The following is a 57671-nucleotide window of genomic DNA, read 5'->3' as shown; positions in this document are numbered from 1 at the left end:
TAATAAAGCGTACAGGACATCATTATGTTTTAAGCTATGAACTAAATATTGGCAGTAGTTGACTGGATTGAAAATACGCTGCTTATACTAAGCTTTTTCAATTCTAGTCAACCTTGCCGAGGCGGAACAACGAATTCAAAATGAATTCTGTTCCGCCCTTTTTTTCTTTAAACGAAATGATTTGCCAATTGAATAAGCTACCATTTTCCTATATTTAATGCCATGTGGACAAATATTAACGCTTGTTTGACTTCGAGCATGTCTAAAACTAATATTTGATTTAATAACATTTTTGTCATGTCTTGCTGAATTTAAGTTAAAATTCTCATTGGCAGATACGTAAATCTTATTTTTATTCTTATACATAAGCGAACTCATCATCATATTTTAGCAAGGTTTATTAAATCATACGAAACAATCTTATTTTTAAAGTATGCGAGAGCTATTTACATTGAAGATATTCACCTTATCTTGCTCTGAAAAATAGTGAGATTCACTAATGTTTTTTTGCATTTTAGCAATCCAACTATCCGGTGCATAATGTGCATCTGAACCAAATAAAATATGAGAAATATCGGTTACTTCTTTTAAACTAGCAAAAGTCGATTCTCCAGTTGATAATGCTGTATCATAATAAAATTGACCAATATAGTAATTTGCTGGTTTTGTTAATGATGACCAACCAGAAAGTGCATGCTTATATGTTTTAAACAAGTGTCCATATTGAATAGGATGTTGTAGAATCGATTTAACAATTTCTTTTTTACTACTTGTTATAAACGATTTTAAACGTTGTGCAGGTGCTTCCATAATATATTTTTCGGTGTTTACTGCTTCACTAATACGCCAATTAATATATGGCAGCGTACCTCCAGAATGGGCAAGTATAAATTTAATATTTGAATAGCGTTCCACTGTACCACTTAAAATCAAATTTGTAGCCGCTCTAGTGGTATTAAATGTAAATTCCTCAAGAAAATCGGCAAATACATATTGTGGCTTTTTAAATTGCTTAGGTGATGAACTCGGATGCACAAATACTATGCCCTTTCTATCATTGATTACGCGCATTACATCATCAAAACAATCATCGCCTAAAAAGGATTCATTGTAATTTGATAGTAAGCCTACACCGTCTAATTTTAAGACATCTAATGCATATTTAATTTCTTTAATTGACTCTTTAACAAATGGCAAAGGAATCAGAGCAAAACTCTTAAATTTATCTGGATATTGTTGTTTTAATTCTGCTTGATATTCATTAACTGCACGTGCTACCTTTGATGCTTGTTTTCTTGAAAATGGTAAAGTTGCTGGCTCTGAAATTGAAGTTACAGCTATGTCGATATGCAATTTATCCATCATGTCAAGACTATCCTGAGGAGTCCAATCTTTTATTGGATACCCACCAGACATTGTTATACCAATTTTCTTGAGTGACTTTTTATACAGTGGAGGAATAATATGATGATGAATATCAATTATTTTTTCACTTTCATTCATAAACATTTCCTTCTTTCTATAAATCTTATGAATTTATCATTAAAACACAGCGATGAATTTCTTAGATAGCGCTATTTCAAACCTAAAATAGCACAAATATAAATTAATGTCTTGTCATATTTTGTCTATTTTCCTTTTAAATAAACATATTAATAAGTTTTGTTGTTTATATGTAATTTAATAAACAATCAACTATCGGATATGTGTATTTAATGTAATTAAAAAACCAAGCTTTTTACACCATGTAATAATTAAAAAAATCATTACAAAATGTAGAGCTTGGTTAAAAAATTAATTACAGTGATTCTGGATTATAAAATTGTCTATTTTCAAGTCCAAAAATACGTTCCGTAAACTGACCTTTATCAGTTTTCTTAAATGCTTTTTCAAACATATTCATTTTAGCATCAATATTATCAATAAAGAATAAGATTTCTGCTTCTTTTAAATGTGGTAATTTTGGTGAACCAAATTCCATTTTGCCGTGATGTGCTAAAATCATATGTCTTAATAACATTACTTCTTCGCCATCGATACCGAGTTCTCTCGCAGCCTCAGCCACTTCATCACTTGCTATAGAAATATGGCCTAATAAATTCCCTTCAATCGTGTAAGTTGTTGCTACTGGACCACTTAGTTCTCTTACCTTACCTATATCATGTAAAATAATTGCACTATATAATAAGCTACGATTAAGTAATGAATAAATATCACAAATCTCTTTAGCAATGCGCAACATGGTTAAGACATGATAACTCAAGCCACTAGCGAAATTATGATGATGTGAGCTCGCAGCTGGAAATGTGAAAAACTGATCTTGATATTTTTTGATTAAATATCGCGTAATACGTTGTAGGTTTGCATTTTCAATATCTAACATAAAATGTGTAATTTCTTCTTTAATTTCATCTGGTGTCATCGGTGCACCATCAACAAAATCTTGTGTTTTCAAACCATCCTCTGCTGTTGCTAAACGAAATTGGTTTACTTTCATTTGTTTACGCCCACGGTAATTAATCACATCGCCTTTGACTTTAATAATTTCTTCAGGCTTAAGTAATTGCATATCATCTTTAGTTACCGTCCAAAGTTTCGCTTCAATATCGCCACTCTTATCTTGTAGAAATAAGGTCATATAATCCTTACCTTGAGCTGTCACACCTTGTGTCGCTCTATGAATAAGAAAAAAATGATTAACAGAGTCCCCCGGATTTAAATTTTCTACATTTCTCATTATTTACCGCCTTCCTCCAGTTTGTTCAACACAAGCATTTCTTTAGATGGCACAATTTGATCTTTGGTACAAGTGAAGTAAAGAACTTGATGATTTTCTGCTAAATCTCTTAAATAATTCAGCATTATACGTTTTCTTTTTTTATCAAAATGTACAAATGCATCATCCACAATAATTGGCAAATGATAATATGGCTTTAAAACTTTTATCAAACTAAGGCGTAATGAAATATATAGTATTTCTTTTGTTGATTGGCTTAACTCCATAGGTTCAAATACTTGACCGTTATGGTGTTTAACCATAATCTTGTCATCTGCATAGGTAATTTGTACGTATGCCGCATTGGTTAATTTATTAAAAATATTTGTAGCCTCTTTTATTACTTGAGGTAAGCGTTTGTCTTTAATTTGCTTAATATGTTCATTTACCAAAGCTTGTAAATAGCTTAGGCTTGCCCAATCCTTGGCAATTTCATTCATTTGATTTTTTAAGCTATGATATTCATGACGTAAATCTGACAGCGTACTATCTGTTTCCATATGCTTAATTTGAGCAGTTAAATCACTAACTTCCTGCTGTTTGGCAAGAAATTGTTCGTTATAATCATCTACTTGTTTTGCTAACACTTGATCTTCTTTATCTAGTTGTGCCGTTGTTTTTTTGCTTAAAGCTGAACTATCTTCATATGAGTAATTTTGATTTTCAAGATATTTTGTTAAATCATTGAATCTTGCTAAATTTTGTTGATAAGTTTGATATGCCTTATGGTGTGCATAATAACTTTCTTCATCATTGACACCTATAAAATTAAATAATGTATCAATCGTTGCCGTATTTTCTGCTAAATTTGCATGAAGTTGTGTTAATTCATTATTTAACAGTGTTATTTGTTTATTTAATTCTGCTTTACGTTGACGATTTGATTCTGAAGTTGAAATCCAATCTTTTAAATCATCAAAGAATGAAGAACGATTAAAGCGTTCGATTTCTGGTTGCACCGTGCTCTTAGCTTGTTCATAAAACGAAGTAATCTTATCATTCAAATGACTATAATCTTGTTGTAATGTCTGAAGTAATTTATCGTCTGATTTAATAGTATTTATTGTTTTAATACTATCTAATAATAAGTCATCTGACATTTTAGTTGGTAAGAACAATGATTGTTTAACTTCGTTAATATCGTGTTCATGACGATCTAATTGTTGATGTGAACTTGAAAGTTTATCTTGCTGATGTTTCATTTTTTCATCAATGATAGTTTTATTTTTTAATGCGTTTTGCCATTGGTCACGCAGTTGATATTGTTCTTCTAGATCGAAATCTAAATCGTAATCATTTTCTAAATAGTTTAATTGCTGCTCTAAATCTTGAATCTCAATACCAATAGTTTCACTATAATCAACCGTTTTGGCCTTCGCTAAAAATATACCCACGATAAAAATAAGCGTTAATACTGCAAATACTACAGTAAATATCATATTCTGTGTCATAAATGAAAATACTGCTAAGGCTATACCAACAATTGCTAATAATACAAAGCTAAATCTTAGCCACTGTTGACGCTTGATTTTATTGGCTTTTTCATTTTCAAAAGTATCCTTTAATTTTTGATACAAATTTTCTTTTTCATTGAGTTCTAACTTTTGTTGATTATATTGTTTTTTCTTTGCAAGTGCATCTTCAGAAATTAAATCTTGCTCTAAAGCCTCAATCTCTTTCACTAATGCAGTTTGCTCTATTGTATTTTCATCTATTAGACGCGTTAAATGTTGTTGCTGTATTTGTTCTTCCTGACGTGCTTTGATTAAATAGCTAGCATAGCTCTTAGCCGCTTCAGAGGTATCCGTATCATGATGAATTTCTTGCCATCCAACACTTGTCTTATGTTCTTGCTGCGCATGTTGTTTTTCTGATATTTCTTTAGCACGTGCATTCAGTTCAATTTCACTTTGCTTAATATCGCTTTCTTCTCTATATATCTGCTTAAATTGTTCTATTGTATCGTCATTCGGCACTGACAATTGTTTATTCTCTTTAGTAAGTTGCTTTAGGGCTTCTTCCTTTAAGCCAATCTCTTGTTCTAATGTTTGCTTATATCCTTTAGCTGCTTCATATCTATCAATACCTTGTTCTGGGAAAGTAAGCGGCTCGATATTTAATTTGCCTTCTAACTCTTTCCATTCTTGTGTTTGTTCATGTAGAGCCACTTCTTTTTGTTTCGCAGCATGCATCGAAGAAAGCTGACTTAAATTGTCTTTTAAGTGTGCAAGATGACGTGACGACTTATCTTTATCATCAACATAGCGATGGTAATCAGTAAGTTTTGCTTCTTCATCTCGAATTTGAGCTTCCAACCCTTTTAATTGTGCCAATTGCTGATTTAAAATTGGATTTTTCCCCGATTTTTTATATAATTCTTCTTTCTTTTGACTTATAACCTCACCCATATGACCAAATTCTGTCGAGCCAAGCGCACCAGCTTCTAATAAATAACTTTGTAGTTGTGTCTCATTTAAATTACGATGAATATCTTGAAGTCCTAAAACGTCAAATGAGAAAATACCTTGGTATGTTTTTTTATTAATATGATTAAGCTTTGCATTGAGCCACGCTTCATCTTTAATAGTTCCGTTTTCTAAAAATACTTTCACATCACCCTGAGCGCGTCCCTTGACTCGTTCAACTTCAATTGTAGAATTATCATCTAAAATTAATGCCAATTTACCACCATATTGATTGCCTAATCGTGGCTCTAAACGGGGTTCCTTTTCTTTTTTAGTAGGAAAACCAAATAATATCGAATGTATAAATGCTTGAATCGTTGATTTACCCGCTTCATTCTCACCATATATTTCAGTAAATGCTCGATTAAATTCAATCTTACGGTGTACAAATTGTCCGTATCCATATATTTCTAATGATTTAATTATCAAGATTGTCACCTCTCATCTCTGCTTTTAGTATATCTTCAGCACGATTTACTAAATCTTCTTTATTAAATCCAGTATAATCATCCAAATATTTAGATGTTTTAGCATTCAAATATAAATCGCTCATTGCATCTTCATAAATTGTACTATCTTTTAATAAATCGCTAGAAAATTCTTTAATTAATGGGGTGTCATCATTTTGGAGATAATTAAAATTCAAATCTTCAACCATAACAAAGTTTGTTTCATTTTCCTCATAGTCTTGTACCATTTCTTTAATTTGTACAATATCTTGGGATGATAACGTGATATCACTATCTATGTTTACAGTTAAACGATAAAATGCTTTACCTTTAGATCTAACATCCTCTTTAAATTTTTGAATAACATCAAAAATCCCTTGTTTTGAAAATTGTTTCGTCGTAATTGTAGCTTCATCAAAACGAATAAATTGTGTTGGTATGAAGCGTGTTGTCAGTTTTAAATGATCACCTTCTACAAGTAAACATCCTTTTTGTCCCTGTTCATTAAAATGTCGACCTTGTATGTTACCAGCATAGTAAATTTGAGGCATGTCACTCAATTGTTGTCTTTCGTGAATATGACCTAGTGCCCAATAATGATAGAGTTTTTCTTTTAAATTCTCTAAAATAAATTCGGTATATCGATCATTGGTTGCTGTTTTACTGTAAGTCCCATGTAAAATACCAATGTGTATGCCATCCTTTCCTAGACTTGAAGGATAATCATCGATTTTATTTTCATAACTTTCATTATTTTGATAACTGAATCCATGTAAATAAACCGTTTCACCATCTTTTGTAATCGCTTGATAAGTTTCAACTTTATTAGAAAATACAGACACATTGTCTGGCCATTCTGAAGTAATATTAGCACTTAGTGGATCATGGTTTCCGTGACAAATATATACAAATATTTGCTCACGTTCTAAACGCTTAAATTGCTCTCTCAAAAATACTTCAGCTTTTAACGTTCTATTATTACTATCAAACAAATCCCCTGCAATAAGAACGAAATCAACTTCTTCTTTTAAAGCAATATCGACAATTTTTTTGAAACTTTCATATGCACTTTTTTGCACATCCTCAAATATTTTTGAACTTAAATGGCTCTTTGATTTAAAAGGGCTATCTAGATGCAAATCCGCACAGTGAATAAATTTTATCATTTGCATGTATCTCCTTAATTAAGGTAGTTATGTATTACTTTATTTTATCATAAATTGAACATGACAGTCGATTGCAAGACAAGCTAACAGTAATAATTTCCTTATCATCTATAAAAAAACTTCTCGAAGTTTGTATTATCTTCGAGAAGTTTTAAATCACATGTTTTATAACATTAAATTAGTCAGCGTAAATCTCATCTAATGGTTTAACAATAATTTGATTGATTTCTTGGAATACTTGACTCATTTTTTGTTCTGCTGCCATTAACTCAGAAATATTTTCATCTTTTTCAATTTCTTGAGCTTGTTCTTGCGCTTTTTGCAAGTCTTCTTCTGGAATTTCTTCACCTTGCATTTGTTTTTGTTGGAAACTCATTTGTGTTTCACGGAATTCATCAAATAATTTTTTTGAATCTTCATTAGCTTTTACTTTAGAAAAAGCATCTTTGATTGCTTTATATTCATCACTATCTCTTAATGCTTGTTCTAATTGGTTTGCATAATCATATAAATTTACTGCCATGTTGTATTGACACTCCTTCTAAAATTTATTAACAACTCTTTAATACTTTAACATAAACTGATTGCTTACACAAAGATTGCGACTATACCTTGTAGTAGCCCTATAATGCCGCCTAATAAAAAGCCTAATGACATTATTAAATTTAATTCTTTTTTAGCAATATCAATTATTAAACGTTCTATATAATCTAAATCAAACGTATTAATTTGTTCTTCAATTATTACTCTTAAATTAAACTTTTTCATAATAGTAGCTAATTCAGTAGATAGAAATTGTATAGCGACCTGTGTCAGTTGTTTAGCAATATGCTGTTCTAGATAGTTGAATAATTTAGGTGCTAAATCACTTAGTGGTATATTGACTTTATTTGAAACAGCAGCCATTTCTGCACACGATGTAGCTATTTGTCTTACTTGTTCCATTGAGACGATTTCATTTAACTTTTTCCCTTTAAAAGTAGTATATTCGTTACGGATAATATTCTTCAATATGGCATTTGCCTTAGGGTGATGAGTTAGGCGAATTAATTCATGCTGAATACGTTCGGCAATACTTTCCTTTGTCATAAACATTTGTAATAGTCCAATAATTTTTCCTTTTTCTAAAAAGAAAGTATCTAACATGTCTTCAATATCGTGTCTCCCGCGTGTCGATGTTAAATAACTATGCACTCTATCAATCAGCAATGCTTCTAATGTATCTATTTTATCTTCTGCTAAATCCATCATGCTCTTAGGCAGTATATCTTCAATCGTTTTATGTTTGTGGTCCTTATAAAACTGAATAAATAGTTTCTCGACTTCAGAAGGCATTTTACTTATAACAAAATGTTCCATATCAAAGTTTAATTTTTGAGCTACCTGTTGCAATGTAACTCGATCTTTGCGTAATCGACTAATCTGATGTTGAATCATATCTTGAATGGATTGTTTAGTTTCAGGTTGCATTAGTTTTTGACGGATAAGTTTTTCGGTTAAAAGGTGTTCTTCTATAACTTGACCTATTTTAGTTGCAATTTCACCGCGCCTTTTAGGAATTAAGCCTGGTGTAAATGGAATACGAATTTTCAAGAAATAGTGAGGTCGATAAGGGTGGAATAACATTCGAATAGCAATTATATTGGTTATACCTCCAATAATCGCACCAATGACAACCATAAATAAAATAATTAAAAAAGCATGCATAAACATATACTCCTATTGTCTTATCATTTTGTACCGCATTATATCATACTAGCATTCTAATGCTATGAGATGACACTATAACAAAAATTAAAATGAGGATAAGACTCGAATAACTTGTCTTACCCTCACATATCCATTCCAATTAAGTGCTTTAATCTAATGGTTTGAATGACTTAATCCATTATCGATTCTCTTGTCACTCAAATGTTGTTATTAAACATGTAGTAATTCGTCTTTTGCATTACGAGTAAAATATGTTTCTGCTTCTCTCAACTTAGAAGTCCCAAAAATAGGCTGTTTATCTGGGTTTAATACGCGATAAATATCGCTAACTTTATTGCCTTGTAATATGTAACCATAGCGTGATTCTAATGTATTCCAGTAGATATCACTTGTTGTTTCGTGGTTAGGATATGCACAATGATTACGTGAAATTGTTTGTACAATTTCTAAAGGATCACAACCAAATGTACTATTTAAGACATCTGAATTTCTAAATAGTGCACAAATTGATACACATGTCGTCCAATTTGGTAAAACACGTTCTTTTTCAATTTGAACTAATGTCTTTTTTGAAAGTCCAATGGTTTGAGCCATTGTATCTTGAGTATAACCGGCTTCTATTCTAACCATTTTAAATTTTGTTTGAATTAAATCTGTAAAACTCTGTCTATCCATTATATTATCTACCTTTCTGTTAGGGAATCTTCTATAATTTTTTCCGGACACAAGAAATTGCAATAATACACATTTCTTGAAACACAAATTACATCTTAATATATTTTTCGCAAAATTAAAAGAGTGAATTTTACTTTACTGACTTTTTTTATAAAGACAAAATTATCTAAATAATCCAACACTTTGATTTCAGTATCAAATCAAGTTATTTTGCATAGCATAAATAGCAGCTTGAGTACGATCTGAGACTTGTAACTTATTAAAAATGTGACTAACATGCGTTTTTATTGTTTTTTCTGATACAAATAATGTTTCAGCAATCTCTCTGTTTGTTTTTCCTTTGACCATTTCTCGTAAAACGTCAATTTCTCGTTTTGATAATTTATTGGTATAATGCGGTTTTTTAGCCACAGCTTCCATTACAGTTTTGGCTTCTGGGTGAATAATGCGTTCACCTGCTAAAACACGTCGTATTGTTTCAATAAGCTTTGCTGGTTCTACATCTTTCATTTCATAGCCATCTGCACCCTTATTTATCGCAGAAATGACATGTTCGTCATCTACATAACTTGTTAATACCAGCACTTTGATGTCAGAATAGTTCTTTTTTAAAAATTCAGTCACCTCAATACCATTCATCTCAGGCATTACCAAATCTAATAAAACAATATCAGGTGCCTGGTTCTCACTTAAATAACTTATAAATGATGCACCATTCGCAAAGCTTTCAATGACATTGAATTCTTCAACTGTTGATAACAAAAATTCTAATCCTTGTCGGAAAATATGATGATCATCTACGAGTATGATATCCGCCACAGAGACAACTCCTTTGCGTAATTATGTTAATGGAATTTCAATATAAATTGCGGTTCCTTGTCCTACTTCTGCGTGTATTTCAATCTTGCCTTTCATTGAACCGACCCGCTGTTTTAAATTTTTCAAACCCAATGATTGATTATCAGTTACCTGAGTAACATCAAATCCTTTTCCTTGATCCACAATAGACATATAGAGCATGTCATTGTGCTGTTTAATAGTTACATCAACATCTTCTGTATTTGCATGTTTCTTGACATTATTCATCGCTTCTTGAGCAATACGATATATATTTTCCTCAATGGTATTAGGTAATTTAATCAAACCATCTACAGAGACATTTAAGTTTATTTGTAGTAGTTCACTATAGTGATATAATGCATGAACTAGTCCTTGCTCTAACCCAACTGGTTTCAATTGCCATATTAATGAACGCATTTCATTTACTGCTGATTGGCTGATATCTTCAATGGTTTGAAATGCTTTTTGGGCAGATTGATCCGTTGTCATGCCTTGGGCAGCATGAGCGGTAATCTTTAGAGAAAATAGCATCTGATTAACTGAATCATGTAAATCTCTAGCTAGTCGGTTACGCTCATTGACACGCGCACGTTCTTTTTCTTTGTTGGTAAGTAAGATACGTTTAATTGCAGAGCCAATTTGAAAAGCGACAGATTCTAAAAGTTCTAAATCATCATCACTATATGTATGTTTATGAGGAGCTGCAACATTAAGCAGCCCAAACTGTTCATCTCCTGATTTGAGTGGCACCGTTGCATGATGTGTGATGTCTTCTGTTTCATCGCTATAGGCTTGGGCGGCCAAATTTATACGCGAACAATTGATAATATTAGATGCCTTTGTCAGTTTATGATTATGATATGCACGTACACACCAACATGAACCTTCATGCATAAATTGACACTGCTCACGCTGTAAAGCACCAGGTAAATCCGAATCAGCAACCAATTCATGATGTCCACTGTCATCAATAAAGAAAATCCAACCAGTAGTAAACTGGCTGCCCTGCAATAAATAATGCAAAGCACCATTCATCATACTATACATTTCTGTTTCTTCATTTAAAAATTCCGCTATTTCTTTTAGCAATGCCAAACGAGAAGGTTGTGACATAAAATCTCTCCAATTACCAGCCATATTATTTATATTATACATGTGTGGTTTTAAATTTAAAAATAAATTTTATTGATCATTCTTGTAAAATGATGAAAATAAAACAGTTACACGTTATGTTATTCAAAAATTATGATAAGATGATAGAGAATGCGTAGGAGGATTCTATGAAATTTAAAATACCTGAAGATTATAACAACCTAACATTAAGAGAAATTTTTCAAACTTTAAAAGTTCCTAAAAAAGATTTACATCAGCTGAATATGTCAAAAGAAATTACGATTAACAACGCACCTGCTAGATTAAGTAATCAAGTCCATACCATGGATTGTGTTGAAATTCCTACTGATGAAGAAAAAAGTAATTATTTACCAAGTTATCGTTACGCTCAAATTTATTATGAAGATGATGATTTAGCTATCGTAATGAAACCAAAAGGCGTCAAAACGCATCCTAATGATCTAAAAGAAAGCAACACATTAATGAACCACATCATTTATACATTAGATAGTGAGTATGCTGAACCCATACATCGTTTAGATCAAGAAACAGTTGGGTTACTCATCATTGCTAAAAATCCACTTATGAAAAAAATTCTTGACCGAATGCTAGAGGACAATAAAATTACTCGAATCTACAAAGCAAACGTTAATGCACTATTGCCCATAAAACCTCAAACTATAGATATGCCAATAGGTAAAGATAAATTCCATCCCAATAAGCGTCGCATATCTAATACTGGACAACGTGCCATTACACATATACTTGCTTCCACAATGTTAAAAGAAGGTGTATGCCAGTTAGATATTAAGCTAGATACAGGACGCACACATCAAATTAGAGTACATTTAGCTGAAATAGGACACCCTGTTATTGGTGACCCTTTATATGGTGATTCAAAACTACGAAAATTAGAATTAAAAAGTTATCAAATTGATTTTGTCCATCCTTTAACTCAACAGTTTATATCAGTTAACTTAGATGACAATCCTATTACCAAATAAACATTGCGGCCTCAGTAACGATACTATGAGTTATTACTGAGGCTCAGCAATTTATTATTGCCTGTTAATGAGGATCAACCATGTTTTCAGGTTTTATCCATGTTTCAAATTGAGCTTCTGTAACATAACCAGAAGCAATTGCAGATTCTTTTAAGGTTAATCCTTCTTTATGCGCTTTTTTGGCAATTTGTGCTGCTTTTTCATAACCAATATGTGGATTTAAAGCAGTTACTAGCATTAATGATTGATTTAAATAATTATTAATATTTTCTTCGATTGGTTCGATACCTTTCGCACAGTTATCGTTAAAGGTTTGCATACCATCAGCTAATAAATAAATGGATTGTAGTGTGTTGTGTAAAATGACCGGTTTAAAGACATTCAATTCAAAATTACCTTGTGAGCTAGCAATACCTACAGTCGTATCATTGCCCATGACTTGAACTGCCACCATAGTTAACATTTCACATTGTGTTGGATTCACTTTACCTGGCATGATAGATGAACCTGGTTCATTTTCAGGGATAGCAATTTCTGCCAAACCAGCTCTAGGACCAGAGGCTAACCATCGAATATCATTAGCTATTTTCATCAAATCTGCAGCAAGTGCCTTTAATGAACCGTGCAATTGCACAACTTCATCATGTGATGTTAATGCATGAAATTTATTTTCAGATGATACAAATGGATATCCTGTGTTTGTCGCAATATATGTCGCCACTTTATCTCCAAATTGTGGGTGAGCATTAATACCAGTACCTACTGCAGTTCCACCAATCGCTAAATTTAATATGTGACATTTTGACTCTGCTAATAATGTCTCACACTTTTCTAGCATATAACGCCAACCACTTATTTCTTGTCCTAAACGAATAGGTGTTGCATCTTGTAGATGTGTCCGTCCAATTTTAATAATATGATTAAATGAATGTTCCTTTTCTTCAAAAGTGGTACGTAATTGCTGTAAAGCGGGAACAAGTTTGGTTTCAATTTCATGATAAAGTGCTACATGCATCGCAGTTGGAAATGTGTCATTAGAACTTTGTGATTTATTGACATCATCATTGGGATGAATCTGCTCATCGCTTTGTTGTTCTTGTAAATATTGATTAGCCACGTAACTTACTACTTCATTCACGTTCATATTACTTTGTGTACCACTGCCTGTTTGCCACACTACCAATGGAAAATGATTGTCTAAATTACCATTCAAAATCTGATCACACGCATACACAATGGCATTTGCTTTAGCATCACTTAACTTTCCTAATTCGTGATTAGCTAATGCAGCAGCACGTTTCAATTGCGCAAAGCCGTAAATCACTTCAATAGGCATTTGTTCTTTGCCAACTGGAAAGTTACGTTTACTACGTTCCGTTTGTGACCCCCAATACTTATCAGCAGGCACTTCTATTTCTCCAAATGTATCATGTTCAATTCGTACTGACATACGTGTATCTCCCCTTATCAATTGATTGTTTAACAGTAGTATAGCACTATTTAAAATCAAAGGGCAACGCGCAAATAAAACGTTTTCACTAAAATCCAATTAAGTATAGTTAATCGATATTATTTCTTTACTTAGTGTATTTATTTTTGACGGCTTGCACTGTTGCAAAAGCTGACATGATATATAAAATGACACTTAAAGTTAAGGTAATTGGACTGAATGAGATTAACAAGCCTAATATTCCATTGAAATTGCTATATAAATGATCAAGTGTGTAACATAGTATCCCCGTAACTAATAAAATGCACACAACACTAATCACTATGCCGATGCGATTACTCTTTAAAAAAGCAATTGCATTAACATCATCTACAAGTCCTTTAGATAAATTAAGCTGTAACTTCACAACTTTAAATAATATAGGTAAATATAAAGCTCCCAAAGCAATCGGGAAACCTTTAATTGAAATCAAACTAATAATTATCGTTAATATGATGATATGTAACCAATATTTGCTGAACATTCGCTTTCTCCTCTAAATGTTTTCTTCTAATTTTAGCATAAAATCTGACGTGCTTCAGATTAAATTAAAAAGGAACGAGATAAGTCATTTTGACTTTATAATCTCGTCCCTTTTAATTATATTATATAGTATTTACATCATAAGCATTCATTACAAATCATTTTGTTAGTCTTTATGAATTTGAAGACTTTGATGTATCATGCGATTGATTAACTTTTTCTTCGTCATTTTTCTCTGAGATGTGTTCCATTTCTTTGCCCAGCTCTTTTAAGTCTTCTAAATTTTCAACCATCGCATTCTCTTCCTCATGATAATTTAAACGACTCTTTTTTTCTTTTGACATTAAAATGACCTCACTATATTATTCATAATCGCTTTTACTTTAAGCAAACCGATCAGTAAAGTAATGACGTACATCTTCTGGCAAACCTTCAGCTGCCGCTTCGTCTAAAATAACCGTTACCATACGATGTGCTTTTAAATCAGCAGGTTCAAAATTAGATTTTCCATTTTCATTATACAGTTTTTCTACTACTTCTTTTTTATTATGTCCTGTAATGACTAAGATAATTTCTCTAGCATTTAACAATCCTTGACGTAGACTGATATTAAGGTTTCCTTGATCATCAATTGAAGCTACTTGTAATATTAGTTTCCCTTTATTATCTTTTGTTTTGATTTTATCAGAGATAAACGCTTCAGCATCTTGATCGTATGAGATAGGATAAATTTGACTCTCAGGAACCCCCAGCGCTTTGAAATATTCTTGATTTTGATCATAGTCAAGAATGTTAATTTGGCTGAAGTCAACCGCATGTTGGTCAACATTCTTTTTAAGCATATCAAGTACTGGTGATGCCTCTTTGTTTAAATGAAATCCAGCAATTGTAGTAGGATTATTGTTAAATTGTTTTCTAATGATATCTGCTGAATACTCTGCAACTTGATCTTTATTTTCAAATACTTTAAAGTTCATTGCCATTTTTTATTACACTCCTCAATTATAACTTTAATAAAAATTAATGATATTAATTGTATATTACCCTATCTAAGGCTATTAAAACTATGATATATCATCGCTTTTTAATATCAATATAAATATATCATTAAATTACAATGAAATAAATTAAGTCACTATTTCCCCTATTTATGACAAACCGTAAAATTTTTGTTGTCTTAATGCTTCATAAATAAGCAAAGCAGCTGTATTTGATAAATTTAAAGACCGTATATTACTGTTCATTGGAATTCGTAAGGCAGTGTCAGCATATTTTTCTTTTACCCATTGTGGCAATCCTGTAGTTTCACGGCCAAATATAAAATACAAATCGTCATCACGATCAGAGAAATCAAAATCACTATATGTTTTTTTACCAAATTTAGTTAGTAAAAAGTATTTACCTGAAGTTGTTTCAAAAAATGATTCAATACTTTCATGATAAGTAATATTTACAAATTTCCAATAATCTAAACCTGCACGTTTCAACATTTTATCATCAGTACTAAATCCGAGTGGTTTTATTAAATGTAAATGTGTGTCAGTGCCAGCACATGTACGAGCTATATTACCTGTATTAGCAGGTATTTCTGGTTGATATAAAACAATATGATTTGTCATTTTAATTTCTCCTCATTTCTAAACCTTTTATCATTTCTTGTTGTACTTCTTCAACTTCTTCAGCAAAATGTGCATCGATAAATGATTGCGCATTATAACCATCGATTTGTCCTATTGCCCAGTAAGCTGTTGCTCTTATCATTGGTCTTTTATCATTAAGTGCAACTTCTTTTAATTCGGGTAGTGCTTCTTTAGCTTTAAAATGTGCTAAGGCAATAATTGCATTTCTTTGAATAGGTTTCTTTCCTCGCCACGCACCAGCTAAATGTCCATAAGTATTTTTAAATTCTTTATTACTCATTTGTAATAATGGAATTAATCTTGGTTTTAAAATTTCTGGTTCTAGAATAATATCATCGTGTTCAGTATTGATCCCTTTATTTTTAGGACATACTTGTTGACACGTGTCACAACCATATAAACGATTCCCTATTTTATAACGATATTCATCAGCTAAATATCCTTTTGTTTGTGTTAAAAAGCTAATACACTTTTGACTATTTAGTTGTCCGTTACCAACTAGAGCACCTGTTGGGCAACGATCAACACAAATTGTACAATCACCACAACTATCTAAAATGGGATCATCTGGTTCACAAGGAATACTAACTAACATTTCTCCTAAATATGACCAAGTTCCTAATTCTGCATTAATAATAAAGCCATTTTTTCCAACAAAACCTAGACCTGCACGCTCAGCTACAGCTCTATCCGATAAAACACCTGTATCAACCATACTTTGGATTTCAACATCAGGCACTTTACTTTGAATAAATTCAGCTAATTTATCTAGTCTATTCCGCATAATTGTATGATAATCTTGTCCCCATGAAGCACGTGCAAACATACCTCTGCGATCACCACGTACACTTTTAGGCGCACCTTTTAATTTATTAGGATATCCGACAGCAATTGCGATGATAGAGCGCGCAGTAGGCAAGCTAAGTTTTGGTTCTGTTCTTAATGCTATATCAGATTCTTCAAATCCAGATGCGTAACCTTTTGCATGATAATCTTCTAATTTTTGCTTCAATTCATCAAATGGATCAGCTGTAGTAAAACCTATTTGATCAATTCCAATGCTGTGCGCAAATTGAATAATTTCTGTTTTTAAATGAGCTGTATTCAACTCTAAGCCTCCCATTGAAAATTTACATAAGTCATTTTACCACAACTTCACACTAACACTTGGATAAAAATTCACAAATGAAATTGAAATTGATAGAACTATAAATTTTTCATTAATCAAAATATGTTAATCTTTAAATTAAAATACAAGATGGGACGTAAAATCAAAAAAATAGCACAAAGATGGTTTTAAATAAATCAACTTTGCGCTTCTTTTATCTTCAATAATTTGTACTTGAAAAAACTATGCTTTATCTTAATCCACTTAATATAATAATGAAGAATCTGGAACATAATTATGTTTTTAACCTATGGCTAAATATTGGCAGTAGTTCAATGGATAGAAAATACGCTTATACCAAGCTTTTTTCTATCCTTGTCAACCTTACCAAAAGGCAGGATAGAATTTTATAATGAATTCTATCCTGCTACCTTCAACTTGTCAGAGACATCTATGTCACAATATCATTAGACTATGATAATACACGTGATAAGAAATTTTGAGTTCTTTGTTCTTTTGGATGTTCAAATATATCTTCAGGCTTGCCTGTTTCAACAACATAGCCATCAGCCATGAAGATAACTTTATCACTAACATCTTTCGCAAAACTCATTTCATGCGTTACTATAACCATTGTCATACCTTCTTTAGCTAAAGATTTTATGACTTTTAACACATCATTAACAACTTCTGGATCTAATGCAGATGTTGGTTCATCAAATAATATGACGTCTGGATGCATTGCCAAAGCTCTAGCAATTGCGACTCTTTGTTTTTGACCTCCAGAAAGTTGATTCGGATAATTTTCAGCTTTTTCCGCCAAACCAACTTTTTCTAATAAATTATGTGCTTCTTTTTTTAACGTGTCTAAATCACCTTTTTTTAATAATTTCGGTGCCATGTATATATTTTCAAGTACTGTTTTGTGTGGAAATAAGTTAAAACTTTGAAAAACCATTCCCATATTTTGGCGTAATTCATTTAAATTAACGTCTTTACTTGTTAATTCTTTTCCTTCAAAAATTACATGTCCATCTGTTGGTTGTTCAAGTAAATTCATACATCTTAACAATGTACTTTTACCGCTCCCTGATGGCCCAATAATGGATACAACTTCACCTTTATGAACCTCTAAATTTATATCTTTGAGTACTTCATTTTTATCAAACGACTTAATTAAATTTTTAATTTTAATCACTGGCCTTCATTCTCCCTTCAATTAAAGTCATAATTCTAGATAATGAGAATGTTAAAACAAAATATAATCCTGCAGCTAGTAGTAATGGTGTAAACGGATCAAATGATATGCCTTGAACAACTTGAGAATTAAACATAACCTCACTCACACCAATTGTTGATACGATTGATGACTCTTTAATCAATGTCACAAATTCATTTCCTAAAGCAGGTAAAATGTTTTTAATCGCTTGTGGCATAATGACATTTTTCATTGTTTGATTGTAATTTAAACCTAAACACTGAGCTGCCTCCGTTTGTCCTTTATCTACTGCATTGATACCAGCTCTAATAATTTCAGCAATATATGCTGATGAGTTAATAATTAAAGCGATTATCCCGCAAATAAATGCTGAAATATCTAATCCTAATGCAGCAGTAGTACCAAAGAACACAATGAATACTTGCACAAGTAATGGTGTTCCTCTAATTATTTCAATATAAGCAGCAGCTATCCACGAAATGATTTTAATTTTACTCAATTTTGCTAATGCAATTAGCGTTCCCAAAACTGCACCAATAATAACGCCAATAGCTGATAATATAATTGTATTGACTATACCTTTAACGAAGAAACTGCCATATTTAGTAAAAAAGTTACCATCATCTGACATTTCTTTAGAAGCTTTGTCCATATATTTATCAATTAAATTATGATCTTTGACATCTTTAATCGATTTATTGATATGTGCCATTACTTCTGGAGAATCTTTAGGTATAGCTATAACTGTTGACTTTTTATCCTCATTAAATTTCACAGATGCTAAAGTTAATTCTTTATTTTGCTTTAAATATGCTTCTGCTACTGGTTTCTCAATTACTACCGCATCTACTTTATGACTTTTTAAAGAAAGAATAGCATCTGGTAAACGCGTCAAAGAAGTGATACTTGCGTTTTCTATTTCAGTCTGTGCAATTTTTTCTTGCTCAGTAGATTTTTGAACAGCTATTTTTTTATTAGCTAAATCTTTTAATGAATGATACTTTTTAGCATCACTTTTCTTGACTAAAACCGTATTATTAGAATACATATATGGATCACTAAAATCGACTTCTTTTTTACGTTCAGGTGTTGAAGTCATTCCTGAAATGATGATATCAATTTTTCCTGTTTTTAATGCTCCCAATAAACTATCAAACTGCATATTTATAATTTTTAGTTTAAGATGGTTATCTTTAGCAATCTTTTTTGCAAGTTCAATATCTACACCAGCATATTCATTTTTTCCATTAACATTATGCTCAAATTCCATAGGTGCATAATCTGCTGATAAACCAACCTTTAGTTCTCCACTTTCTTTAATTTTCTCCCAATTTTTATCCTGTTCTGCATGTGCAATCGGTGTTATGTTGGCTATCGTTAAACCACATACTATGGCAACAACCATTAACAACTGTATTAACTTTTTCATGATTGCCCCTCCTTTTCGATGTTCATCATTATACATTTAAATAAATATATATGCAATAGCTTTTTTAAAAAAAGAGTACACAAAATGAAACAAATCATCTTGTGTACTCTTTTATATCTCTGTATATATGCTCTTTATAAGCAAATATTACTGCTTTGGAATTTCAAATCTATAAATATCGTTAGTATAACCAGGAATGAATTTTTTGCATAATTCATGTATAATAAATGCGCTAGCAAATGGTATGATAAAATAACCAAACGCTAATAAGATTATATTCATAGTTACATCGCCAGTCATACGATTTAATGCATTTATTGGCCCTACTAATCCTGTATAACCAAATCCTGCAGAAAGCGGTGTCCCTTTTATACCAATCGAATAAGCAATTACTCCACCAATTACGCCATTAATAGCTAAAGGAATCATAATGATAAGATGTTTTAAATAAACTGGTATCATCATTTTTGCTGCACCGATTAACAATACAATATTGACACCCGCTGAATTTACCCTTAATGAGCCAAATATGAAAGTTACGCAAGCTGCTACTATACCCATATTAGCCGCACCACTTCCCAAACCATCTAAACTAATAGCCGTTGCAATAGCTACTAAAGAAATCGGTGTAACCATTAATAATGAATACGTGACACAAATCAGAATAGACATCAGCAATGGATTAAGTTCAGTAAATGAATTAATCATATGACCTAATGCCTTAGTTATAGTTTGAACATACGGTAAAGTATACAAGCCAAATATACCGCTTAAAACAGGTATGGCAACAGGTAAAATAATCATCTCTAAAGATCCAAATTTATTCTGAAAAATTAAATATAAAAAACAAGCAACAATTACTACTAAAATAACATTAATTATATCGCCGATACCTTTTAAGGTAACCCCACTAGTTGTAATATGTATCGCACCAGAACCTAACATTGCAGAAGTTCCAATCAGCGTAGCACCAGCACCATTAAATTTAAATTGATGTGCTGCTAAAACACCTATTATAAATGCCATAAATGATTGTATAACAGTAACCAATTGAAAAATCATACCCAAAAATTGGTAATCATCCTTAAATAGCTTTAATAACTCCCCCAATAAGGCATTAGGCAACAGCGCAATAACTACTCCGGCCCCTACAGCATTCAATATATTACTAAAGAAACCTTTTACATTAACATGTTGTTTAGTCATTTCAAACCTCCAATAATTACATTAGATTAATAATATTATACTCATCGGCATTAAACAACCAAAATTTTCATTAATCGTAAAAAATCAAATATAGTGATATAAACAGGACCTCAATTCTAAGACTATAACGTCTTTATTAGCTAATTCAACAAAGATAATGACTGATTAACCAAATATTCCATTTCACTAGCAACTCTTAAAAATTACAATATCTTATTCCAATTTAGTATTACCTTTATAAAATTGTATATCTTGTACTAAGGTTTAATTACCTGTAAGTATCAATTTATAATGATTTCTCAAACTTTTTATAATATCTTTCTATCATATCTAAGTAAAAATTGATCAAAAGTTTTAGGTTTCCAATGATAATATAATTGCACAAGTCGAGGGAAAGCTACTAGTTACAATCCCGCTTAAAAATATGTAAAAAATTTTGTTACTACAAGTTTTGGCAAAGAATCATTACTACAGAAATATGCTCAACAGTTGGCTCTATTTCAATATATGGTCTATGAACTATCGTCGCAAAATAGCTTTATGACTTATTAGGATTTCATTTGAATTTTTCACATAATAAAAAACCTCTAAACACTACAATGTTTAGAGGTCAATATACCGGCGGTCGGGGTCGAACCGACACTCCAATAAAGGAACGGGATTTTGAGTCCCGCGCGTCTGCCAATTCCGCCACGCCGGCACAGTTATAAATAAAAAACTTCCTGTTGGAAGCAATATTGGAGCGGAAGATAGGATTTACACCTATATCTCATTCCGGGAAGGAATGTGTTCTAAAAGTTGAACTACTCCCGCATAAGTTTAAAAATGGAGCGGAAGATAGGATTTGCACCTATATCTCATTTCAGGAAGAAATGTATTCTAAGAGTTGAACTACTCCCGCATATAAGGTTTTAAATTGGAGCGGAAGATAGGATTTACACCTATACCTCATTCCGGGAAGGAATGTGTTCTAAAAGTTGAACTACTCCCGCATAACCTGGAGGCGGCAACCGGATTTGAACCGGTGATAAAGGTTTTGCAGACCTCTGCCTTACCACTTGGCTATGCCGCCAATAACTGGGCTAGCTGGATTCGAACCAGCGCGTGACGGAGTCAAAGTCCGTTGCCTTACCGCTTGGCTATAGCCCATTAATAATAAGGGCGGTTGAAGGGAATCGAACCCTCGAGTGTCGGAACCACAATCCGATGCGTTAACCACTTCGCCACAACCGCCATGGCAGGGGCAGTAGGAATCGAACCCACATCAAAGGTTTTGGAGACCTCTATTCTACCGTTGAACTATGCCCCTATTTAAAAATATGGAGGGGGGCAGATTCGAACTGCCGAACCCGAAGGAGCGGATTTACAGTCCGCCGCGTTTAGCCACTTCGCTACCCCTCCAAATGGCGCCGGCCAGAGGAATCGAACCCCCAACCTACTGATTACAAGTCAGTTGCTCTGCCAATTGAGCTAGGCCGGCTTGTATAAAATGGTTCAGGACAGAGTCGAACTGCCGACACATGGAGCTTCAATCCATTGCTCTACCAACTGAGCTACTGAACCATAATAAAAAGTAATGGCGGTCTCGACGGGAATCGAACCCGCGATCTCCTGCGTGACAGGCAGGCGTGTTAACCGCTACACTACGAGACCAAATAAATAATTGCGGGAGGCGGATTTGAACCACCGACCTTCGGGTTATGAGCCCGACGAGCTACCGAACTGCTCCATCCCGCGATAATAATAAATGGCGGAGGAAGAGGGATTCGAACCCCCGCGGGCCGTTAAGCCCCTGTCGGTTTTCAAGACCGATCCCTTCAGCCGGACTTGGGTATTCCTCCAATTATTATAAGTCTTACAATATATAATTTTAAAATGGCGGTCTCGACGGGAATCGAACCCGCGATCTCCTGCGTGACAGGCAGGCGTGTTAACCGCTACACTACGAGACCAAAATAAATACGGAGGAAGAGGGATTCGAACCCCCGCGAGCCGTTAAGCTCCTGTCGGTTTTCAAGACCGATCCCTTCAGCCGGACTTGGGTATTCCTCCAAAATTATATGGACCTTGCAGGACTCGAACCTGCGACCGAACGGTTATGAGCCGTTAGCTCTAACCAACTGAGCTAAAGGTCCTAAATATAATTCAATATTAATTAAATAGTGGCGGTGGAGGGGATCGAACCCCCGACCTCACGGGTATGAACCGTACGCTCTAGCCAGCTGAGCTACACCGCCTTTATTTAGTTTTATATGGTGGAGACTAGCGGGATCGAACCGCTGACCTCCTGCGTGCAAAGCAGGCGCTCTCCCAGCTGAGCTAAGCCCCCATATAAATATTATCTTACTTTATCAATTATTATCTTTTTTATATCGGGAAGACAGGATTCGAACCTACGACCCCTTGGTCCCAAACCAAGTGCTCTACCAAGCTGAGCTACTTCCCGTTATAAGTAAGCGCGCCCGATAGGAGTCGAACCCATAACCTCTTGATCCGTAGTCAAACGCTCTATCCAGTTGAGCTACGGGCGCATAGTGATAATAAGGATATTGATGGTGCCGAGGACCGGAATCGAACCGGTACGGTGATCTCTCACCGCAGGATTTTAAGTCCTGTGCGTCTGCCAGTTCCGCCACCCCGGCAAAATAATGGAGCAGAAGACGGGATTCGAACCCGCGACCCCAACCTTGGCAAGGTTGTATTCTACCGCTGAACTACTTCTGCATATGCGGGTGAAGGGAGTCGAACCCCCACGCCGTAAGGCGCTAGATCCTAAGTCTAGTGCGTCTGCCAATTCCGCCACACCCGCGTATAAATGGTGAGCCATAGAGGATTCGAACCTCTGACCCTCTGATTAAAAGTCAGATGCTCTACCAACTGAGCTAATGGCTCTATTAAGTTAAAATGGTGCCGGCCAGAGGAATCGAACCCCCAACCTACTGATTACAAGTCAGTTGCTCTGCCAATTGAGCTAGGCCGGCTATTAAAATGGTGGAGAATGACGGGTTCGAACCGCCGACCCTCTGCTTGTAAGGCAGATGCTCTCCCAGCTGAGCTAATTCTCCAATATAACTTGCCTGGCAACGTCCTACTCTAGCGGAACGTAAGTCCGACTACCATCGGCGCTAAGGAGCTTAACTTCTGTGTTCGGCATGGGAACAGGTGTGACCTCCTTGCCATTATCACCAGACAAGTGAATGTTATACATTCAAAACTAGATAGTAAGTAAAATTGATTTTGCGTCGCAAAACATATATTTGATTAAGTCTTCGATCGATTAGTATTCGTCAGCTCCACGTGTCGCCACGCTTCCACCTCGAACCTATTAACCTCATCATCTTTGAGGGATCTTATAACCGAAGTTGGGAAATCTCATCTTGAGGGGGGCTTCATGCTTAGATGCTTTCAGCACTTATCCCGTCCATACATAGCTACCCAGCTATGCCGTTGGCACGACAACTGGTACACCAGAGGTATGTCCATCCCGGTCCTCTCGTACTAAGGACAGCTCCTCTCAAATTTCCTACGCCCACGACGGATAGGGACCGAACTGTCTCACGACGTTCTGAACCCAGCTCGCGTACCGCTTTAATGGGCGAACAGCCCAACCCTTGGGACCGACTACAGCCCCAGGATGCGATGAGCCGACATCGAGGTGCCAAACCTCCCCGTCGATGTGAACTCTTGGGGGAGATAAGCCTGTTATCCCCGGGGTAGCTTTTATCCGTTGAGCGATGGCCCTTCCATGCGGAACCACCGGATCACTAAGTCCGTCTTTCGACCCTGCTCGACTTGTAGGTCTCGCAGTCAAGCTCCCTTATGCCTTTACACTCTATGAATGATTTCCAACCATTCTGAGGGAACCTTTGAGCGCCTCCGTTACCTTTTAGGAGGCGACCGCCCCAGTCAAACTGCCCGCCTGACACTGTCTCCCACCACGATAAGTGGTGCGGGTTAGAAAGCCAACACAGCTAGGGTAGTATCCCACCAGCGCCTCCACGTAAGCTAGCGCTCACGTTTCAATGGCTCCTACCTATCCTGTACAAGCTGTGCCGAATTTCAATATCAGGCTACAGTAAAGCTCCACGGGGTCTTTCCGTCCTGTCGCGGGTAACCTGCATCTTCACAGGTACTATGATTTCACCGAGTCTCTCGTTGAGACAGTGCCCAAATCGTTACGCCTTTCGTGCGGGTCGGAACTTACCCGACAAGGAATTTCGCTACCTTAGGACCGTTATAGTTACGGCCGCCGTTTACTGGGGCTTCGATTCGTAGCTTCGCAGAAGCTAACCACTCCTCTTAACCTTCCAGCACCGGGCAGGCGTCAGCCCCTATACATCACCTTACGGTTTAGCAGAGACCTGTGTTTTTGATAAACAGTCGCTTGGGCCTATTCACTGCGGCTCTTCTGGGCTTGCACCCTAAAGAGCACCCCTTCTCCCGAAGTTACGGGGTCATTTTGCCGAGTTCCTTAACGAGAGTTCGCTCGCTCACCTTAGAATTCTCATCTTGACTACCTGTGTCGGTTTGCGGTACGGGCACCTGTTATCTATCTAGAGGCTTTTCTTGGCAGTGTGAAATCAACGACTCAAGGAAACAATTTCCTCTCCCCATCACAGCTTGACCTTATGAGTGCCGGATTTACCTAACACTCAGTCTCACTGCTTAGACGTACAATCCAATCGTACGCTTCGCCTATCCTACTGTGTCCCCCCATCGATTAAAACGATACTAGGTGGTACAGGAATATCAACCTGTTATCCATCGCCTACGCCTGTCGGCCTCAGCTTAGGACCCGACTAACCCAGAGCGGACGAGCCTTCCTCTGGAAACCTTAGTCAATCGGTGGACGGGATTCTCACCCGTCTTTCGCTACTCACACCGGCATTCTCACTTCTAAGCGCTCCACATGTCCTTGCGATCATGCTTCAACGCCCTTAGAACGCTCTCCTACCATTGTCCAAAGGACAATCCACAGCTTCGGTAATATGTTTAGCCCCGGTACATTTTCGGCGCAGTGTCACTCGACTAGTGAGCTATTACGCACTCTTTAAATGATGGCTGCTTCTAAGCCAACATCCTAGTTGTCTGGGCAACGCCACATCCTTTTCCACTTAACATATATTTTGGGACCTTAGCTGGTGGTCTGGGCTGTTTCCCTTTCGAACACGGACCTTATCACCCATGTTCTGACTCCCAAGTTAAATTAATTGGCATTCGGAGTTTGTCTGAATTCGGTAACCCGAGAGGGGCCCCTCGTCCAAACAGTGCTCTACCTCCAATAATCATCACTTGAGGCTAGCCCTAAAGCTATTTCGGAGAGAACCAGCTATCTCCAAGTTCGATTGGAATTTCTCCGCTACCCTCAGTTCATCCGCTCACTTTTCAACGTAAGTCGGTTCGGTCCTCCATTCAGTGTTACCTGAACTTCAACCTGACCAAGGGTAGATCACCTGGTTTCGGGTCTACGACCAAATACTCAACGCCCTATTCAGACTCGCTTTCGCTACGGCTCCACATTTCCTGCTTAACCTTGCATCAAATCGTAACTCGCCGGTTCATTCTACAAAAGGCACGCCATCACCCATTAACGGGCTCTGACTACTTGTAAGCACACGGTTTCAAGTTCTCTTTCACTCCCCTTCCGGGGTACTTTTCACCTTTCCCTCACGGTACTGGTTCACTATCGGTCACTAGAGAGTATTTAGCCTTAGGAGATGGTCCTCCCAGATTCCGACGGAATTTCACGTGCTCCGTCGTACTCAGGATCCACTCAAGAGAGAATATATTTTCAACTACAGGATTATTACCTTCTTTGATTCATCTTTCCAGATGATTCGTCTAATATATTCCTTTGTAACTCCGTATAGAGTGTCCTACAACCCCAATAAGCAAGCTTATTGGTTTGGGCTCTTCCCGTTTCGCTCGCCGCTACTCAGGGAATCGATTTTTCTTTCTCTTCCTCCGGGTACTAAGATGTTTCAGTTCTCCGGGTCTGCCTTCTAACATGCTATGTATTCACATGTCGATAACACAACATAACTTGTGCTGGGTTTCCCCATTCGGAAATCTCTGGATCAATGCTTACTTACAGCTACCCAAAGCATATCGTCGTTAGTAACGTCCTTCATCGGCTTCTAGTGCCAAGGCATCCACCGTGCGCCCTTAATAACTTAATCTTCCACACTGCGCTTTAAGTCAATCGCATTCATATGGCTTCGTTTCACCATTTTAAATGCTCATTTACATTAGTAAACTGCGCTTCAAAATGGTTCAACTCATTATCTGAAAACGATTTCTTTTAAAGCTCATTCATTTTGAGTCAAACGCTCGCATGCTTTGTTGTTTCATCATTTCTAATGCTCATTTACATTAGTAAACTGCGCTTAGAAATGCTTCAAAGCCTCGCCTGACAAACGTTTTCTTTCAAAATTATATAAGTGTGTATGTGTTATTAATCTTGTGAGTGTTCTTTCGAACACTAGCGATTATTTCTTATGAATTCAAGCTTATTTAAAACTCTAATTCACTCGGTTTTGCTTGGTAAAATCTAATTTACTTACTTATCTAGTTTTCAATGTACAAATAATGGTGGAGACTAGCGGGATCGAACCGCTGACCTCCTGCGTGCAAAGCAGGCGCTCTCCCAGCTGAGCTAAGCCCCCAATTTTTAATGGTGGGCCTAAGTGGACTCGAACCACCGACCTCACGCTTATCAGGCGTGCGCTCTAACCAGCTGAGCTATAGGCCCATTAAAAATTGAATATAAACATTCAAAACTGAATACAATATGTCACGCTATTCCGCATCTTCGTAGAAGATGTTCCGAATATATCCTTAGAAAGGAGGTGATCCAGCCGCACCTTCCGATACGGCTACCTTGTTACGACTTCACCCCAATCATTTGTCCCACCTTCGACGGCTAGCTCCGAATGGTTACTCCACCGGCTTCGGGTGTTACAAACTCTCGTGGTGTGACGGGCGGTGTGTACAAGACCCGGGAACGTATTCACCGTAGCATGCTGATCTACGATTACTAGCGATTCCAGCTTCATGTAGTCGAGTTGCAGACTACAATCCGAACTGAGAACAACTTTATGGGATTTGCTTGACCTCGCGGTTTCGCTGCCCTTTGTATTGTCCATTGTAGCACGTGTGTAGCCCAAATCATAAGGGGCATGATGATTTGACGTCATCCCCACCTTCCTCCGGTTTGTCACCGGCAGTCAACTTAGAGTGCCCAACTAAATGATGGCAACTAAGCTTAAGGGTTGCGCTCGTTGCGGGACTTAACCCAACATCTCACGACACGAGCTGACGACAACCATGCACCACCTGTCACTTTGTCCCCCGAAGGGGAAGACTCTATCTCTAGAGCGGTCAAAGGATGTCAAGATTTGGTAAGGTTCTTCGCGTTGCTTCGAATTAAACCACATGCTCCACCGCTTGTGCGGGTCCCCGTCAATTCCTTTGAGTTTCAACCTTGCGGTCGTACTCCCCAGGCGGAGTGCTTAATGCGTTAGCTGCAGCACTAAGGGGCGGAAACCCCCTAACACTTAGCACTCATCGTTTACGGCGTGGACTACCAGGGTATCTAATCCTGTTTGATCCCCACGCTTTCGCACATCAGCGTCAGTTACAGACCAGAAAGTCGCCTTCGCCACTGGTGTTCCTCCATATCTCTGCGCATTTCACCGCTACACATGGAATTCCACTTTCCTCTTCTGCACTCAAGTTTTCCAGTTTCCAATGACCCTCCACGGTTGAGCCGTGGGCTTTCACATCAGACTTAAAAAACCGCCTACGCGCGCTTTACGCCCAATAATTCCGGATAACGCTTGCCACCTACGTATTACCGCGGCTGCTGGCACGTAGTTAGCCGTGGCTTTCTGATTAGGTACCGTCAAGACGTGCACAGTTACTTACACGTTTGTTCTTCCCTAATAACAGAGTTTTACGATCCTAAGACCTTCATCACTCACGCGGCGTTGCTCCGTCAGGCTTTCGCCCATTGCGGAAGATTCCCTACTGCTGCCTCCCGTAGGAGTCTGGACCGTGTCTCAGTTCCAGTGTGGCCGATCACCCTCTCAGGTCGGCTACGTATCGTTGCCTTGGTGAGCCGTTACCTCACCAACTAGCTAATACGGCGCGGGTCCATCTATAAGTGATAGCAAAACCATCTTTCACTATTGAACCATGCGGTTCAACATATTGTCCGGTATTAGCTCCGGTTTCCCGAAGTTGTCCCAGTCTTATAGGTAGGTTACCCACGTGTTACTCACCCGTCCGCCGCTAACGTCAAAGGAGCAAGCTCCTTATCTGTTCGCTCGACTTGCATGTATTAGGCACGCCGCCAGCGTTCATCCTGAGCCAGGATCAAACTCTCCATAAAAAATTATGATGTTTGATTAGCTCATAAATACTAATTAAATCTTTGTAACGTTTCGTTACATTATTGGAATTAACGTTGACATATTGTCATTCAGTTTTCAATGTTCAAATTTTTTACTTACATTTTATTATTGTATCGAAATAAACAATCTGTGTCAATATTTTTTGGCTCAATTGACTTTGTTTAAATCAACAATCAATATGTTATATTGTTTTGATCTAAAGTTCAATAGTCAAAATTACACTTTCTTAACATCATATTAAAATTGTTAAGAAGCAACATTGCTATCTATCGTATTTTGACGACTTTTTAATAATATCAATTAAAGACATCTACGTCAATTATTAATATCAGTAATTTTTGTTTACTTTTTCTTCAGAAGAGTATTAATCTAACCAAAATGTATAATAGCTATTTTTTACAACTTGCTAAATTTGATATTATCCTCTTTTTAGAGCTTAGTGTTAGTTGAAAGTATTAAAACTAAGGTTTCTATTAAATACTCACACAAATTGAGTCATGTATAGATTTTATAAGTAAAGAACTTCGTTTATTTAGTTACGTGACGCTGGTTAAATAATACGAAAATTCTTTGGTTAATCAAGCTTTTAAATGTAAAGTCACATATAAATACGCCTTATTTGGGCGAGACACTTGAGGGAAAAGACAGGGTCCCCAACAATAAAAATGTGAAGCGTATTTCAGCAAGCAAAGTAAGTCGAATTCCCAAGCAAAGAAAAACTGACTAAAATAGTTTTTCTAACAAAGCAAGCTTGGCTAGCTGAATCTATCGCCTATGCAAGCGAACCAATAATACAAGTATTATTAACAAAGAAGCCAGTAAATGAAGTTACAAAACCCTCATTTACTGGCTAAATTTTTAGGATATAAGTCCCAGCTGTTCTATCTTTGTTAAAAGTCATTTTAATTATATATAACAACTACTTATGTGATAAACACTGCTCAGTTATCAGTTTAACCATTGAAAGTATTCATCAAGCTATTTTGTCCGCCATATATAAATCTTATTGATTGGTTTCACTTTCTTTACATTCTTTACAAATGCCATAGATTTCCATTCTATGATGCGTAACATCAAAATCTGTCACATGCTGCGCTAACTGTTCTACCTCATCTAGTTGTGGATAATGAAAGTCAACGATTTTTCCACATTTTTCACAAATAACATGGTAATGGTTGTGTGTATTAAAATCAAAACGACTAGAAGCATCACCATATGTTAGCTCTTTAACTAGACCTATATTTTTAAACACTCTTAAATTATTATATATCGTTGCAACACTGATATTAGGAAAATCTGGTGAAAGTGCTTGGTAAATTTCATCGGCAGTTGGATGTGTATGTGAAGAAATTAGATAACGAATGATAGCTTGTCTTTGAGGTGTAATTCGCACACCTGCTTTTCTCAGCTCTGTAATTGATTCTTCCAATTCATGATCAATTGATTCTATATCTGCACTCATAATTTCACCATCTTTCTATTTAATAATTATTATTACTTAATATTAATATAACTTTATATAGTTAAAAAAGTCAATTGTTTATCTCTTCTTCTAAGGTTAATACCCATTCTTAGCATTAACAGTATTCTCAATTAGTTTTCCATTATTGAGAAAATGATCTAAATTTCGTTCAAATATCTTTGTTGCATCTATTTTATTATTGTAATCATTGCCAGTAATGTGTGCAGTGATAGTTACATTATCTAAATCATATAATGGATGGTCAGCTGATAAAGGCTCATGTTCGAAAACGTCTAAATATGCGTGTCTTATCAAATTATTCTCCATTACCTCTAACAAATCATTTTCTTTTATTATGGTTCCTCTGCCAACATTAATAAATAATGCATTATCTTTCATATACTCAAAATGTTTCCGCTTCAATAAATGATATGTTTCTTCAGTTTCGGGAAGCGTATTTATAATAATGTCAGCTTTGTTTATTACATTATATAATTCTGTGATTACATAAATATCATCAAAGTAATCAACTAAACTATTTGATCGATTAATACCTATTATTTCAGGATTAAACGGTCTTAATAATTGTGCTGCTGCTTGCGCAATAGCACCTGTCCCTAGAAATAATATGGTTGAGCCACTAACTCTTTTACCAGTGATTGTAGAATCATATATATGATGGCGTTGATTATAATAAGATTTACGCATATTTTTATAATCATCCAAGATAAATGTAACAATATACTCGGCTAATTGTTTAGCTTGAACACCTCTTGTATTTGTCAGTTGAATGCCTCGTTGAAGTATATAGTTCAATGGAAGAGAATTAACCCCTGTTGCATACCAAGCAATCCATTTTAAATTGGGACAGCTTTCTAAAAAGGACTGATCTACTTGTCCATCATAGCCAATTAAGATGTCAATATTCTGTCGTTCCTCTTCTGGTATATCGGCTGCTTGTGCATAAAATTGAAATTCAATTTGTTGGTATTTATTAACTAAATGTTGCTCTAGTTTACCCAAGCGCTTCAATCCTACTACTTTCAACTTAATCACCCCAAAATATTTTTTAATTCAGCCATTTGATTTTTGACTTTAACCTTTTCAATAACATCTAATATGATACCTTGCTCATCAATAATAAACGTTGTTCTTACAATCCCCATACTTTCCTTTCCAAAAGATTTTTTTAACTGATAAACACCTACTTCTTTCGCAAGTTCATAGTCTTTATCTACGAGTAAATCAAAATTCAAATGATGTTTATTTATGAAATTACGGTGTTTTTGCTCACTATCTCCACTAATTCCAAATACTTGTATATCTAAATCATTAAAAAAAGCTAAATTGTCACGAAAATCACAAGCTTCTGTTGTACACGTTGGCGTATTATCTCTTGGGTAAAAATAAAGTACTGCCTTTTGACCTTTTAAATCTTTATTTGAAATGCTTACTCCATTCTGGTTTTTCAATGAAAAATGTGGGAAACGTTGTCCTTTTTCTAACATTTAATCACCTATTCTTTTTTTAGTTATTATTTATGATACGATATTAGTTGAAAATATTAAATTAAAAGAGGTTGATAGAACATGAAATTCACAGAAAGTGAACGACTTCAGAAGTTATCAAATGAATATATTTTAGGTGGCGTAAACTCACCTTCTCGTTCCTACAAAGCAGTAGGAGGTGGCGCACCAGTTGTAATGAAAGAAGGTCATGGCGCATATTTGTATGATGTAGATGGCAATAAATTCATTGATTATCTTCAAGCCTATGGACCAATTATCACTGGACATGCACATCCACATATTACTGAAGCTATACAGGATCAAGCTGCAAAAGGCGTGCTTTATGGTACACCTACAGAATTAGAGATTGAATTTAGTAAAAAATTACGTGAAGCTATTCCATCTCTTGAAAAAATACGTTTCGTTAATTCTGGCACTGAAGCTGTGATGACGACAATTCGTGTCGCTCGTGCTTACACTAAACGAGATAAAATAATTAAGTTTGCCGGTTCTTATCACGGTCATTCTGATCTCGTTTTAGTTGCTGCAGGAAGTGGCCCTTCTCAACTAGGTTCTCCTGATTCTGCTGGAGTGCCAGAGAGTGTTGCAAAAGAAGTTATAACCGTGCCTTTTAATGACATTGATTCATATAAAGAAGCAATGTCGCATTGGGGTGATCAAATCGCTGCTGTATTAGTCGAACCAATTGTGGGTAATTTTGGTATGGTTGAACCGCAACCTGGCTTTTTAGAAGAAGTGAATAAAATCACACATGATTATGGAGCTTTAGTTATCTATGATGAGGTTATTACAGCATTTCGCTTCCATTATGGAGCCGCACAAGATTTACTTAACGTATATCCCGATTTAACTGCATTTGGTAAAATCATTGGTGGTGGGTTACCGATTGGAGGATACGGTGGTCGACAAGACATTATGGAACACGTCGCACCATTAGGACCGGCTTACCAAGCAGGTACAATGGCAGGGAATCCTTTATCAATGCGTGCAGGTATTGCTCTATTGGAAGTTCTAGAACAAGATGGTGTTTATGAAAAACTTGATCGTCTAGGTAAACGCTTAGAAGATGGCTTATTAAAACTCATCGATAAGCACGATATTACAGCTACTATTAATCGTGTTTATGGTTCACTAACACTATATTTTACGAACGAAAAAATAACGCATTATGAGCAAGTCGAAAGATCAGATGGTGAAGCATTTGGTAAATTCTTCAAATTAATGCTTAATCAAGGTATTAATTTAGCTCCATCTAAATTTGAAGCATGGTTCCTAACTACTGAACATACTGAAGAAGATATTGACAAGACATTAGAAGCAGCTGATTATGCCTTTAGTCAAATGAAATAAACTTGAAAATTAATCCTCGTCAGTGTATAACATATATAACTCATATTTAATATATAAAAATAAAGGAGTATGACCTTTGAAGCTAGGAGCCCGTATCTTAAAGACAGGTATTGCCATAATACTTGCCCTATTCATCACTTCTTTTTTACCTAATGACGTTGGATTTAAATCTGTCGCTGGTATCAGTGCAGTTGTTGCAATGCAACCCAATATCCATCGTTCTGTTAAGACAATTTCTGAGCAAGCTATGGGAAACTTTATTGGTGCATTGCTGGCAGTCATAGTGGTAGTAGTTTTTGGTAAAAATATTGTTATTATGGGCATTACCGTTATCTTATTAATCGCTATTTTATATAAAATCAACTTGGCACACGTTGCTACACTTGCAAGTGTGACTGCCTTAATTATCATGGGACAACATACTGGTTCATTTTATGTGGCAGCTACTTTTAGATTTATATTAGTAATGATAGGTGTGTTAAGTGCATCAATAGTAAATCTTATTTTCTTACCACCAAAATTCGAAACTAAAATTTATCATTATTCCGTAAAATTAACATCTGACATTTTTGTATGGTTTAGATTGGTACTAAATGACACTTCAGATTATCATCAAATTAAACAAGATAATGATCAAATAAAAACACGCTTAAATAGGCTTGAACAAATATATGATTACTATAATGAAGAACGACCACTTACGAAAAAACATGTATTTCAACAGAATAGAAAGAAAATCCTTTTCAAGGAAGTGGTTAGTACCACACGGCAAGCGTATGAAGTGTTAAACCGAATGACACGGTATCAAAATGATTTGCATAATTTAAATTATAATTTAATCTTTCAAATTAAACTTGAAATTGATGCATTAATTGAATATCACGAACAAATTTTGCGTAGTTTATCGAAAAAGGCACGCTATAATATTGAGCATGTTGAAAATAATATTATTAATCCTCAAAAGAAAGATTTAATGCTCGCATTTCAACAGGAATTAATTCAAAACCCCTATCAAACAAAATATTCTTATTCTAATTTAATGCAGATTATCGCTGCGATTGAAGAGTATCGATATCATTTAGAGCATCTAGATCGTCTCAGATTAAGCTATTTTACGTATCATCGTACTGATGCGGATATTGACATAGTTGATGAAGACTTTGATGTATAAATGAAGATACGCTTTAACAATATAAATTAAGCATTTTAAAATTTATTTACTAACGTTTTAACTATTTAAATATTTTCTATTCAAAGAAAATGGCAATTTCTATTACAAATGTAGAAATTGCCATTTTTATTATCAACACATTATTCTTTAATTTTTACAGATCTTGAATGCTATATAAATGTTCATATGCACCTTGTCTTGCTATTAATTCTTGATGCGTACCAGTTTCTATAATTTCACCATTTTGTAATACAACGATTTTATCGGCATGTGTAATCGTTGATAAACGATGTGCCACGATCAATGTTGTACGATCTTTACTTAAAACATCAAGTGCGTCTTGTATAATAGCCTCGCTTTCAAGATCCAGTGCGCTCGTTGCTTCATCTAAGATTAATATTGGTGGATTATTTAAAAATATGCGTGCAATTGATAAGCGTTGCTTTTGCCCGCCGGATAGTTTAACACCGCGCTCACCAACCTCAGTGTCATATCCTTGTGGTAATTTAGAAATGAAATCATGTGCATTAGCCATTTTTGCAGCTTCAATAATTTCTGCTTCAGTAGCATCTGGACGCCCTAATAATATATTTTCACGTACTGAATCGGAAAATAGTATATTATCTTGCTGTACTAAACCAATTTGATTTCTTAAACTTCCCGTCAAAAAGTCCTTAACATTATGCCCATCTATAGTGATTTCGCCACCAGTGACATCATAAAATCTGGGAATTAAATTAATTAATGTAGATTTACCACCACCACTCATACCAACAAAGGCAACTGTTTCTCCGCGGTTAATGGACAAATTAATATCTTTTAATACCAAAGATTCATTGTCATTATATTTAAAACTTACATTTCTTAAATCAATATGCCCCTGTTTAATTTCAATTGGCTGAGCACCTCGGCCATTTTTAATATCATAATCTTCATCTATAAGTTGAAACACTCGGTCCATTGAAGCAAAACTTTGAGTTAGCGTGGTAAATGATGATACCAAACGACGTAAAGGTCCAAATAATTGTTCTAAGTAACCAACAAACGCTGCTAGTGTTCCTACTGTAATTGAACCATTAATAACTAGATAGGAACCTACACCAATCACTATGATAGGTCCCAAATCTGTGACGGTATTAATCGCTGCAAAAGAATAAGCATTCCATGACGTGTGTTTGAACGCTTTTTGTAAAAAATGAGTATTCTTTTTGTCAAAATTTTTCGCCTCATTATCTTCAATTGCAAAACTTTTTATCACTGACATGCCTTGTACACGTTCATGTAGAAAGCCTTGTACTTCTGCAAGCGCTTGTGATCGTACACGTGTTAAAGAACGCAATTTACCGAAGAAAAAGTAAACTGTCAAAATATAGAACGGAAATATCAAAATGGCTGCTAATGTTAATTTAACATCTAAAAAGAACATAATTGATAACGCAATAATAATCGTAATACAATCTAACCAAATATTCATTAGTCCTGTTAAAATAAAATCCTTGGTTTGTTCTACATCATTAATAACCCTTGAAATAACTTGACCCACTTGATTATTTGCATAAAATCGTGCGCTTAATGCCTGTAAATGATTGTATAATTGTTTTCTAATGTCATATAGAATCTTATTACTGGTCCACTGTGCTAAATATTGTCTTAAATATTCAATAGGTGGTCGCATAATAAGAAAAATAAAGAGTGCTATACCAATGGCAACACTTAGATGCATAACCTTTTGATGTGCTGTTAATGAATGATTATTAATCACACCATCAATCGCATATTTGATTAACAGCGGTATTAACATTGGTATACCAAATTTTATTATTCCAATGACAATCGTTGCAAATATACGATATTTATATGGCTTAACAAAATTTAAATATCGTCTAATCATAAGAATAACCCCCAACTTCCTTATGTACCTAACTTGCCTTTACCCTAACGCTAAAATTGGCATGAAATACAACAGAGGTTGATATGGCATCGCAAGATAAAAAATCAAGCTTTGCATTCAACCTCTGGCATGCATTATAATACACTTCATTGTGCTGTTTAAAACTTAAATGTTAATTTATTATTGAAGGCTTGAAAGTATTAAGCTTTTGTCATTGAATACTATAACCAATTTATTTTGGAATTACACATAATTTGCTTAATAATCTCGTACCTTTTTATAGCGTTGCTTCCAAACTTTTATAAAATCAGGTGCAAATGGCCCTTTCTTTTGCTCTATCCATTGCTGTAATATATCAACATTTCGGCGCAAAATCATATCGATATCATGTGGATAATTCATTTGATTCATATGTTGTTCATATTCATCTTCATCTAATAAATGATATTTCCCATTAGGATAAACTTTAATATCTAGATCATAATCGATATATTTAAGTGCTTCTTCATCACAAACAAAAGGTGATGATAAATTACAATAATAATAGATTCCATCCTCTCTAAACATACAAATAACATTGAACCAATATTCTGAATGGAAGTAAACAATAGCTGGTTCTCTCGTTATCCAAGTTCGACCATCACTTTCAGTAACGAGCGTGTGATCATTACCTCCAATAATGACATGGTCGGTTCCCTTGAGGATTGTCGTTTCTGACCAAACGCGATGAATATTGCCATCGTGTTTATAGCTTTGTATTTTTATTGTTTCTCCTTCTTTAGGTATGGATTCTTTAACCATACTCCACACCACCTTTTCATATTTTGCACTTTTGATTATATCATATTTTAAAAATTTAACTTAAGCTTTAACTGTCTTTTTTCAGCTATTCGTACTATTAAGTTTCTCCAATTATAAAGTCATAAATCTTTGACATTGATACTGGAAATGTATAATCATCACGGTTAGATAAATCTAACCACGTCATATATTTTGGAAGCTGAACCGCCGTTAAATTAACATCATGAACTACACTATAAACCTGTATATTCCATGTTAAATGTGTAAACTGATGTTTTAGTTGATAAATAGGCTCGCCTGTAGCGGTGATAGACATACCAAGACGATTTGTTAGTTCTTGTTCCGCGTTATCAGCGTCAACCATTGGAAATTGCCACATACCGTTAAGTAGCTTCTCTTGACGTTTTTCTATAAGATAGTCTCCATGCTGATTACGAATTAAAAATACTTTTAGATTTATTATTTTCTTTTTTTTATTTTTGCTTTTTACTGGTAGATCTTGAATCGTACCTTGCTCAAAAGCTTCACAATGTGATTGTATAGGACAAAATAAGCATAATGGATTTTTAGGCGTACAAATAAGTGCACCCAGTTCCATCATTGCCTGATTAAATGTACCAGCATGCTCTTGTACATATGGTTCTAATTGGTTTTCATATGCTTTTCTAGTAGATTGTAGTTTAATATCACTATAATCATTATTAATTCTTGACCACACTCTAAAAACATTACCATCAACCGTAGGCAATGGATGATTAAAAGCGATACTCATCACTGCAGCTTTAGTATAAGGACCTACACCTTTCAACTTTTCAAAATGTTCAGGTTGGGATGGCACAATCCCTCGATACACTTGATGGACTTCTTTTATTGCAGAATGGAAATTTCGTGCTCGACTATAATAACCTAGCCCCTCCCAATATTTTAAAACTTCGTCTTCATGCGCATCACTTAATTCTTTAATTGTTGGAAAGCGTTGTATAAAGCGATGATAATAATCTATTACTGTTTTCACTTGTGTTTGCTGTAACATAACTTCGCTCAACCAAATATAATATGGATCTGCAGTTTCTCTCCAAGGCAGTTCGCGTTGATTTTTATTAAACCAATCCTCTAAATGACGCTTAAATGTTCTTTCTCTATACAATGACATATACTCCTCTTGCATATTTTTTATTGCTCTACTCATTTAAATTAACTATAATGTAACTTCATTTCGTTATTCCAATTTTTAGATTATAATAAAATATAAATACCAAAGAAAAGAGTGAATGATATGGATACTGCCACACATATAGCTATCGGTGTAGGTTTGACTGCATTAGCTACACAAGATCCAGCAATGGCAGACACGTTTGCCGCTACTGCCACTACGATTATAGCCGGATCTTTAATACCAGATAGTGACACGGTGTTAAAGCTTAAAAGTAATTCCGCCTACATAACACATCATAGAGGCATCACACATTCTATCCCTTTTACAATTTTATGGCCAATCCTTATAACATTTATCATATTTGTTATCTTCAAACAAACAAATCCACTGCATGTATGGATGTGGGCACAATTAGCTGTCTTTTTACATGTCTCTGTAGATATATTTAACTCTTACGGTACACAAGCGTTACGCCCTATTACCAACAAATGGATACAATTAGGTGTTATCAACACATTCGACCCGATTATTTTCATCATTTTAGTTATAGGCATTATATTATGGATTATTGGAATACATCCTTATGCTATTTTTATTCCAATATTGTTCTTGTTAATTGGCTATTATATGATTCGTTTTAAAATGCAGTCAATCATCACTGAACAGGCTCTTAATCAAATTAGATCTAAACAGCACCCAGTAAAAATATTTGTTATTCCTACTTTAAAGTTTTTTGAATGGCGAGTAGCTATTCAAACAGAAACACATGATTATGTTGGGAGAGCTTATGGCAGAAATGTCGTATTTAGCGATAAAGTAGAGCGCCAACAATTCAAACCTGGAACTTTATTATGGCAAATAAAAGGCAATCCTGAAATACGTACATTTTTAAATTTTTCTTCGATTTATCGTTGGCAGATACGTCGCTTGGATGATGACACGACTGAGATACGACTCATTGATTTAAGATATTTAAATAATGACCACTACTCATTTGCTGCTATAGCGCATGTCAATAATCAACAGAAAATTGATTATTCTTATATCGGTTGGGTGTTTTCTGAAGAAAAATTACAGAAAAAACTATATTCATAATTTAAAAATGAAAGCCAATTGAAGTGTTAACTTTGTCACTATAGACGACACATCAAATTGGCTTTTTTATTATTTATGCGTTGCTAGCAAATGGTTAGTCTTTATTATTTTCATTATTAATCTTCGTCATGGGATAATGTTGATATTTTGTTTGTGCCATGTGACGGTGATACCAATAACTTAAAGTAAATATTAATACCAAAAATAATATAAAATAGATATGATATGGTAAATTACTTAAACTGGTAATTCCAAAAATAACGGATGTACTTACTCCATCAACTAAATAATATAGTGGGTTGAGCATTAGAATATGACCAAATATCGATAAAGTCGTTTTAGGTATGTATAAAATAGGAACCATAAAACAACTTAACAGTACACCTATCCAGTAGATCTTCATTACCAACTTTTGATACATAATACTTAATAAACCTAATAATTCAGCGATTAATATGATATTTAGACACCCTATTAACAAATAAAATATTAGTGCCCAAACTGATAATTCAATGTTCAAAGGTAAAAAAATGATTAAAATTAAGAATAGTAAAAATCCGACTAAAGTTCCCGCTAATCCATTCAATATTGTTGTCACAATAGGTGATAAACTAAATGATTTAGTAACCCAATAATCATTTTTATAATCCTTGAATGCTTTATATGTAGTATAAGTAAATACTATAAAATATAAGGCTGATGCTAATCTATAATACAATCGTATTCGAACAAGTTCTTCAATTGCCATCATTTTCATCCAACCTGCACTTGCTAGTATCATTATAATACCTGTAAGTAGCAAGAGCGCAAATCCTTTCCAACTTTCCAATAAACGTTTTATTGAATATTGGCAAAGTCGAGGAATATTTTTAATATAAATTATCCAATTATCTATCATTTTTTCACCTACAATTCAATAAATATCCATTTATTTTCTTTCATATCTGCAATTAAATAGCCACCATACGTCTTTGTTATCCAAATGTCTTTTGAAATATTAAATTCTTTCTTTAACTCATCTTTTTTAACTATTGGGAAGACAAATCCTTTAAGTTTATCGGTATCATTAAATAGCATTTCAATGGGTTGTTCAGTTATATCTACTACAAATCGATTTTCTTTGTCAGGAACTAAAGTTTTCTTCACTGTTTTATGTGATTTGTTTAAATGGCTATTGAAATAATCAACAAAATTGCCATAATTTGATTTCATGTATTTTGACATGGTTGTAAATTTATGTTCCTCATATAATGCAGCAGGATTAAAATATTCTAATTTATTTTTAGCCACATAATAATTCTTGTTATCAACTTTTACCCGATAATTTTTCGAATTTTCTCCAATAATTGTTAATAAGCTATATTTAGGTGCTGTTAATTCATTATTACCATGCAAATGAATTTTCCCATTCAGTGCTAATCCATATGCCAGCTTTTCTTCATATGGATCCACATTTTGGTTTTGAATTTTTGACTGACTAAGATTATTTGATAGTTGAATATTGCCAGTATTAGTAAATATTAATGCAAACATAACTACCATTCCCAATACTAAGCTTATAAGTATTGTCCAAAACTTCACTATGTATACTGGTGCTTGTGCATGTTTATAACGTTCAACACGTTTAAAATTGTAGGTCATTTCTGGAATTTGTGCTCGACTTTTTTTCCAATCGATATCAAAGTTTTCTATAGCTACTTCATCCTCTAATGATAGTCGATCACGTTCATGTTCCCGAAATTTAGGAATAACTTGATTAATTGAGCCTTCCATTCGCAGTTGTCCATGTGATATCCATGCAACATAATTACTAACCTGAATCACTTTATCAATGTCATCATCAATAATAATCATTGTTAAGTTATTATCAACATAGTCATTTGATAATTCTACAGCTTTTGGTAAATATGTTTCCGGTATATTCTCAATAATATGATTTAGAATAATGATTTCTGCTGCTGAAGCTCTAGCAATACTAACGATAAGTTGTGCATATTCAGCATGGGTTAATGTAAATACAGGTTGCTGCTGCTTTGTATCAAGGTGCGCATACTTTATAATTTGTGATACTTTATGGTCGCTTACCTCATAGGGGAAAAGTTTTACAATTGTATTAACATAATTAAAAACTGTTGCTTGTATTAAATGCTTATCTTTGATATCTCCAAAATAAAGCGTACCTGAACATATTACTTTTCCTTTGTCTGGTTTAACATCTCCAGCTAATATTCTTCCTATAAGCGATTTAGAAGATCCTGGCTCACCTATAATTGCTAGTGATTCGCCTTGATATAAATGCAACGAAATTTTATTTAAATTAATATCATTGGCTTCATATTGATATGGGTTAAACCAACGCTTTGCTTTTTTATTTCTAAAATAATGTGTAATATTAAGCATCTTCAATACAATTGAACTACTCATTTAATTCATCCTTCTATAATTTTAATAAGGCTAACGGCAAACCTTCTTCCGATTCAGCACTATTGATTCGAAATCCCCATGCAAATACACCTTTTAGCCGTTCAACTTTAAAAAACATACCACTACCATCATTTAATGGGTAAATTTTACCAATTTCTATTTTAGTGGAATCAATAAGATAACTCTCTGCGATAATCACTTTTGTTTGATACACATCGTATTCATTCATGATGCCGTTCATTTCAGCTTTTCGCATTTTTTCTTTATATAGTTGTATTTCATGTCTTAATTCTTGTTCTGACATTTCACTCATTTGTTTATTCATCAGAAATACCGCTTTCTTCTAAAGTTACTTTGATTTTATCATAATTATAACCTTTTCTCATAAGGGCTTCTATGGTTTTCATGACAAGCTGTTGTCCGTTGTAATTTTTTTGTTTTTTATTATAAACTTTTTCTAAATCTCGTTGCAATAATGCAGCTTCCAGACTTTCATCTTGTTGAAAATCTAATTCTTGCAATACTTGCTTAATCGTTTCAATTGTATAACCTTTTTGTATTAGTGCTTGAGACACTTTCTGTTTAACTTTTGCTATAGGACCTTTTTTACTTTTCATCAATTTGTGTCCTACTTTTAAAATATCTTCAAAGGGTTGTTCTACCTCATAGCGCTGCGTAAAACGTTCTATAATCTCCTCTTCAATTCCAACTTGATATAGCTTTTGTTTAAATACTTCTGGCCCCTTATCAGTTGTCCGAATCATCGTATTTTTTAAACTTTCCGCATAATCTTCATGATTAATAAACTTTTCTTTGTAGCAATAATCAATGATTTGATCTATAGCAGTTTCATTGATATCACTTTTAACTAGCTGCTGTCTCACTTCTTTTTCAGTACGTTTTTTAAATGATAAATAGTGCAGTGCAATATGAATTCCAAAGCGATAATGATCGTATTTTTGTATGTCTTCCATTTGTTTAGCATCAATCATTTGATTTTTTTTAAGATTAAATTTAACAAGTGTATCCATATCAATGCCCATTTCAAATACACCATCTAAATATAAATTGAACCGCTCTTTATTCTTCCTCTGCACTTCAATTTTAGTAACTTTTGACATTGTATCCCTCCAAATGACTAATTTAACTATTCGCATATTCTAACATCTATATTTTATTACACAGAACAAGTTTATGTAACTATAATCTCTTAAAATCTTTGCTTACTCATCATTAATGCTGAACCATGCTGGACATCATCCACAAACAAAAGCACAAAGATGATTTTTAATTTCAGATCATCTTTGTGCTTCTTTTATAATTAATGCTATATGGGCACTTCAATTTTAACCTGTTACGTTTTGTCCGAATCTGGCTTGTAACTTAATACTGATTTAGCTGTGTTAATGCTTCTTGATATTGATTGTTAGAAATAAAATCCTGTTGTTTCATTTTTTCAAGGTTTATTTTAACTCTGTTTTTAAAATTCGTAGACATATCATTAATATCATATACACTTGGTGCATTGACTTTACTTGCTAAAATAGCACTTTGTAATACTGTTATATGCGACAAATTGTTATTGTTTACGTTTGTAGTTACTCCAAAGTAATGATTAGCTGCGCCTTCTATTGTATATTGGTCGCTACCAAAATAAATATTATTCAAATAAAAACTTAGTATTTGATTCTTACTATATTGTTTTTCAACTTTATGAGCAACAAACAATTCTTTAATTTTACGTGTAAACGAGCGTTCATTATCGTAATAATAGTTTTTGACTGTTTGCTGCGTAATTGTGCTTCCACCTTGCACATCCCGTTCTCCAATCGTCGAGAATAAAGCTCTTACTGTACCTTTAATGTCAAAACCATGATGTTTATAGAAACGCTCATCTTCCATAGAAATAAATGCACCTCGAACATATTCTGGCATATGTTGCGCAGAGACAAAATTACTTTTCTTTTCTATCGACTGTAAATCATCTACATTTGCTCTAGAGGATAAGAAAAACATTAGTCCTAAAAATAAAATAATGATGATGATTAAGAAGATAAACAATCGTAAAAAAAGTCGTTTACTTTTTTTCTTTTTAGGTGGTTTGCCCACAGGTTGATAATACGTATTAAAATGTGGTTCATTTTGACGTTGATTATAATCCCTGGGGGCATTGGCATATTTTTCACTTCTTTTCATGCACTAGCTCCCTTTCTAAACTCACTTGTTACTGTGAGTTTACCAGTAGTTGGCAATATAAGCTATACTATTAGTGAAAAATCAGTCCCAAGGTGGAGCGTTCTTATCATTAAAAACAAAAAAAGCATTTAAATTAAAAGCCAAGTGAATGACTTCTAAATTTAAATGCAAATGAACAGTCAAATGTTCTGAAGACTTATACTTATATTTAAAATGCTGATTATCTTCAACTTACAAGCTTAATCTTCTAATAGTTTAACAATTTCTCTATTAAAATCGTCTAAGTCATCTGGTGTACGACTTGTAACAATATTTTGGTCAACGACTACAGATTCATCAACAACATTTGCGCCTGCATTTGACAAATCTTTACGCACATTTAAAACAGCTGTTACAGTTCGACCTTTTAAATCGTCAGTATCAATTAAAATCTGTGGTCCATGACAAATTGCGAATGCTGGAACATCATTTTTAGTAAAGTATTTTGCGAATGTACCATAACGGCCTTCTGTGTCACCACGTAAATAATCTGGTGAGAATCCTCCAGGAATTAATAACGCATCATAATCTTCTGGATTGGCATCTGCAATGCTCACATCCACTGTGATTTTTTCCCCATGTTTACCTACAACTTCACTATTCGCTGTATCACTAATAATAACAGTTTCAAATCCTGCATTTTCAATAGCTTCTTTAGGACTTGTTAGCTCTATATCCTCAAATTCATTGGTAACTATAATTGCTACTTTCTTAGTCATAAAATAAATCACCTTTCTATCTAAATTATTATATTTAGTATATAGACAAGTTGATTCATAATTAAACATCGTCATTTTGATTTAAAAGAACTTGATAATTCAAATCATTCACCTTTGTGATGCACTTGCAGTATAAACTTAAATCTACACATCTAACTTTTAATGCCCTACTTGTTTAACCTTTTCTTCTAATTGATCTAAGAGCCCAATCCATTCATCGATATCTCTTATACTTACGTCGTTTGGATCTACGTGATCAATATCATCAATGAATTTAGACAAACGTTTTTTAATTTGGTCAATGGTTTTTTGTTCATTCATTTGTCATGAAATCTCCTTTAAATTGTTTTAATAATGATATTATTATCCTAACAGAATTTGACAAAAAGCGATATAATCTTAATAATGTTTACTGTACTTTCAAGCACATAGTAAAGAATTCACTTTAGGAGTAATAGTCATGATAACAACAAATAAACAACCTATTTCAATCCAAAATGATCCCTGGGAAGCTTATAACGATATTGAATCATATGGCCACTTAGCGCTTAGTAATATTGAATTTACAACAACAAATCTATGCAATATGCGATGTAGCCATTGCGCTGTAGGTTATACATTACAAACGAAAGATCCAGAATCATTGCCGATGGATTTGATTTATCGCCGTTTAGATGAAATCCCTCATCTTCGCACTATGTCCATCACAGGCGGCGAACCTATGTTTTCTAAAAAATCAATTAAAAATGTAGTAAAGCCATTACTCAAATATGCATATGATCGTGGCATATATACTCAAATGAATTCAAATTTAACTTTGCCACAAGACCGTTACTTAGAAGTTGCCGAATACATTGATGTCATGCACATTTCTCACAACTGGGGAACAATTCAGGAATTTACAGATGTCGGCTTTGGTGCAATGGTAAAACAACCACCTTTAAAAGCAAAGTTAAAACTTTATGAGCAGATGCTTGACAATGCTCGTACACTGTCTGAACAAGGTATGTTTGTTTCGGCAGAGACAATGTTAAATCAAAGTACATTGCCGTATTTAAATAAAATACATAATGAAATCGTGACGGAAATGAAATGTCAACGTCATGAAGTTCATCCAATGTATCCTTCCGACTTTGCTAGTCAACTAAATGTGTTATCTTTAGCAGAAATGAAACAAGCTATCAATTATTTATTAGATATCCGTCATGATGATGTATGGATGTTATTTGGTACTTTGCCAATTTATCCTTGTATCAATGACGAAGATGATCAACTACTTCTCGACCGATTACGAAATGCTAAAAACGTAACTATGCGAAATGATCCTGATGGTCGAAGTCGTTTAAATGTCAATGTTTTTACTGGCAATGTCATCGTGACAGACTTTGGTGATGAAAATGGTACAATATCTAATATTAAAAATGATAAGTTAGTAGATGTCTTTGATAAATGGTTAGACAGTGAATTAGCAAAATCTTTAAATTGTCATTGTGAAGCTTTTAACTGTTTAGGGCCTAATGTTTTAGTGAAAAATATGTATTATCCAAATACTGATTTTAGAAAAAATGAAATTGCTATGCACAGTCAAAATATTTATAGCTAAAATATACAAAAGCCTGGAATAACTTTTGTGGAAAAATTAGGGGGCGGGTCAGAATTCATGATGAATTCGTAGTCCCGCCCCGGCAAGGTTGACTAGGATTGAATAAAGATTGGTATAAGCGTATTTTCAATCCAGTCAACTACTGCAAATACATATAGTTCATAGACCAAAACATACTTATATCTCAAACTCTTCTCTGTATGCAATACTTTCTACGATTGACTCGCCTACTTAGGAAACAACTTTAGCCATCCCAACTTGCTTTGAATGCCTTTGGTGTTTCAATTTTAATTTGATATATTGATGACCCAAACTGTTATTTACTCTTCAATATTTTGTACGTCAGATAAAAAGTTAATCGTTCTTTTACTTTCCTCTCGTCGATCTTTGCGACGTTTTACGCGTTGTGGTGCTGTTTCATGAAACCATTTTTCAACACGTGTTTCAGGATAGACTTGCGGCACTTTAATCGGCTTCCCATTGTCATCTAAGGCAACAAACGTAAGAAAACTTAACGCTGCTAAATGCCTTTCATTATGCAATACATCATCAATAATAATTTGCACACAAACCTCCATAGAACTGTGTCCAGCATAGGTTACCATTGCTTCGTATGAAGTAATATCACCCGTTTTAATTGGGCGTAAAAAGTCGACAGAATCTGTCGAAGCAGTGACTACTTGTGCATGACTGTGTTTCATTGCCGTTATAGCTGCTATTTCATCAATATTTGCCATCAATGATCCACCAAAAAGCGTATGTAAATGATTTGTGTCTTGCGGAAAGACTTGTTTTGAGTTAACGCTTTTTGATTCAGACATTGATTTTCTTTCTGGTTGTTCACTCATGCTAACAATCCCCTTTTGTATTTAATAAGTAGACTATGCCCAATTACCATTTTTAAAGACCAGCTCTTTACTACCGTCTTCTAAAATACCATAAATGGTTAAGTCAGAACTTCCGATCATAAAATCAACATGGACGTTAGAATCGTTTAAGCCATGCGCTATTTGTTCATCTGTAGACATTTCCGTACCACCCTTAAGATTAAATGCATACGCCGAACCAATCGCTAAATGACAAGAAGCATTCTCGTCAAATAATGTATTATAGAAAATCGTATTGCGATTAGAAATTGGAGAATCATCTGGAACTAATGCTACTTCCCCTAGTCGTTTTGATCCTTCATCGGTATTTATTAAGTCGCGGAGTACGTCCTCACCTTGTTCAGCTTTTATATCTACAATGACGCCTTCTTTAAATGTTAAAGTAAAGTTATCAATAATCGTACCATTATAGCTCAACGGTAATTTATTAGTAACATGGCCATTCACTCTATTACGATCAGGTGCTGTAAACACCTCTTCCGTAGGTATATTGGCTATAAAAGCTTGCCCATTACCATTCACATAGCTGGTAGCATCTTCCCAAATATGTCCATTTGGAAGCCCGACTTCTAGGTCTGTACCTTTAGAAATATAGTGTAACGCTTTGTATTGTTTACGCTGTAATTTATCTGCATGAACACTTAAATTTTTCACATGTTCCTGCCAATTTTTAATAGGATCATTGCCGTCTATGCGAACAATATCAAAGACTTCATCAATAAATTTGTTGTAGGCCTCTTCTATGCTTAAATCTGGATATACGCGATGCGCCCATGCTTTAGAAGGAAATGCTGCTACCACCCATGGAAATTGATTTTTTTGACTTGCTTCCATGTAACCTTTAAACGCTTTACTATATTCTATTTGGTTTGCTTTTAATTTGTCAGAGTCAATCCCATTTAACAAATCTGGGTCTCCCGAAAGTAAGGCTAGATTTGCTGCTCCGCGTTGTACATAATCCATTCTTTCGTCCACATCATAAGCTTTTAATTCTGTATTTTTAAAATAATCTACAGACTCATGCTCAAATTTAAGTCTGGTTAATGTTGGATCTGTGTATACAACTCGCACATCTGATGCACCTAATAAATATGCTTCTTCAACTATCAAATGTGTTAACTCTAACGCTTCAACTGATGAGCGAATAAAAACGGGTTGTTGTGGTTGAATATTCATACCAACTTTTACTATTAATTGGGCATATTGTCGTAATTTTTGTTGATAATTACTCACGTTGTATTCCTCCTAGTTATGACGTAAATTACCTAATTCATCTGCAATAGCTGTAACTTCGCTCGGTGAAAATGTGTCTTTCGACATTACAAAGCGATGCATATCTGCTATATCATCTTGATTTGCATTTTTAAATTTTTCAGGATTAATTAATGCAGGGTTCACTATATTGAGTTTATTTCTTATTTCTTCAATCATAACCTCATTTGGCTTCGACACTTCACTCACCTCTTTATGATTAATATTCTTTTAAAATATCACATTTTCAAAAACTTTTATAGGAATTAGCCAATTTATACTTTTTTATTGTTTCAATTACCGATAAAATGGGCATATAGAGAATATGCTTGGAGGAATTCAAATGATAGAGGTAGCATTTGTATGTCTCGGAAATATTTGTCGGTCACCTATGGCTGAAGCAATCATGAGACAACGGTTAAAAGATAGAGACATATCTGGTATCACAGTTCATTCTAGAGGTACTGGAAAATGGAATCTTGGTGAGCCCCCACATAAAGGGACACAAAAGATTTTGACACAACATCATATTCCATTTGATGGTATGATTAGTGAATTATTTGAACCTCATGATGACTTTGATTATATTATTGCGATGGATCAGAGTAATGTTGATAATATTAAACAAATCAACCCAAATATCAAAGGACAATTGTTCAAACTATTAGATTTTAGTAACATGAAAGAGACAGATGTACCTGATCCATATTATACAAATAATTTCGAAGGCGTGTATGACATGGTACAATCATCTTGTGATAATTTAATTAACTACATCATTAAAGATGCAAACTTGAAAGAGAGGTAATTCCTAATGGAAAACAAATTTATTCCTGGTATTTTAATTGGCGCTATCGTTGGTGGTGCTGCAACACTAGCTGACAAATCAACACGTCAATCATTAGCTCAATCAATCAAAGATTTAAAAGAAGGTAATCGTTCACGCAAACCTTCTAAGTTTAATACTATTAAAGATGAAATATTATATTGGAAAGACACAATTGATGAGATTCGTCGTAATAATCCTGAATTAGAAAAATCAATTATGGATGCTAAAGATACCCTTGTAGATCGCAAAAATAAACGTCTTGGTAAGTAATAATTGGCTTTCTATGTGACTGATGTGTTTTAACTTGATGATAGAATTTGCATGGTCACATTAGACAACTACAATGAAATTTGTGCCATATATCTTACACTAATTGAAGACTTAAAGGGGCGGGAAATCAAAGTCGAGATGACTTTTGTCCCGCTCTCTTATTTATAATTATAATTAACGTCTTTACAAAAAGGAGTTTGTCATGGCAAAAAAAGAGAAATCGAGTTCAAACTATCTTAATTCGATTAAAGAGATGCAAGATAAGCATGAACATAAAATCGATAAAATTAATGTTGATCGTACATACGTAGAACCACAAGAATTCCAATCGAAAGACCCTAAAAAAAGCAATCAAGTATTATTTGTTTCAAGACTTAATAAACCTGCAAAATATACTAAAAAACCAAATTTTATTTCTTATCTTATCTATCGTATAGGTAAAGATGATGCTTCTGGCTTAGCAGCACAGATGACATATCATTTTGTATTGGCACTATTCCCAATGCTTATCTTTTTATTAACTTTACTACCATTATTTCAAATTGACCCTCAACAGGTTAAAGATATGGTTAGTCAAAATGCACCTGCAGAAACTGCAAGTGTCGTATCAAAAATTTTCAATGATATTACAAAAAATGCCAGTGGTAGTATTTTATCAGTAGGTTTAATATTGACAATTTGGTCAGCATCTAACGGAATGACCGCCATTATGAATTCATTTAATGTGGCTTATGATGTTGAAGATGGACGTAATCCAATTGTTCTTAAATTATTAAGTGTTGTCTTTACAGTTGTTATGGGTCTTGTATTAGCTGTAGCACTGACATTACCTACTTTTGGTACATTTATTAAAGACCATTTATTTGGAGCTATTGGCTTAGATAAGCAAGTAGCATGGATTTTTGATTTAATTCGCGTAATTTTACCTTTTATTATCATATTATTGCTGTTTATAACATTATATTCAGTAGCGCCAAATGTTAAAACAAAAATAAAATCTGTTTTCCCAGGGGCACTATTCACTTCAATTATTTGGTTATTAGGTTCATTTGGTTTCGGTTGGTATTTATCTAACTTTGGCAATTATTCAAAAACATACGGCAGCTTAGCAGGTATTATCATTTTGCTTCTTTGGTTATACATCACATGCTTTATCATCATCATTGGCGCAGAAATCAATGCTATTATTCATCAGCGTCATGTAATTAAAGGTAAAACACCTGAAGAAGCTGCATTGGAACATGACGATAACAATCAGAATCATTATAATGAAAATACGACTTACGAATACAATGACGAGACTTCAACAGCCAAAGAAACAAATTATGAAGTAGATAAAAATGCTGAAGCGTTAGAAGATGAAGATAAGGAATCGATTAAAGATGTTATTATCGATAAATTTACTTCTAATGATAAAAATTCAAAAAATTAATTATTTCATTTAACGTAAGCTATTTAGCTAGTAATCTAAAGAAGCCGAATTATGTTGTTAAAAGCATAATTCGGCTTCTTTAATTGACGCTATTGTAATTCTATATCTCTATGTTTATCAATATTTAGAAATATCGAATATATCATCTAACTTTGCCTATCGTTTTCACTGCTTATTGAATAAGATTATGCTGAAATGCATAGATTACTGCTTGTGTACGGTCTTGTACTTCTAATTTGCTTAAAATATTACTCACATGTGTTTTAACTGTTTTAATAGTAATGTGTGATGCGCTTGCGATTTCTTGATTAGAATATCCTTTAGCAATTAACAGTAAAATTTCCATTTCTCGTTCTGTTAACATTTCATATAGCTCTGCACGTTTTTTCATTCTATTTCGCATTTTTACCAGAACTTCCGGTTCAAATACAGATTCTCCATGATATGTTTTGCGCACTGCTTCAGCGATATCTTTAGCGCTTGTTGTTTTTAAAATATAGCTGTCAACACCAGCGTCTAACGCTCTATATACTTCTTTATCCTCAATAAAGCTAGTCAGCATTACAACTTTAATATGAGGCATCTCTTTCTTGATTTGTGTTGTCGCTTCGACGCCATCCATGTCTTCCATTAATAAATCCATCAAGATTAAATCTGGCTTTAATTCTTGTGCTTTAGCTATTGCCTCTTTACCAGAAGCACCTTCACCTACAACTTCAAGGTCTGGTTGAGTAGATAAATAACTAGAAATTCCTATTCTTACCATTTCATGGTCATCTACAAATAGTACTTTAATTGTCATGTGAATCCTCCTTGTTTAACGGTGCTTTAACCTCTATTCTTGTTCCAGAATCAGGCAATGATACAATATGAAATGTTGCACCTATTTCTAACGCACGTTCGCGCATATTTTTCAAGCCATAACTTTGTTCGACTTTATCATCAACATTAAATCCAATGCCATTATCTTGTATTCTTAATAATAAATAATCTGCTTTATTAAATAATTCTACAGTAACTTTAGTTCCTTTTGAATGTCTTAAAGTATTAGAGATGGCTTCTTGAGTAATTCTAAACAAATGATCTTCTAAACCTTTAGGCACTTTAAATTCTTCAATATCGTGAACCACTTTCATCGGTACTTTTTTCTGTAAATCGATGACTAAATCTTTAATACCTTCACCCAACGACTTGTCCTTTAAACCAATTGGTCTTAGATGTAATAAGAGTGCTCTCATTTCAAGTTGTGAATCTTGCACCATTTTTTCTAAAACTGGAATTTGTTGATCTAAAGGTGGTTCTAGCTCTGTTTCTTTAATTGCAGATAACATCATACTGGCTGCAAATAATTGCTGGCTCACTGAATCATGTAATTCTCGAGCTAGACGTTGACGTTCGTCTTCAATTATTTTTTTCACTTTTACATCATTTAAATTATAATTTTCATTTGTTAAGTTTTGTGTTTTCATTCTTAATCGGTGTAACTCTTGATTTAAGGGAACTAATGTATGATATAAATCAATTGTTTCATTATACAATTCTATATTTTGATCATTTATACCAACTGTTTCCCCTTCTATTGCATGCTCTACTTGTGTTTTGATCCAATCATTTTGTTGATTGATTTTAAAAGCTAATATAGAGCCCACAATAATACATAATAAAATAATAACCAAATTTAAGAAAAGGAATACTGGTATTCCAAATATTTGTGTATAAAACATGCCTTGAAAGTAAATGATATTAACGAATACTTTATCAATAAACAGAAAAGCAATCATTAAGCTATACACTAGTATCAACATTGAGCCGATTGCTCGAATATAGTGGTTCATCGATAAATCACCTCAACGTCACCAATAAAAGTTGAAACATATATATTTACATTATAGTTCTCTTCTTTTAGTTTTTCTTCAATTTGGACGTGATTATTTTCTACTTTATAAGATTGTTGATTCATATAGGCATTACCGTAAAACGCTGTCATGTGTAAATTGACATTATAGTTCAGTGGAACAATCAGTTGTACTTTTCCTAATAAATGACGCACGACAATCGTATTATTTTCTTTAATATTGGCTGCTTTTGTCAAATCAATATGAACGTCGCCAACTCCATGTTGAATTTGTACATCTTCCCATTTATAAACATAAACAGGTGTACGTTGTTCACCAAACCATTTTTGTTTAATAAACTGTGGTGAAGTCACTTCTTGCTCTGAAGCAACAATTGATAATGGTTTAAATTTAAAAACTAAATACCGAATAATCAATATTACTAAGAAAATAAACAATATAATTATTGTATATTTATTAGATAATAAAGTAAACGCTATTAATAATGCTCCAATCCAAAATGCTAATAGCCCTCTTACTTTGTGAAAATAAAGGTAGCCTACATACACTAAAATACAGCCTAAAAGTAAAACGAAAAGAAAGCCAATTTTTTCGAAAAATATATAATAAAAATTGGCTATAATCATTAAAGCTGTAAAAATAATTAATAACTCGGTTGATATATATTTACGTGTCATGGTTCGCCTCCTGAACAACTCAATTTAAGCAACATGACAAATTTGTTGCACGAGATGACATTCTTTTTCAGTAATAATGCGTTCTTTAGATTGTTGTGTTAAATCGGCCTCAATTTTAGCACAATAAGCTTCAAATTGATCCAATCTTGCTTTAATCGCTTGAATTTCACCATCATTAATTTCTTCTGCACACCGAATATTACAAACATGCAATATATCAATATATTTATTTTCTAACGTTGATGTCAAGCTGTCAATTAACTTTAATAAATGTGCTCTTTTTTCATTTAAGTATGCAATATAGTCTTCTATATTTTTTAATTTTGTATCTAAAATAAGTTTATATTCGTCGATACTTTCTTTAACAATATCTTTTAAAAATTTTTGTAAGTATATATCCATATATGTCATAGAACCACCTCGTTATCGATTAGTTCTATTGTAAAATAAATCCGAAGCCCAAATAATAGGCTTCGGAACCATTTTAATATCATACTTTAGCCGTATAAGATTAATTTTATGTAATACTTTACATCTTACTTATCAATTTTAGTCGTTAACAATGGCCCATCTTTTGTCACTATGACAGTATGTTCAATTTGAGCTACAAAACTTTTATCGCTTGTTTCAAATGCCCATTCATTTTTTCCTTCTGTGACAAATGTAGCATTTGAAGAAATAAATGGTTCCACTGCAATAACGACACCTTCTTTAAGAAGTGTTTTATCTTTTGGATCATAGTAATTCATAACATGATTTGGCGCTTCATGCAATGATAGACCTACTCCATGCCCAGTTAAATTCTTAATTACTGTTAAATCATTTTTACGGGCAGTAGCATGTACAGCTTTACCAATATTGCTTAATTTAGTGCCTGGCTTAACCTTTTTCATCGCATTTTCAAACGCCATAATAGCAACATCACATACCTTTTGTTTCATAGGATTGTCCGCTTCTCCCACTACAAATGATATACCTGTATCTGCGTAGTAACCATTTTTCAATGCAGATACATCAATATTTACTAAATCACCTTCGCGGATAATACGCTTACCTGGAATACCATGGGCAACTTCTTCATTTACACTAATACATGTTTGTCCAGGAAAATTTTCATCGTGTATGGGTGCAGAAATAGCACCGTACTCTTCAAATAATTCTTTAGCAATATTATCTAATTCTTTTGTTGTAATTCCAGGTTTAGTAGCCTCTTGCATAGTATCTCTTACTTTAGCGCAGATATATCCTATCTCTTTTAAGGCTTGTAATTCTTCTTCTGTTTTAACAATCATATTATCCCGTTCCTTTTTTAATGATATTATATCTTATTATACCAAAAATTTTTTGATATACTAATTGAGAACATTAATTTCTACATAATAGAAGTTTAAGTATCACACTGATAGAAATTGAGACTAGCGCTTAGAATTTAGTCAATTTAAAGAAATTGCGAGTGGGATTTTTTAACTTAATTTAAGTTCCCACTGAGCCTAGACCTTAATTATCTTAAAGTCTTTCGAAAGGTCAGAGTTTCAAATGAATAAATGGTATAAAAATATAATTGGAGCACGTACTATCAAAACAGGTGTTGCGACATTTTTTACTACAGTTTTTTGTATGTTATTAAATTTGACACCTATTTTTGCAATATTAACAGCAATAGTTACAATCGAACCTACTGCGAAAGCCTCATTAAAAAAAGGGTATCGACGCCTGCCTGCTACAGTCATAGGCGCACTTTTAGCCGTAGTTTTTACGTTTATATTCGGTGATCAATCTCCATTTTCTTACGCACTAAGTGCAACATTTACGATTTTATTATGTACTAAATTAAATTTACAAGTGGGAACAACCGTTGCAGTATTAACCTCTGTAGCAATGATTCCTGGTATACATGAAGCATACATATTCAACTTCTTCTCTAGATTATTGACAGCGGTTATAGGCCTTTTGACAGCTGGTTTCGTCAATTTTATTATTTTGCCGCCTAAATATTTCCAACAAATAGAAGATAATATCGCTATTTCTGAAACTAAAACGTTTGAATTATTTTCAAGTCGTATACATGAACTTTTATTAGCTAAATATCAATCTAACACTAGTAACGATAAGCTTTCAAATTTAATAGGTTTATATTCTAAGATTGAGACTTTAATAGGCTATCAAAGAGATGAATTACGCTATCATCATAAAAATGAAGAATGCTTGCATTTAAAAGACTTAACGAATCGTGCACATATTAACCGATTATTAATTACACATTTATCAAATATTATATATTTACCTAAACATACACGTATTGTATTTTCAAATGAAGAAAAACTTGCGATTATTAAAATCAGCAATAGTATTAAAAATATTCAATGTAATGACTGTTTCAACAAAGAACCTAAGGCGGCTTCAACATTAAAATCGTCAGTTAAGCTTCTTGAAGAATTTGATGTAAATCAGATAAAGAGTCATGTCATCTATGAAATCTTAATGATTTATAAAACGGTAGATAACCTTTATTCATAGCACTTTACAATCGAATGCTTAAGTGACAGTTTTATTACAATTTAAATTTTAGTTTCATTATTGAATAAAATGACTTAAAAGTGGTACATAACAACTGTACTGTTTTTAAGTCATTTTTTAGGAGGCATTTAAAATGAAATACATTATAGTTGGAACTTCACATGCAGGTTATGAAGTAATTGAGACACTATTAAAAGAAGATGAAAATGCTGATATTGAAGTATATGAAAGTGCCGATAAACCATCCTTCTTATCATGTGGTATTCAAAGTTATTTAGAAGATATTTCTCCATCATTAGATTCATTACATTACGCATCTGTAGAATCTTATAAAGCTCAAGGTGTCAAAATTCACACGAAACATACTGTCACTGATTTAGATACGAATAAAAAAACAATAACAGTTGAACACGATGGCCAATCATCAACGGTTAGTTATGATAAATTATTCTTAAGTCCAGGTGGTCAACCTGTAACGCCTCCAGTTGATGGTATAGATAAGTATAATCACGTATACTTTATGCGAGGACGTGAATGGGCAGATGCAATTAAAGCACGCATGCCAAAAGCGAAAAAAGCCATTGTTGTAGGTGGAGGCTATATTGGAATTGAAGCTGCCGAAGCGTTTGCTAAAGCAGGCATTGAGACAAAAATGATTGATATTACTGATCGCCTCTTATCTACCTATTTAGATAAAGAGTTCACTGATATATTAGAAACACATGCTAAAGACCACCATCTTACATTTTATGGGGGTCAAACAGTTAAATCTCTTGAAGGTAATGATCAAGGTGATGTAACAAAAGTTGTTACTGATAAAGATAAATTCGAGGCTGATACTGTGCTATTTGCTGTAGGTGTTGAACCTGCCACAGATTGGTTGAAAGGTAAAATTGATTTAGGTAAAAAAGGTATTATTAACATAAACCATAAGCAAGAAACGTCTGCCCAAGATGTATATGCAGGAGGAGACGCTACTTTGATACCTTTTGCTCCAATTAAAGAAGATCGCTATTTAGCTCTTGCAACTAATTCACGTCGTCAAGGTATTACTGCAGCTAAAAATATGGCGGGTAAAGATGCAACTATGCCAAGAGTATCAGGAACTTCAGGATTAGCACTGTTTGATTATCACTTCGGACAAACTGGTGTTCACGGTTCAGAAAGTGATCAATATGATGGTAATTTAGGTCAAACTTATATTGAAGAACTAATAAGACCTAAATTTATGCAAGACCAAACAAAAGTACACATGAAAATGATTTATGATAAAGACAGTCATAAAATTTTAGGTGGTCAAATCATGTCAAAAGAAAATGTAATCGAATCT

General features: G+C 34.1%; 49 protein-coding genes, 29 tRNA genes and 3 rRNA genes (1 of these 81 cut by a window edge). 10 read left to right on the top strand and 71 right to left on the bottom strand.

The genetic code is table 11. The annotated features are described in order from the left end of the window. Window positions 1-426: 426 nt before the first annotated feature. The 9 genes from AL499_RS12180 to AL499_RS12140 form a co-directional block, all read right to left on the bottom strand. Window positions 427-1503, bottom strand: a complete 1077-nt coding sequence (locus AL499_RS12180) for an amidohydrolase family protein (protein WP_002492618.1) — start codon at window positions 1501-1503, stop codon at window positions 427-429. A 295-nt stretch (window positions 1504-1798) separates the two neighbouring features. Then, window positions 1799-2737 (bottom strand): 3'-5' exoribonuclease YhaM, encoded by a 939-nt coding sequence (gene yhaM / locus AL499_RS12175; protein WP_002492620.1) that lies wholly within the window; start codon window positions 2735-2737, stop codon window positions 1799-1801. Further along, the gene (locus tag AL499_RS12170) at window positions 2737-5670 is read right to left on the bottom strand and encodes an ATP-binding protein (protein ID WP_002492613.1); all 2934 of its coding nucleotides are present in this window, start codon (window positions 5668-5670) and stop codon (window positions 2737-2739) included. Before AL499_RS12170 ends, yhaM begins: the two co-directional genes overlap by 1 nt. Then, the gene (locus tag AL499_RS12165; protein ID WP_002477982.1) at window positions 5660-6856 is read right to left on the bottom strand and encodes a metallophosphoesterase family protein; all 1197 of its coding nucleotides are present in this window, start codon (window positions 6854-6856) and stop codon (window positions 5660-5662) included. Before AL499_RS12165 ends, AL499_RS12170 begins: the two co-directional genes overlap by 11 nt. Window positions 6857-7034: 178 nt before the next feature. Next, on the bottom strand, window positions 7035-7379 hold the full coding sequence (locus AL499_RS12160) for a YlbF/YmcA family competence regulator (RefSeq protein WP_002458766.1): 345 nt from the start codon (window positions 7377-7379) through the stop codon (window positions 7035-7037). Between the two features lie 65 nt (window positions 7380-7444). Further along, window positions 7445-8563 (bottom strand): DUF445 domain-containing protein, encoded by a 1119-nt coding sequence (locus AL499_RS12155; protein ID WP_002492610.1) that lies wholly within the window; start codon window positions 8561-8563, stop codon window positions 7445-7447. Window positions 8564-8776: 213 nt separating this feature from the next. Next, window positions 8777-9241 carry an XRE family transcriptional regulator XdrA gene (gene xdrA, locus AL499_RS12150; RefSeq protein WP_002458764.1) on the bottom strand — a complete coding sequence of 155 codons (465 nt, stop codon included), beginning with the start codon at window positions 9239-9241 and terminating at the stop codon, window positions 8777-8779. Window positions 9242-9436: 195 nt separating this feature from the next. Further along, window positions 9437-10060 (bottom strand): response regulator, encoded by a 624-nt coding sequence (locus tag AL499_RS12145; RefSeq protein WP_002492614.1) that lies wholly within the window; start codon window positions 10058-10060, stop codon window positions 9437-9439. Window positions 10061-10081: 21 nt separating this feature from the next. Then, the gene (locus tag AL499_RS12140; RefSeq protein ID WP_002492606.1) at window positions 10082-11194 is read right to left on the bottom strand and encodes a GAF domain-containing sensor histidine kinase; all 1113 of its coding nucleotides are present in this window, start codon (window positions 11192-11194) and stop codon (window positions 10082-10084) included. A gap of 167 nt (window positions 11195-11361) precedes the next feature. Here AL499_RS12140 and AL499_RS12135 point away from each other — a divergent pair, with 167 nt between their 5' ends. Continuing rightward, window positions 11362-12198: an RluA family pseudouridine synthase gene (locus tag AL499_RS12135; protein ID WP_002477978.1), complete on the top strand. Its 837-nt coding sequence runs from the start codon at window positions 11362-11364 to the stop codon at window positions 12196-12198. Between the two features lie 64 nt (window positions 12199-12262). On the opposite strand, the gene fumC is transcribed toward AL499_RS12135, so the two are convergent. From fumC to bcp, 44 genes are all read right to left on the bottom strand, one after another. Beyond that, complete coding sequence (gene fumC, locus AL499_RS12130) at window positions 12263-13648, bottom strand: class II fumarate hydratase (protein WP_002492636.1); 1386 nt, start codon at window positions 13646-13648, stop codon at window positions 12263-12265. 127 nt (window positions 13649-13775) lie between these two features. Further along, window positions 13776-14171, bottom strand: a complete 396-nt coding sequence (locus AL499_RS12125; RefSeq protein WP_002458759.1) for a hypothetical protein — start codon at window positions 14169-14171, stop codon at window positions 13776-13778. Between the two features lie 172 nt (window positions 14172-14343). Continuing rightward, on the bottom strand, window positions 14344-14514 hold the full coding sequence (locus tag AL499_RS12600; protein WP_002458758.1) for an SAS053 family DNA gyrase inhibitor: 171 nt from the start codon (window positions 14512-14514) through the stop codon (window positions 14344-14346). Between the two features lie 39 nt (window positions 14515-14553). Further along, window positions 14554-15153: a 6-phosphogluconolactonase gene (locus AL499_RS12120; RefSeq protein WP_002458757.1), complete on the bottom strand. Its 600-nt coding sequence runs from the start codon at window positions 15151-15153 to the stop codon at window positions 14554-14556. A gap of 165 nt (window positions 15154-15318) precedes the next feature. Beyond that, the gene (trmL, locus tag AL499_RS12115; RefSeq protein WP_002458756.1) at window positions 15319-15789 is read right to left on the bottom strand and encodes a tRNA (uridine(34)/cytosine(34)/5-carboxymethylaminomethyluridine(34)-2'-O)-methyltransferase TrmL; all 471 of its coding nucleotides are present in this window, start codon (window positions 15787-15789) and stop codon (window positions 15319-15321) included. 1 nt (window position 15790) lies between these two features. Next, a complete protein-coding gene (gene queG / locus AL499_RS12110; protein WP_094449181.1) occupies window positions 15791-16933 on the bottom strand; it encodes a tRNA epoxyqueuosine(34) reductase QueG in 1143 nt (380 codons plus the stop codon). A 457-nt stretch (window positions 16934-17390) separates the two neighbouring features. Continuing rightward, a complete protein-coding gene (locus AL499_RS12105; protein WP_002477975.1) occupies window positions 17391-18116 on the bottom strand; it encodes an amino acid ABC transporter ATP-binding protein in 726 nt (241 codons plus the stop codon). After that, a complete protein-coding gene (locus AL499_RS12100) occupies window positions 18109-19566 on the bottom strand; it encodes an ABC transporter substrate-binding protein/permease (protein WP_002477974.1) in 1458 nt (485 codons plus the stop codon). Before AL499_RS12100 ends, AL499_RS12105 begins: the two co-directional genes overlap by 8 nt. Before the next feature lie 147 nt (window positions 19567-19713). Next, complete coding sequence (locus tag AL499_RS12095; protein WP_002492602.1) at window positions 19714-20772, bottom strand: PTS sugar transporter subunit IIC; 1059 nt, start codon at window positions 20770-20772, stop codon at window positions 19714-19716. Window positions 20773-21388: 616 nt separating this feature from the next. After that, a tRNA-Leu gene (locus tag AL499_RS12090) sits at window positions 21389-21472 on the bottom strand. A 38-nt stretch (window positions 21473-21510) separates the two neighbouring features. Beyond that, window positions 21511-21585: transfer RNA gene (locus AL499_RS12085), tRNA-Gly, on the bottom strand. A gap of 13 nt (window positions 21586-21598) precedes the next feature. Continuing rightward, window positions 21599-21673 (bottom strand) — tRNA-Gly (locus AL499_RS12610). 16 nt (window positions 21674-21689) lie between these two features. Beyond that, window positions 21690-21764, bottom strand: a tRNA-Gly gene (locus AL499_RS12080). 6 nt (window positions 21765-21770) lie between these two features. After that, window positions 21771-21844 (bottom strand) — tRNA-Cys (locus AL499_RS12075). A gap of 5 nt (window positions 21845-21849) precedes the next feature. Beyond that, window positions 21850-21921: transfer RNA gene (locus AL499_RS12070), tRNA-Gln, on the bottom strand. An 11-nt stretch (window positions 21922-21932) separates the two neighbouring features. Continuing rightward, window positions 21933-22005, bottom strand: a tRNA-His gene (locus AL499_RS12065). Between the two features lie 2 nt (window positions 22006-22007). Continuing rightward, window positions 22008-22081: transfer RNA gene (locus tag AL499_RS12060), tRNA-Trp, on the bottom strand. 11 nt (window positions 22082-22092) lie between these two features. Beyond that, window positions 22093-22173, bottom strand: a tRNA-Tyr gene (locus AL499_RS12055). A gap of 3 nt (window positions 22174-22176) precedes the next feature. Continuing rightward, window positions 22177-22252: transfer RNA gene (locus AL499_RS12050), tRNA-Thr, on the bottom strand. 10 nt (window positions 22253-22262) lie between these two features. Further along, a tRNA-Phe gene (locus AL499_RS12045) sits at window positions 22263-22335 on the bottom strand. A gap of 14 nt (window positions 22336-22349) precedes the next feature. Beyond that, a tRNA-Asp gene (locus AL499_RS12040) sits at window positions 22350-22425 on the bottom strand. Window positions 22426-22435: 10 nt separating this feature from the next. Then, window positions 22436-22509, bottom strand: a tRNA-Met gene (locus AL499_RS12035). 11 nt (window positions 22510-22520) lie between these two features. After that, window positions 22521-22613: transfer RNA gene (locus AL499_RS12030), tRNA-Ser, on the bottom strand. A gap of 35 nt (window positions 22614-22648) precedes the next feature. After that, window positions 22649-22724: transfer RNA gene (locus tag AL499_RS12025), tRNA-Asp, on the bottom strand. A gap of 10 nt (window positions 22725-22734) precedes the next feature. Next, a tRNA-Ser gene (locus AL499_RS12020) sits at window positions 22735-22824 on the bottom strand. 9 nt (window positions 22825-22833) lie between these two features. Continuing rightward, a tRNA-Ile gene (locus tag AL499_RS12015) sits at window positions 22834-22907 on the bottom strand. A 28-nt stretch (window positions 22908-22935) separates the two neighbouring features. Then, window positions 22936-23009, bottom strand: a tRNA-Met gene (locus AL499_RS12010). 16 nt (window positions 23010-23025) lie between these two features. Further along, a tRNA-Ala gene (locus AL499_RS12005) sits at window positions 23026-23101 on the bottom strand. 43 nt (window positions 23102-23144) lie between these two features. After that, window positions 23145-23218 (bottom strand) — tRNA-Pro (locus AL499_RS12000). 11 nt (window positions 23219-23229) lie between these two features. Continuing rightward, window positions 23230-23303: transfer RNA gene (locus AL499_RS11995), tRNA-Arg, on the bottom strand. A gap of 22 nt (window positions 23304-23325) precedes the next feature. Further along, window positions 23326-23414 (bottom strand) — tRNA-Leu (locus tag AL499_RS11990). A 7-nt stretch (window positions 23415-23421) separates the two neighbouring features. Next, window positions 23422-23496: transfer RNA gene (locus AL499_RS11985), tRNA-Gly, on the bottom strand. 3 nt (window positions 23497-23499) lie between these two features. Further along, window positions 23500-23581: transfer RNA gene (locus tag AL499_RS11980), tRNA-Leu, on the bottom strand. Window positions 23582-23588: 7 nt separating this feature from the next. Next, window positions 23589-23664 (bottom strand) — tRNA-Lys (locus AL499_RS11975). Window positions 23665-23677: 13 nt separating this feature from the next. Further along, window positions 23678-23753, bottom strand: a tRNA-Thr gene (locus AL499_RS11970). 8 nt (window positions 23754-23761) lie between these two features. Continuing rightward, window positions 23762-23837, bottom strand: a tRNA-Val gene (locus tag AL499_RS11965). 10 nt (window positions 23838-23847) lie between these two features. Further along, a 5S ribosomal RNA gene (gene rrf / locus AL499_RS11960) occupies window positions 23848-23962 on the bottom strand. A 67-nt stretch (window positions 23963-24029) separates the two neighbouring features. Next, window positions 24030-26951: ribosomal RNA gene (locus AL499_RS11955) — 23S ribosomal RNA — on the bottom strand. Between the two features lie 410 nt (window positions 26952-27361). Beyond that, window positions 27362-27437 (bottom strand) — tRNA-Ala (locus AL499_RS11950). A gap of 9 nt (window positions 27438-27446) precedes the next feature. Then, a tRNA-Ile gene (locus AL499_RS11945) sits at window positions 27447-27523 on the bottom strand. Window positions 27524-27613: 90 nt separating this feature from the next. After that, window positions 27614-29164 (bottom strand): 16S ribosomal RNA (locus AL499_RS11940). Together the 16S, 23S and 5S rRNA genes with 29 tRNA genes alongside form the textbook arrangement of a ribosomal RNA operon. A 1025-nt stretch (window positions 29165-30189) precedes the next feature. Beyond that, entirely contained in the window at window positions 30190-30648 is a 459-nt protein-coding gene (gene perR, locus AL499_RS11935) for a peroxide-responsive transcriptional repressor PerR (RefSeq protein WP_002461305.1), read from the bottom strand. A 96-nt stretch (window positions 30649-30744) separates the two neighbouring features. Continuing rightward, window positions 30745-31695 carry an NAD(P)-dependent oxidoreductase gene (locus AL499_RS11930; RefSeq protein WP_002492736.1) on the bottom strand — a complete coding sequence of 317 codons (951 nt, stop codon included), beginning with the start codon at window positions 31693-31695 and terminating at the stop codon, window positions 30745-30747. 5 nt (window positions 31696-31700) lie between these two features. Further along, window positions 31701-32156, bottom strand: coding sequence for a thioredoxin-dependent thiol peroxidase (gene bcp / locus AL499_RS11925; RefSeq protein ID WP_002461308.1), 456 nt, complete (start codon window positions 32154-32156; stop codon window positions 31701-31703). An 81-nt stretch (window positions 32157-32237) separates the two neighbouring features. On the opposite strand from bcp, the gene AL499_RS11920 reads away from it, so the two are divergent. Together AL499_RS11920 and AL499_RS11915 are read left to right on the top strand one after the other, a co-directional pair. Continuing rightward, the gene (locus AL499_RS11920) at window positions 32238-33527 is read left to right on the top strand and encodes a glutamate-1-semialdehyde 2,1-aminomutase (RefSeq protein ID WP_002492704.1); all 1290 of its coding nucleotides are present in this window, start codon (window positions 32238-32240) and stop codon (window positions 33525-33527) included. Between the two features lie 76 nt (window positions 33528-33603). Next, window positions 33604-34698, top strand: coding sequence for an FUSC family protein (locus AL499_RS11915; RefSeq protein WP_002477970.1), 1095 nt, complete (start codon window positions 33604-33606; stop codon window positions 34696-34698). A 154-nt stretch (window positions 34699-34852) separates the two neighbouring features. On the opposite strand, the gene AL499_RS11910 is transcribed toward AL499_RS11915, so the two are convergent. From AL499_RS11910 to mutY, 3 genes are all read right to left on the bottom strand, one after another. Next, window positions 34853-36589, bottom strand: a complete 1737-nt coding sequence (locus AL499_RS11910; RefSeq protein WP_002492716.1) for an ABC transporter ATP-binding protein — start codon at window positions 36587-36589, stop codon at window positions 34853-34855. A 258-nt stretch (window positions 36590-36847) separates the two neighbouring features. Continuing rightward, entirely contained in the window at window positions 36848-37390 is a 543-nt protein-coding gene (gene ntdP / locus AL499_RS11905; RefSeq protein ID WP_002461312.1) for a nucleoside tri-diphosphate phosphatase, read from the bottom strand. Window positions 37391-37487: 97 nt separating this feature from the next. Further along, on the bottom strand, window positions 37488-38543 hold the full coding sequence (gene mutY, locus AL499_RS11900) for an A/G-specific adenine glycosylase (protein WP_002477969.1): 1056 nt from the start codon (window positions 38541-38543) through the stop codon (window positions 37488-37490). Window positions 38544-38666: 123 nt separating this feature from the next. Between mutY and AL499_RS11895 the strand changes: the two genes are divergently transcribed. After that, on the top strand, window positions 38667-39641 hold the full coding sequence (locus tag AL499_RS11895; RefSeq protein WP_002492725.1) for a metal-dependent hydrolase: 975 nt from the start codon (window positions 38667-38669) through the stop codon (window positions 39639-39641). A gap of 94 nt (window positions 39642-39735) precedes the next feature. Here AL499_RS11895 and AL499_RS11890 read toward each other — a convergent pair whose 3' ends face one another. The 7 genes from AL499_RS11890 to AL499_RS12595 all read right to left on the bottom strand — a co-directional run bounded on the left by AL499_RS11890 (window position 39736) and on the right by AL499_RS12595 (window position 45340). Further along, entirely contained in the window at window positions 39736-40422 is a 687-nt protein-coding gene (locus tag AL499_RS11890; RefSeq protein WP_237283135.1) for a teichoic acid translocation permease, read from the bottom strand. A gap of 125 nt (window positions 40423-40547) precedes the next feature. Then, window positions 40548-42065, bottom strand: a complete 1518-nt coding sequence (locus tag AL499_RS11885) for an ATP-binding cassette domain-containing protein (RefSeq protein WP_002461317.1) — start codon at window positions 42063-42065, stop codon at window positions 40548-40550. A 13-nt stretch (window positions 42066-42078) separates the two neighbouring features. Next, entirely contained in the window at window positions 42079-42390 is a 312-nt protein-coding gene (locus AL499_RS11880) for a YfhH family protein (protein ID WP_002461319.1), read from the bottom strand. Next, a complete protein-coding gene (gene recX, locus AL499_RS11875) occupies window positions 42383-43186 on the bottom strand; it encodes a recombination regulator RecX (protein ID WP_002492694.1) in 804 nt (267 codons plus the stop codon). The genes AL499_RS11880 and recX overlap by 8 nt, the downstream gene beginning before the upstream one ends. Window positions 43187-43448: 262 nt before the next feature. Then, window positions 43449-44261, bottom strand: coding sequence for a monofunctional peptidoglycan glycosyltransferase SgtB (gene sgtB, locus AL499_RS11870; RefSeq protein WP_002492731.1), 813 nt, complete (start codon window positions 44259-44261; stop codon window positions 43449-43451). Between the two features lie 239 nt (window positions 44262-44500). Continuing rightward, window positions 44501-45019: a type 1 glutamine amidotransferase domain-containing protein gene (locus AL499_RS11865; RefSeq protein WP_002492741.1), complete on the bottom strand. Its 519-nt coding sequence runs from the start codon at window positions 45017-45019 to the stop codon at window positions 44501-44503. 159 nt (window positions 45020-45178) lie between these two features. After that, on the bottom strand, window positions 45179-45340 hold the full coding sequence (locus AL499_RS12595) for an SE1561 family protein (protein ID WP_002461323.1): 162 nt from the start codon (window positions 45338-45340) through the stop codon (window positions 45179-45181). 139 nt (window positions 45341-45479) lie between these two features. On the opposite strand from AL499_RS12595, the gene yfkAB reads away from it, so the two are divergent. Then, window positions 45480-46622 (top strand): radical SAM/CxCxxxxC motif protein YfkAB, encoded by a 1143-nt coding sequence (yfkAB, locus tag AL499_RS11860; protein ID WP_002492738.1) that lies wholly within the window; start codon window positions 45480-45482, stop codon window positions 46620-46622. 320 nt (window positions 46623-46942) lie between these two features. On the opposite strand, the gene AL499_RS11855 is transcribed toward yfkAB, so the two are convergent. From AL499_RS11855 to AL499_RS11845, 3 genes are all read right to left on the bottom strand, one after another. Continuing rightward, entirely contained in the window at window positions 46943-47470 is a 528-nt protein-coding gene (locus tag AL499_RS11855; RefSeq protein WP_002461325.1) for an acyl-CoA thioesterase, read from the bottom strand. A gap of 33 nt (window positions 47471-47503) precedes the next feature. Beyond that, window positions 47504-48685 carry an aminopeptidase gene (locus tag AL499_RS11850; protein ID WP_207754594.1) on the bottom strand — a complete coding sequence of 394 codons (1182 nt, stop codon included), beginning with the start codon at window positions 48683-48685 and terminating at the stop codon, window positions 47504-47506. Window positions 48686-48754: 69 nt separating this feature from the next. Then, window positions 48755-48940, bottom strand: a complete 186-nt coding sequence (locus tag AL499_RS11845) for a DUF1128 domain-containing protein (RefSeq protein WP_002492715.1) — start codon at window positions 48938-48940, stop codon at window positions 48755-48757. 163 nt (window positions 48941-49103) lie between these two features. On the opposite strand from AL499_RS11845, the gene AL499_RS11840 reads away from it, so the two are divergent. The 3 genes from AL499_RS11840 to AL499_RS11830 all read left to right on the top strand — a co-directional run bounded on the left by AL499_RS11840 (window position 49104) and on the right by AL499_RS11830 (window position 51291). Next, window positions 49104-49568 (top strand): low molecular weight protein-tyrosine-phosphatase, encoded by a 465-nt coding sequence (locus AL499_RS11840; RefSeq protein WP_002492719.1) that lies wholly within the window; start codon window positions 49104-49106, stop codon window positions 49566-49568. A gap of 6 nt (window positions 49569-49574) precedes the next feature. Then, on the top strand, window positions 49575-49859 hold the full coding sequence (locus AL499_RS11835) for a YtxH domain-containing protein (RefSeq protein WP_002461330.1): 285 nt from the start codon (window positions 49575-49577) through the stop codon (window positions 49857-49859). Window positions 49860-50061: 202 nt separating this feature from the next. After that, the gene (locus AL499_RS11830) at window positions 50062-51291 is read left to right on the top strand and encodes a YihY/virulence factor BrkB family protein (protein ID WP_002492699.1); all 1230 of its coding nucleotides are present in this window, start codon (window positions 50062-50064) and stop codon (window positions 51289-51291) included. A 172-nt stretch (window positions 51292-51463) separates the two neighbouring features. Here AL499_RS11830 and vraR read toward each other — a convergent pair whose 3' ends face one another. The 5 genes from vraR to map all read right to left on the bottom strand — a co-directional run bounded on the left by vraR (window position 51464) and on the right by map (window position 55116). Further along, entirely contained in the window at window positions 51464-52093 is a 630-nt protein-coding gene (gene vraR, locus AL499_RS11825; RefSeq protein WP_002461333.1) for a response regulator transcription factor VraR, read from the bottom strand. After that, window positions 52083-53126 (bottom strand): sensor histidine kinase VraS, encoded by a 1044-nt coding sequence (vraS, locus tag AL499_RS11820; RefSeq protein WP_002461334.1) that lies wholly within the window; start codon window positions 53124-53126, stop codon window positions 52083-52085. Before vraS ends, vraR begins: the two co-directional genes overlap by 11 nt. Continuing rightward, the gene (gene vraT, locus AL499_RS11815) at window positions 53123-53824 is read right to left on the bottom strand and encodes a cell wall-active antibiotics response protein VraT (RefSeq protein ID WP_002461335.1); all 702 of its coding nucleotides are present in this window, start codon (window positions 53822-53824) and stop codon (window positions 53123-53125) included. Before vraT ends, vraS begins: the two co-directional genes overlap by 4 nt. Before the next feature lie 24 nt (window positions 53825-53848). Continuing rightward, on the bottom strand, window positions 53849-54235 hold the full coding sequence (locus tag AL499_RS11810; protein ID WP_002477960.1) for a hypothetical protein: 387 nt from the start codon (window positions 54233-54235) through the stop codon (window positions 53849-53851). Window positions 54236-54360: 125 nt separating this feature from the next. Further along, window positions 54361-55116 (bottom strand): type I methionyl aminopeptidase, encoded by a 756-nt coding sequence (gene map / locus AL499_RS11805; RefSeq protein WP_002461338.1) that lies wholly within the window; start codon window positions 55114-55116, stop codon window positions 54361-54363. A gap of 244 nt (window positions 55117-55360) precedes the next feature. Between map and AL499_RS11800 the strand changes: the two genes are divergently transcribed. After that, window positions 55361-56341: an FUSC family protein gene (locus AL499_RS11800; protein ID WP_002492696.1), complete on the top strand. Its 981-nt coding sequence runs from the start codon at window positions 55361-55363 to the stop codon at window positions 56339-56341. 133 nt (window positions 56342-56474) lie between these two features. Continuing rightward, on the top strand, window positions 56475-57671 hold the 5' portion of the coding sequence (locus tag AL499_RS11795) for an FAD-dependent oxidoreductase (protein WP_037540479.1). The gene runs 165 nt beyond the window's last position; only the first 1197 of its 1362 coding nucleotides appear in the window; it begins with the start codon at window positions 56475-56477; the stop codon falls past the right edge of the window.

Source organism: Staphylococcus lugdunensis (assembly GCF_001558775.1).
GTDB classification, from domain to species: Bacteria; Bacillota; Bacilli; order Staphylococcales; family Staphylococcaceae; genus Staphylococcus; species Staphylococcus lugdunensis.
Note: the sequence above shows the minus strand (reverse complement) of the source record. Positions and strands in the feature narration are given on the sequence as shown.

Excerpts from the sequence above, each read along its gene's own strand:
- AL499_RS12180 (WP_002492618.1), bottom strand. The coding sequence starts at position 1,503 with ATGAATGAAAGTGAAAAAATAATTGATATTCATCATCATATTATTCCT.
- yhaM (WP_002492620.1), bottom strand. The coding sequence starts at position 2,737 with ATGAGAAATGTAGAAAATTTAAATCCGGGGGACTCTGTTAATCATTTT.
- AL499_RS12165 (WP_002477982.1), bottom strand. The coding sequence starts at position 6,856 with ATGATAAAATTTATTCACTGTGCGGATTTGCATCTAGATAGCCCTTTT.
- AL499_RS12160 (WP_002458766.1), bottom strand. The coding sequence starts at position 7,379 with ATGGCAGTAAATTTATATGATTATGCAAACCAATTAGAACAAGCATTA.
- AL499_RS12155 (WP_002492610.1), bottom strand. The coding sequence starts at position 8,563 with ATGCATGCTTTTTTAATTATTTTATTTATGGTTGTCATTGGTGCGATT.
- xdrA (WP_002458764.1), bottom strand. The coding sequence starts at position 9,241 with ATGGATAGACAGAGTTTTACAGATTTAATTCAAACAAAATTTAAAATG.
- AL499_RS12140 (WP_002492606.1), bottom strand. The coding sequence starts at position 11,194 with ATGTCACAACCTTCTCGTTTGGCATTGCTAAAAGAAATAGCGGAATTT.
- AL499_RS12135 (WP_002477978.1), top strand. The coding sequence starts at position 11,362 with ATGAAATTTAAAATACCTGAAGATTATAACAACCTAACATTAAGAGAA.
- fumC (WP_002492636.1), bottom strand. The coding sequence starts at position 13,648 with ATGTCAGTACGAATTGAACATGATACATTTGGAGAAATAGAAGTGCCT.
- AL499_RS12125 (WP_002458759.1), bottom strand. The coding sequence starts at position 14,171 with ATGTTCAGCAAATATTGGTTACATATCATCATATTAACGATAATTATT.
- AL499_RS12600 (WP_002458758.1), bottom strand. The coding sequence starts at position 14,514 with ATGTCAAAAGAAAAAAAGAGTCGTTTAAATTATCATGAGGAAGAGAAT.
- AL499_RS12120 (WP_002458757.1), bottom strand. The coding sequence starts at position 15,153 with ATGGCAATGAACTTTAAAGTATTTGAAAATAAAGATCAAGTTGCAGAG.
- trmL (WP_002458756.1), bottom strand. The coding sequence starts at position 15,789 with ATGACAAATCATATTGTTTTATATCAACCAGAAATACCTGCTAATACA.
- queG (WP_094449181.1), bottom strand. The coding sequence starts at position 16,933 with ATGGGAGGCTTAGAGTTGAATACAGCTCATTTAAAAACAGAAATTATT.
- AL499_RS12100 (WP_002477974.1), bottom strand. The coding sequence starts at position 19,566 with ATGAAAAAGTTAATACAGTTGTTAATGGTTGTTGCCATAGTATGTGGT.
- AL499_RS12095 (WP_002492602.1), bottom strand. The coding sequence starts at position 20,772 with ATGACTAAACAACATGTTAATGTAAAAGGTTTCTTTAGTAATATATTG.
- perR (WP_002461305.1), bottom strand. The coding sequence starts at position 30,648 with ATGAGTGCAGATATAGAATCAATTGATCATGAATTGGAAGAATCAATT.
- bcp (WP_002461308.1), bottom strand. The coding sequence starts at position 32,156 with ATGTTAGAAAAAGGACAACGTTTCCCACATTTTTCATTGAAAAACCAG.
- AL499_RS11920 (WP_002492704.1), top strand. The coding sequence starts at position 32,238 with ATGAAATTCACAGAAAGTGAACGACTTCAGAAGTTATCAAATGAATAT.
- AL499_RS11910 (WP_002492716.1), bottom strand. The coding sequence starts at position 36,589 with ATGATTAGACGATATTTAAATTTTGTTAAGCCATATAAATATCGTATA.
- ntdP (WP_002461312.1), bottom strand. The coding sequence starts at position 37,390 with ATGGTTAAAGAATCCATACCTAAAGAAGGAGAAACAATAAAAATACAA.
- mutY (WP_002477969.1), bottom strand. The coding sequence starts at position 38,543 with ATGTCATTGTATAGAGAAAGAACATTTAAGCGTCATTTAGAGGATTGG.
- AL499_RS11895 (WP_002492725.1), top strand. The coding sequence starts at position 38,667 with ATGGATACTGCCACACATATAGCTATCGGTGTAGGTTTGACTGCATTA.
- AL499_RS11890 (WP_237283135.1), bottom strand. The coding sequence starts at position 40,422 with ATGATACTAGCAAGTGCAGGTTGGATGAAAATGATGGCAATTGAAGAA.
- AL499_RS11885 (WP_002461317.1), bottom strand. The coding sequence starts at position 42,065 with ATGAGTAGTTCAATTGTATTGAAGATGCTTAATATTACACATTATTTT.
- AL499_RS11880 (WP_002461319.1), bottom strand. The coding sequence starts at position 42,390 with ATGAATAAACAAATGAGTGAAATGTCAGAACAAGAATTAAGACATGAA.
- recX (WP_002492694.1), bottom strand. The coding sequence starts at position 43,186 with ATGTCAAAAGTTACTAAAATTGAAGTGCAGAGGAAGAATAAAGAGCGG.
- sgtB (WP_002492731.1), bottom strand. The coding sequence starts at position 44,261 with ATGAAAAGAAGTGAAAAATATGCCAATGCCCCCAGGGATTATAATCAA.
- AL499_RS11865 (WP_002492741.1), bottom strand. The coding sequence starts at position 45,019 with ATGACTAAGAAAGTAGCAATTATAGTTACCAATGAATTTGAGGATATA.
- AL499_RS12595 (WP_002461323.1), bottom strand. The coding sequence starts at position 45,340 with ATGAATGAACAAAAAACCATTGACCAAATTAAAAAACGTTTGTCTAAA.
- yfkAB (WP_002492738.1), top strand. The coding sequence starts at position 45,480 with ATGATAACAACAAATAAACAACCTATTTCAATCCAAAATGATCCCTGG.
- AL499_RS11855 (WP_002461325.1), bottom strand. The coding sequence starts at position 47,470 with ATGAGTGAACAACCAGAAAGAAAATCAATGTCTGAATCAAAAAGCGTT.
- AL499_RS11850 (WP_207754594.1), bottom strand. The coding sequence starts at position 48,685 with ATGAATATTCAACCACAACAACCCGTTTTTATTCGCTCATCAGTTGAA.
- AL499_RS11845 (WP_002492715.1), bottom strand. The coding sequence starts at position 48,940 with ATGATTGAAGAAATAAGAAATAAACTCAATATAGTGAACCCTGCATTA.
- AL499_RS11840 (WP_002492719.1), top strand. The coding sequence starts at position 49,104 with ATGATAGAGGTAGCATTTGTATGTCTCGGAAATATTTGTCGGTCACCT.
- AL499_RS11835 (WP_002461330.1), top strand. The coding sequence starts at position 49,575 with ATGGAAAACAAATTTATTCCTGGTATTTTAATTGGCGCTATCGTTGGT.
- AL499_RS11830 (WP_002492699.1), top strand. The coding sequence starts at position 50,062 with ATGGCAAAAAAAGAGAAATCGAGTTCAAACTATCTTAATTCGATTAAA.
- vraR (WP_002461333.1), bottom strand. The coding sequence starts at position 52,093 with ATGACAATTAAAGTACTATTTGTAGATGACCATGAAATGGTAAGAATA.
- vraS (WP_002461334.1), bottom strand. The coding sequence starts at position 53,126 with ATGAACCACTATATTCGAGCAATCGGCTCAATGTTGATACTAGTGTAT.
- vraT (WP_002461335.1), bottom strand. The coding sequence starts at position 53,824 with ATGACACGTAAATATATATCAACCGAGTTATTAATTATTTTTACAGCT.
- AL499_RS11810 (WP_002477960.1), bottom strand. The coding sequence starts at position 54,235 with ATGACATATATGGATATATACTTACAAAAATTTTTAAAAGATATTGTT.
- map (WP_002461338.1), bottom strand. The coding sequence starts at position 55,116 with ATGATTGTTAAAACAGAAGAAGAATTACAAGCCTTAAAAGAGATAGGA.
- AL499_RS11800 (WP_002492696.1), top strand. The coding sequence starts at position 55,361 with ATGAATAAATGGTATAAAAATATAATTGGAGCACGTACTATCAAAACA.